At 44.0% G+C, this 41410-nt stretch carries 33 protein-coding genes; 13 read left to right on the top strand and 20 right to left on the bottom strand.

The window, feature by feature from the left end; all coding sequences use genetic code 11:
* Window positions 1-284 precede the first annotated feature (284 nt).
* The 5 genes from pdxA (at window position 285) to M0Q51_12520 (ending at window position 8475) form a co-directional block, all read left to right on the top strand.
* A complete protein-coding gene (gene pdxA, locus M0Q51_12540; GenBank protein MCK9400806.1) occupies window positions 285-1445 on the top strand; it encodes a 4-hydroxythreonine-4-phosphate dehydrogenase PdxA in 1161 nt (386 codons plus the stop codon).
* Between the two features lie 26 nt (window positions 1446-1471).
* Window positions 1472-3958, top strand: a complete 2487-nt coding sequence (locus M0Q51_12535; GenBank protein MCK9400805.1) for a bifunctional UDP-N-acetylmuramoyl-tripeptide:D-alanyl-D-alanine ligase/alanine racemase — start codon at window positions 1472-1474, stop codon at window positions 3956-3958.
* Window positions 3951-5774 carry a DUF2029 domain-containing protein gene (locus tag M0Q51_12530; protein MCK9400804.1) on the top strand — a complete coding sequence of 608 codons (1824 nt, stop codon included), beginning with the start codon at window positions 3951-3953 and terminating at the stop codon, window positions 5772-5774. The genes M0Q51_12535 and M0Q51_12530 overlap by 8 nt, the downstream gene beginning before the upstream one ends.
* Before the next feature lie 110 nt (window positions 5775-5884).
* Entirely contained in the window at window positions 5885-7720 is a 1836-nt protein-coding gene (locus M0Q51_12525; GenBank protein MCK9400803.1) for a hypothetical protein, read from the top strand.
* 20 nt (window positions 7721-7740) lie between these two features.
* Window positions 7741-8475, top strand: a complete 735-nt coding sequence (locus tag M0Q51_12520) for a glycosyltransferase family 2 protein (GenBank protein MCK9400802.1) — start codon at window positions 7741-7743, stop codon at window positions 8473-8475.
* Window positions 8476-8484: 9 nt separating this feature from the next.
* Here M0Q51_12520 and M0Q51_12515 read toward each other — a convergent pair whose 3' ends face one another.
* The 14 genes from M0Q51_12515 to M0Q51_12450 all read right to left on the bottom strand — a co-directional run bounded on the left by M0Q51_12515 (window position 8485) and on the right by M0Q51_12450 (window position 24952).
* Window positions 8485-9465: an NAD-dependent epimerase/dehydratase family protein gene (locus M0Q51_12515; protein ID MCK9400801.1), complete on the bottom strand. Its 981-nt coding sequence runs from the start codon at window positions 9463-9465 to the stop codon at window positions 8485-8487.
* Window positions 9466-9489: 24 nt separating this feature from the next.
* Complete coding sequence (locus tag M0Q51_12510) at window positions 9490-10134, bottom strand: hypothetical protein (GenBank protein ID MCK9400800.1); 645 nt, start codon at window positions 10132-10134, stop codon at window positions 9490-9492.
* A gap of 870 nt (window positions 10135-11004) precedes the next feature.
* Complete coding sequence (locus M0Q51_12505; GenBank protein ID MCK9400799.1) at window positions 11005-11943, bottom strand: flippase-like domain-containing protein; 939 nt, start codon at window positions 11941-11943, stop codon at window positions 11005-11007.
* Window positions 11940-13262: a Coenzyme F420 hydrogenase/dehydrogenase, beta subunit C-terminal domain gene (locus M0Q51_12500; protein ID MCK9400798.1), complete on the bottom strand. Its 1323-nt coding sequence runs from the start codon at window positions 13260-13262 to the stop codon at window positions 11940-11942. The genes M0Q51_12505 and M0Q51_12500 overlap by 4 nt, the downstream gene beginning before the upstream one ends.
* Window positions 13249-13965 carry a methyltransferase domain-containing protein gene (locus M0Q51_12495; GenBank protein MCK9400797.1) on the bottom strand — a complete coding sequence of 239 codons (717 nt, stop codon included), beginning with the start codon at window positions 13963-13965 and terminating at the stop codon, window positions 13249-13251. Before M0Q51_12495 ends, M0Q51_12500 begins: the two co-directional genes overlap by 14 nt.
* On the bottom strand, window positions 13965-14828 hold the full coding sequence (locus M0Q51_12490) for a glycosyltransferase family 2 protein (GenBank protein ID MCK9400796.1): 864 nt from the start codon (window positions 14826-14828) through the stop codon (window positions 13965-13967). Before M0Q51_12490 ends, M0Q51_12495 begins: the two co-directional genes overlap by 1 nt.
* 31 nt (window positions 14829-14859) lie before the next feature.
* Window positions 14860-16239: a hypothetical protein gene (locus tag M0Q51_12485; GenBank protein ID MCK9400795.1), complete on the bottom strand. Its 1380-nt coding sequence runs from the start codon at window positions 16237-16239 to the stop codon at window positions 14860-14862.
* A 9-nt stretch (window positions 16240-16248) separates the two neighbouring features.
* Window positions 16249-18519 (bottom strand): transglycosylase domain-containing protein, encoded by a 2271-nt coding sequence (locus tag M0Q51_12480; GenBank protein MCK9400794.1) that lies wholly within the window; start codon window positions 18517-18519, stop codon window positions 16249-16251.
* 17 nt (window positions 18520-18536) lie between these two features.
* Window positions 18537-19049 (bottom strand): gliding motility lipoprotein GldH, encoded by a 513-nt coding sequence (locus tag M0Q51_12475; GenBank protein MCK9400793.1) that lies wholly within the window; start codon window positions 19047-19049, stop codon window positions 18537-18539.
* A 2-nt stretch (window positions 19050-19051) separates the two neighbouring features.
* Window positions 19052-20167, bottom strand: coding sequence for a hypothetical protein (locus M0Q51_12470; GenBank protein MCK9400792.1), 1116 nt, complete (start codon window positions 20165-20167; stop codon window positions 19052-19054).
* A gap of 38 nt (window positions 20168-20205) precedes the next feature.
* The gene (locus tag M0Q51_12465; GenBank protein ID MCK9400791.1) at window positions 20206-21381 is read right to left on the bottom strand and encodes a DNA polymerase III subunit delta; all 1176 of its coding nucleotides are present in this window, start codon (window positions 21379-21381) and stop codon (window positions 20206-20208) included.
* An 88-nt stretch (window positions 21382-21469) separates the two neighbouring features.
* Window positions 21470-22246, bottom strand: coding sequence for a succinate dehydrogenase/fumarate reductase iron-sulfur subunit (locus M0Q51_12460; GenBank protein MCK9400790.1), 777 nt, complete (start codon window positions 22244-22246; stop codon window positions 21470-21472).
* Between the two features lie 52 nt (window positions 22247-22298).
* The gene (locus M0Q51_12455) at window positions 22299-24239 is read right to left on the bottom strand and encodes a fumarate reductase/succinate dehydrogenase flavoprotein subunit (GenBank protein ID MCK9400789.1); all 1941 of its coding nucleotides are present in this window, start codon (window positions 24237-24239) and stop codon (window positions 22299-22301) included.
* Window positions 24240-24271: 32 nt separating this feature from the next.
* The gene (locus tag M0Q51_12450; protein ID MCK9400788.1) at window positions 24272-24952 is read right to left on the bottom strand and encodes a succinate dehydrogenase cytochrome b subunit; all 681 of its coding nucleotides are present in this window, start codon (window positions 24950-24952) and stop codon (window positions 24272-24274) included.
* Window positions 24953-25112: 160 nt separating this feature from the next.
* Between M0Q51_12450 and M0Q51_12445 the strand changes: the two genes are divergently transcribed.
* On the top strand, window positions 25113-26417 hold the full coding sequence (locus M0Q51_12445) for an aminopeptidase P family protein (protein ID MCK9400787.1): 1305 nt from the start codon (window positions 25113-25115) through the stop codon (window positions 26415-26417).
* Between the two features lie 96 nt (window positions 26418-26513).
* On the opposite strand, the gene M0Q51_12440 is transcribed toward M0Q51_12445, so the two are convergent.
* A complete protein-coding gene (locus M0Q51_12440) occupies window positions 26514-26888 on the bottom strand; it encodes a four helix bundle protein (GenBank protein MCK9400786.1) in 375 nt (124 codons plus the stop codon).
* Between the two features lie 196 nt (window positions 26889-27084).
* On the opposite strand from M0Q51_12440, the gene M0Q51_12435 reads away from it, so the two are divergent.
* From M0Q51_12435 to M0Q51_12420, 4 genes are all read left to right on the top strand, one after another.
* Window positions 27085-28470 carry an aminopeptidase P family protein gene (locus M0Q51_12435; protein MCK9400785.1) on the top strand — a complete coding sequence of 462 codons (1386 nt, stop codon included), beginning with the start codon at window positions 27085-27087 and terminating at the stop codon, window positions 28468-28470.
* A 74-nt stretch (window positions 28471-28544) separates the two neighbouring features.
* Window positions 28545-28826, top strand: a complete 282-nt coding sequence (locus tag M0Q51_12430; protein ID MCK9400784.1) for a hypothetical protein — start codon at window positions 28545-28547, stop codon at window positions 28824-28826.
* A 185-nt stretch (window positions 28827-29011) separates the two neighbouring features.
* A complete protein-coding gene (locus M0Q51_12425; protein ID MCK9400783.1) occupies window positions 29012-31012 on the top strand; it encodes a tetratricopeptide repeat protein in 2001 nt (666 codons plus the stop codon).
* Entirely contained in the window at window positions 31009-32493 is a 1485-nt protein-coding gene (locus M0Q51_12420) for a hypothetical protein (GenBank protein MCK9400782.1), read from the top strand. Before M0Q51_12425 ends, M0Q51_12420 begins: the two co-directional genes overlap by 4 nt.
* Window positions 32494-32526: 33 nt before the next feature.
* Here M0Q51_12420 and rffA read toward each other — a convergent pair whose 3' ends face one another.
* Window positions 32527-33705, bottom strand: coding sequence for a dTDP-4-amino-4,6-dideoxygalactose transaminase (rffA, locus tag M0Q51_12415; protein ID MCK9400781.1), 1179 nt, complete (start codon window positions 33703-33705; stop codon window positions 32527-32529).
* 11 nt (window positions 33706-33716) lie between these two features.
* On the opposite strand from rffA, the gene M0Q51_12410 reads away from it, so the two are divergent.
* Window positions 33717-34805: a sulfotransferase gene (locus M0Q51_12410; protein ID MCK9400780.1), complete on the top strand. Its 1089-nt coding sequence runs from the start codon at window positions 33717-33719 to the stop codon at window positions 34803-34805.
* Here the strand turns inward: M0Q51_12410 and M0Q51_12405 are convergent.
* Window positions 34785-35756 (bottom strand): DUF1574 domain-containing protein, encoded by a 972-nt coding sequence (locus tag M0Q51_12405; GenBank protein ID MCK9400779.1) that lies wholly within the window; start codon window positions 35754-35756, stop codon window positions 34785-34787. The two genes, M0Q51_12410 and M0Q51_12405, sit on opposite strands and share 21 nt — an antisense overlap.
* 9 nt (window positions 35757-35765) lie before the next feature.
* Window positions 35766-37217: an MBOAT family protein gene (locus tag M0Q51_12400; GenBank protein MCK9400778.1), complete on the bottom strand. Its 1452-nt coding sequence runs from the start codon at window positions 37215-37217 to the stop codon at window positions 35766-35768.
* 93 nt (window positions 37218-37310) lie between these two features.
* Between M0Q51_12400 and M0Q51_12395 the strand changes: the two genes are divergently transcribed.
* Window positions 37311-38609 carry a flippase gene (locus tag M0Q51_12395; protein MCK9400777.1) on the top strand — a complete coding sequence of 433 codons (1299 nt, stop codon included), beginning with the start codon at window positions 37311-37313 and terminating at the stop codon, window positions 38607-38609.
* Window positions 38594-39667 carry a sulfotransferase gene (locus M0Q51_12390; GenBank protein ID MCK9400776.1) on the top strand — a complete coding sequence of 358 codons (1074 nt, stop codon included), beginning with the start codon at window positions 38594-38596 and terminating at the stop codon, window positions 39665-39667. The genes M0Q51_12395 and M0Q51_12390 overlap by 16 nt, the downstream gene beginning before the upstream one ends.
* Here the strand turns inward: M0Q51_12390 and M0Q51_12385 are convergent.
* Both M0Q51_12385 and M0Q51_12380 read right to left on the bottom strand, forming a co-directional pair.
* Window positions 39654-40343 (bottom strand): GNAT family N-acetyltransferase, encoded by a 690-nt coding sequence (locus M0Q51_12385; GenBank protein MCK9400775.1) that lies wholly within the window; start codon window positions 40341-40343, stop codon window positions 39654-39656. The genes M0Q51_12390 and M0Q51_12385 overlap by 14 nt on opposite strands.
* Window positions 40344-40540: 197 nt before the next feature.
* Window positions 40541-41275 carry an SDR family oxidoreductase gene (locus tag M0Q51_12380; protein ID MCK9400774.1) on the bottom strand — a complete coding sequence of 245 codons (735 nt, stop codon included), beginning with the start codon at window positions 41273-41275 and terminating at the stop codon, window positions 40541-40543.
* Window positions 41276-41410: the final 135 nt, after the last annotated feature.

Below are 41410 nucleotides of genomic sequence, written 5' to 3'. Positions count from 1 at the left end.
AAAAAGAAAAATCATACAAACTAAATTAAGTTATTGACAATCAATTGTTTATAACTATTAAAGACAAACATGTTTAAAATATTGTAAATTCGTCTCCCCGACTTTTCGGAGGGGACTCAAAGTTCAAAGTTCAAAGTTCAAAGTGAAAAGTTTAAGTTAATAAGATAAATAATTAAGGCTTGGGGGCATGGAGGCATGGGAGCTTGGAGGATTGTAGTAATAAAATCCCTTAATGAGAAACAGTATGTTAAAATCAATTTATCTTTGTCACAAAGCAGATCATAATGGAACAGTTTGAAGAAAAACAACGGACAGATGCCGAACGCGTGAAAGTGGGGATCACACATGGTGACCTGAACGGGATCGGCTATGAGATCATCATGAAAACTTTCCAGGATTTGAGAATCCTCGAGTCAATCACTCCGGTAGTATATGGGTCTTCAAAAGTCGCTTCCTACCATAGAAAATCCTTAAATATCAGCGAAATCAATTTCAACCTGGTCAAAAATGCAGACTCTGCTATTTCCAAAAGGGTGAACATCGTTAATGTAACGCATGATGAGGTGAAAATTGACCTGGGTAAATCGACCGAAATAGCCGGCCAGCTTGCTTTCATGGCACTCGAAGCTGCAACCCAGGATTTATTGAAGCATCATATCGATGTACTGGTAACTGCCCCGATCAATAAAAAAAATATGCAGACGGCGAACTTCAGGTTCCCCGGGCACAGCGAATACTTAGCTGACAAAGCCGGCAGCAAGGACCATCTGATGCTGATGGTTTGCGACAAGCTCCGGGTTGGGGTGATCACCGGCCATATCCCGCTGAAAGATGTCCCGGGCACTATCACTACCGAGCTGTTGCTCAAGAAGATAGAGCTCATGAACCGCAGCCTGACCTGTGATTTTGGTATCAGGAAGCCGAAAATAGCCCTGCTTGGCCTCAACCCCCATGCAGGCGACCTCGGTGTCATCGGCCTTGAAGAGGAGCAGGTGATCACCCCGGCAGTCGAGCAGGCCTGGAATCGCAACTGGATCGTTTACGGGCCCTATTCCGCTGATGGATTTTTCGGTTCCGACAATTATCTGAAATTCGACGGAATCCTTGCCATGTACCATGACCAGGGCATGATCCCGTTTAAAACCTTGTCATTCGACAGAGGCATTAACTTCACTGCCGGTCTTCCCTTTGTCAGGACTTCCCCTGCCCATGGAACGGCTTATGATATTACCGGGAAAAATGAAGCTTCGCCGAACTCATTCCGCGAAGCTGTCTTACTGGCTGTCGACATTTTCAATAAACGGAAAGATTTTGATGAACTTAACCGCCATCCACTGCAAAACTACCTTAAGGATATAGAATACAGCACCGATGCTGTTATTGAAAAGGAAATACCCCATGCCACAGAGGATGAGAATCCCGGAGCCCTGATCGCTGGTCAGTAATCCGGCATTTATAATCCTTACCCATTATGGAATATCCTGTTTCTGAAATTATCACCATTGTTAACGGCAAACCGGCCAGTGAACCTTATTTTAAAAGAGTCATCCGGGACATCCTTATCGACAGCCGTAAATTGATTTCCCCGGATAATTGCCTCTTTTTTGCATTATCAAGCAAGCGAAACGACGGGCATAAATACATACCTGAACTTTACAGCAGGGGTTTAAGAGATTTTGTCGTCACAAAGGTCCCTTCAGACATTGAATCATATCCTGAAGCTAATTTCATCCTTGTAAAAAGTACTCTTCAAGCTTTACAGGCCCTGGCCCGCGTGCACAGGGAAAAATTCAATATCCCGGTAATCGGGATAACCGGCAGTAATGGAAAAACTGTTATTAAGGAATGGCTTTATCAACTTCTGAGCAAGGATAAAAAAACGATTCGCAGCCCAAAGAGTTACAATTCACAGATTGGAGTGCCCCTCTCGGTCTGGCAGATAGATAACCCTTATGAAATAGCCATTTTTGAAGCCGGTATTTCAGAGCCGGATGAGATGGACAAACTGGAGACAATCATCAGGCCCACCATAGGCATATTCACAAATATCGGTGAAGCGCATGGCGAGAATTTCATGAGCCTGCAGCAGAAAGTCGGTGAAAAACTAAATCTTTTCACTCACGTTGAAACCCTGGTGTATTGTATGGATCACCCTGAAGTCAGGGAAGTAATTATCCGCTCCGGGATTTTAAAGAATATCAAATCTTTTACCTGGAGTTTCAAGCAAGAAGCTGATCTTTATATCCGGAATGTCAAAAAAGATGATTCCCAGAATACTTTCATCAAAGGTGTTTATAAAGGGAAAGAGTTGACGATCCGGATTCCCTTTGCCGATGATGCTTCCATAGAAAATGCGATTCATTGCTGGGCCGTCATGTTGCTTCTTGGATATGATCCGGAGCGGCTTGCACAGCGGTTTGAGAACCTGCAGCCGATCGCAATGCGGCTGGAACTTAAAGATGGGATCAATCACTGCACTATCATCAACGACAGTTACAATTCCGATATTAATTCACTCAGCATTGCCATTGATTTTCTGCGTCAGCAAGCCGATCACATGAAGAAAACCATTATCATCTCTGATATCCTTCAAAGCGGCAAGGATGAGGATGAGCTTTACGGCGGGATCGCTGCGATCATTAAGAGTAAAAAGATCGACCGGCTGATCGGGATTGGCCCGGCCATAACAAGGCAAGCCGATAAATTCAACATGGATAAGGATTTTTACCTGACCACGGAAGAATTTCTTCAGCGTTTTTCCTTCGCCGCTTTCAGCAATGAAGTCATCCTGCTTAAAGGGGCCCGTATATTCGAATTTGAACAGATAAGCCAGGCGCTCCAGCAGAAAACCCACGAAACGGTACTGGAGATCAACCTGAATGCCCTTGAACATAACCTGAACTATTACCGCTCTTTGCTGAAACCTGAAACGAAGATCATGGCGATGGTCAAGGCTTTTTCCTACGGGATCGGAAGTTTTGAGGTGGCCAATGCATTGCAGTTCCACCGTATTGATTACCTTGCTGTAGCTTATACCGATGAAGGGGTCGAATTGAGGAAAGCCGGGATAACTGTACCAATTATGGTAATGAACCCGGATGAGGAAAGTTTTGATTCGATCATCCAGCACAACCTTGAGCCTGAAATTTACAGTCACCGCATCCTGGAAAAGCTCGAAAAGGCAATAAAAAAGAATATCCTGCCAAAGGACAAGCCGGTAAAGATCCATATAAAGCTTGATTCCGGCATGCACCGGCTGGGTTTTATGGAAGATGAAATATCGGGCCTGATAGAGAAACTCCAGGCAAACCGGATGATCTATTTGCAATCGGTGTTCTCGCATCTTGCTGCCAGCGAAGACCCGGCAGAGGAAAGATTCACCCGACTTCAGATAGAGGTTTTCGAGAAAATGGGCCGCAGGATCATTTCACAAACCGGCCACCCGGTGATGATGCATATCCTGAATTCTGCAGGCATCACACGTTACCCGGAAGCACAGTACAATATGGTCCGGCTGGGGATCAGTCTCTATGGAATTGCCAGCCTTGATGAAGAGCAGCCCAGGCTTGAGTCGGTGGCGCGGTTGAAATCTACCATCTCCCAGATAAAAAATATCAATGCAGGGGAAACCATCGGGTACAACCGGGCTTTTAGTTCGGAACAGGAACTCAGGCTGGCTATCGTTCCCATTGGTTATGCCGATGGGCTCAGCCGAAGGCTGAGTAACGGGAAAGGCCACCTGCTGGTCGGAGGCAGGCTGGTACCACTGGTAGGAAATGTCTGTATGGATATATGCATGCTTGATATCACGGGAATTGACGCGGCGGAAGGTGACGAAGTCATTATTTTCGGCCCGGAAAGGCCTTTGCAGGATCTTGCCAATGAAATGGAAACCATACCCTATGAGGTGCTGGCCGGATTATCGCGAAGGGTAAAACGGGTTTATTATCATGAATAAACTTTATAGAAAATACAGCCAGGAACAATGGGCTATTATACTGCTCTTTCTTTCCGGTCTTTATTTAATGATCCTTTTTTTACTATCTGACGGACTTTTCGGAGAAACCGATTCTGTCAACCATTACCTGATCGCCAGGTATTCATTTCAGCATCCATGTCTTTTACTTGACCACTGGGGGAAACCCCTCTTTACGATCTTATGCTCACCATTTGCCCAGTTTGGGTTGGGGGGAGCTGTTTTTTTCAATATCCTGTGCGCCCTTACTACCGCCTGGCTGATCTTTCGCATGGGACGTTTTCTTAAATACCGTTTTGCACTGGCGGCTATTCCTTTTGCCCTTTTTGCACCGGTATATATGGTCAACATCCTTACCAGCCTTACTGAAATTCTCTTTGCCCTGGTTCTGGTGGCAGGGATTTATTTCTTCCTGAAGGGAAAAATGATCCTTTCATCCGTCATCATTTCATTCCTCCCGTTTGCAAGGATGGAAGGCGTTATGTTCCTGGTGATTTTCCTGGCGGCATTTCTACTGGTCAAGAAATACAGGGCCATTCCTTTTCTGTTCGCAGGATTTGTCATTTTCAGCCTGGCTGGTACTTTTCGCTATCATGACCTGCTATGGTTTTTCAATGCAATGCCATACAGCGAAAAGGGATCTGCATTATATGGCAGCGGCAGTTTCTGGTACTACCTGGAAAGATTTCATCAACTTCTGGGATTTCCCCTGACAATCCTGGCAGTCATCGGCATAATCCAACTCGTCATATCGTTATTCCGGGAGAAGAAACCCGCTCTTACCACAACCCGGCTTACGGAATATTATCTTATTCCGGCATCCTTGTTCGGATTCATACTGGCCCACAGTTTTCTCTGGTGGCAGGGCATGATGGGCGTTTTAGCCACATCAAGATTCATGGCGTGTGTGCTTCCCCTGTGTGGATTCCTGGCCCTGGTCGGCCTGAACAGGATAAATTCCTTTTTTGATCGCCGGAAATATTTCAGTTCAATTTTCACACCCATTATTATTTTAATAACGATTTGGGTGCCTTATACCCTGCATAAAATCCCCGCCAGGCCTTCCTGGTCAGACCAGGTGATGAAAGAAACTGCAGATGATATCAGGACGGAAGGCCTTGACCGGTATCCGCTCTATTATTTTGATCCAAAACTGGCCTATTACCTCGAAATAGATCCATATGATTCACGCGGACTGCAAAAGAATTTTCCGGATCCGGATCAGCCGGACTTTTCATTGCGTGATAGCTCCATCGTGGTTTGGGATACCCATTTTGGCGAATTCGAGCATAGGATTCCTCTGGAAAAGCTTCTTAATAATCCCTGCTTCAGGTTGCTTGATGTTAATTCTCCCGCAATTGACAAGAAATTTCATACGGGCCAGCAATACATGTCAGCAGTTTTCAGGAAGGTTCCGCCGCAAAATCCTGAGGATCAATGGGTCACTATTAAATCAGACAATATGAAACTGGCCTCATTAAATAGGGAAAGTAAAGCGATCGTCCGGGCAAGGGCCAAGGTGCTATATGAAAAGGATCAGGATCCGGATAAAATAACCCTGATCATGTCAGTTCTTGATAATCAGAATGAAGTGAAAAGATGTTTAACCATCAATGGTTCATATTTTAAGAGCCCCCCGGGGCAATGGTTTGAAATGTGCCTGCTTACCCAGGTAAGCACACTAATTCCGGAGAGCGGGCGCATTAAACTTAATGTCTCATATCAGGGAGATCATCAGATCCTGGTTGATGGTCTGTGCCTGGATCTGTTATCAACAGGCAAGAAACAGGTAGATTGAAACATTCAAGGTTGAAAAGATGCACATCAGCTGATCAACTTAACATGGATTTGTTTTTCAGGCGGTTTTTTTTGGCAAATTTGTAAGGAAAATGCTAATTCATAGAAAGTATGAAGATTAAAAATAAGATGTCCTTTGGGGCGCTGATATTCATCATTATTGTTTTCAGCACCTTAAGACTTACTTATCATCCAACCAGGATTCTTTCTTACGATGTTTTCGGCTATTATTTATACCTTCCAAGCCTGGTGATCCATCACGATCCCGGTCTGCATGACATCAGCTGGGTCAATCAGGTTAATGAGCAATACAAGGCATCAGGCACACTTTACCAGATTTCGAAAACTTCCGCAGGAAATTGGGTGATCAGGTTTTATTCGGGAATTGCCATCCTTTATGCACCGTTTTTCCTTATTGGACATCTATACGCCCTTTCTTCCTCGTACCCGGCAGATGGCTTTTCCCTGCCATATCAATGGGCAATTATTATAAGCGGTATCTTCTATACACTGCTGGGAGTCTGGTTTATGAGGAAGGTGCTGCTTGAATTTTTCAGTGATAAAATTGTTGCCATTACAATGATCTTGCTTTTCATTGGCAGTAACCTGTTCTTCTTTATAACCATTGGTAATGATGCGCCGCATGTCTATATTTTTACCCTGGTAACGGCATTGTTATATTTTACCATTCGCTGGCACACCTCTCCACGGCTGATAACCGCAGCCTGCATAGGATTTATCACTGGACTGACAGCTATTAGCAGGGCTTCCGGCCTGCTGGCTATCCTTATTCCGTTATTATGGGGAATTGATAATCTTTCTGCTGTAAAGGAAAAAATAAATCTGCTGAAAAGACATCATCGTGATGTCCTGGTGCTTATCATTGCGGCTGCATTGTCTGTTCTTCCTCAAATTCTTTACTGGAAAGTTAATGCGGGGGAATTCATATACAATGCTTATGACGATGCACAATCCGGACTGGATATTTTCAATCCCAGGTTTATTTATGTACTGTTTGGCTTCAGAAAAGGATTTTACCTGTACAGCACGATGATGATCTTTGCTACGATAGGCTTTATCCAGCTTTTCAGATCCAATCGTAAAATCTTCCTGGCTATTTTGGTATTTTTCCTTGCCAATTTATACCTCATTGCATCCTACTCTTCACTGATAAGCTTTGGATGGAGGGCATTCATCGAATTACATGCCGTTCTGGCCATTCCATTAGGCTACTTTGTCAGTTCCGTATTTCAATATAAAAAAATGCAGAAATACGCTATTTTGTTCCTGTTATTTCTTGTACTCGTTCTCAACCTTTTTAAAACCTATCAGACTTTCAAAGGGGTTATTGACGGGTCGCGGATGACCAGGGAGTATTATCTGAACACTTTCTTTAAATTAAGGGTAACAGATGCTGACCGGGAACTTCTGCTGGTCAGCAGGGGTGATGTCAGTAAAGAATCATTCACTGTGGAGGAAAAATATCAAAAGAAGAATTTATCGGTTATGGGTTATGAAGATTTGGAAAGCAAGTATCAGAAAAACCTTGAAGACAGTATAGTTTACAGGGGGAAATTTGCTTTTAAACTGGACAGTGCGAATATCTGGTCGCCTGTATTTAGAATGCCTTACAAGGATATAACTTCTAAGGATCATGCCTGGATCAGGGCCGGGATTTATATTTATCCGACAGATATCAATGATCTGAATCAAGCGCTCCTGGTGATGGATTTTAAACATAAAGGTAAGATATACAAATACCGGGCTTTTAGATTTCAGGATTTCAACATCGACGCAAAACCAGGCCAGTGGAACCGGCTTTCTTTTGATTATCTCACACCTGAAGTACGCTCTACTCGTGATATGCTTGAAGTTTATATCTGGTACCGGGGAAAATCGCCCTGTTATATAGATGAATTAACAGTTGATGCCTTTGAGAAAAGATGAATGTAATCAGCAAAAAACCTATGAAAGTCCAAAAATTGTCGATAATCATTCCTGCTTACAATGAAGCTTGTACTATCCATGAGATCCTGGATAAAGTGCTTGCTGTGAAGCTTATCGGCCAGACAGAAAAGGAAATCATTATTGTAAATGATCACTCAAAGGATAATACTGAAGAAGTAATCAGGAAATATATAACGGATCATCCTGACCATGAGATTGTTCTATATAATCAGCCCAGGAATATGGGAAAAGGCGCCGCCCTTCACCGTAGCATCCGGGAGGCAAAAGGTGATATCATTATTATCCAGGACGCCGACCTGGAATATGATCCTGAGGAATACAATGACCTGCTGAAGCCCCTGTTAAATGGATTTGCGGATGTGGTTTACGGCTCCCGCTTCATGGGCAGCAAACCTCACCGTATTCTCTTTTTCTGGCATACTATCGGAAACAGGTTGCTTACATTTCTTTCAAATATGTTTACCAATCTGAACCTTTCCGATATGGAAACCTGTTATAAAATGTTCAGATCGGAAATAATCAAGAAAATAGCCTTCAAGGAGAACAGGTTTGGCTTTGAACCCGAAGTAACAGCTAAAATCAGGCGTTTTCCGGGTATCAGGATTTATGAAGTTGGCATATCTTATTATGGGAGAACCTATTCAGAAGGCAAAAAGATTGGCGCAAAAGACGGCTTCAGGGCGATCTGGTGCATAATCAAATATAATATTTTTGACAGAAAATACAAGAGATAATTCCAAATTTCAAATTTCAAGTTTAACTGTCTTTTCTTCGCGGGCATTCAGGTAAAAATCCCAATTATCCCCAATCCGGGTGAGACAATATTCCATTGAAGATTCCAGTGGCATCGGCTTAAAATCCATGTCGGAGATAATCAGGGCGGTATCAAGGTTGGAATCCTGCATAACGCCCTTGACATGCTCTGCCGTAAACAACGGGACTTTCTGGGTTTTTTGAAAGAACCTGCCCATTATTCTGGCAAAAGAAGGTGGGACACTGACGAAGATCCTTTTTTCACCTTTTATTTTCAGGATCAGCCTGATCAGGTCGCCGAAGGAGATTACCTGGTCACCGGCGATCTGGTATACCATGCCAAAGGCTTTTTTTTCAGGGATAGATTTGACAATGTAATGGGCAAAGTCCTTTACGAAAATAGGATGCTGTGTCTGGGAGCCCTGGCCTATCAAAGGAACGAAAAAGGGGAAACGAAATACATTTTTAAGGATCCGGTTGATGCCCAGGCCTTCCGGTCCCAGGATCATTGCGGGGATAAAGACCGTGAAATCCAATCCGGATTTTTCCACCAATTGCTGGCCGATAAGTTTAGTTTCTCCGTATGGCCCTTTGAAAGTCTTGAGGACAACCACACTGCTGATCTGGATAAACCGGCTGATGCCTGATTTACGGGCAAAATCAATCATGTTTTCAACCCCTTTTGCATTGACCGTGAAGTTTCTTTCATAGTCTGAACTCCCTAGCAGAGCTGCAGTATTGATAATTGCACCGATCTCTTTTCCTGTAATGATATCTTCAACCTGAGGAAGAATTTTTTCTCTGATGTCGCAACGGATATATTCAATATCCGGGTAGTCAATGATAACAGAAGCATAATGGTCCCACTTGAACCCTATGACCTTATATCCTTGACGGATCAGTTCACGGCAGACGTAACTTCCAAGGTAACCGTTAGCACCTGTAACGAGAATATATTCAGTACTGTTCATAAGATTATTGTCATTAATAATCAATTACTCGGATTTAGGATCATATATGCAGACACGAGTGGTCTGCGGGAAAAAAGCGCTATCTCGTTTGACATAAGCTGAATCAAGAAATTTGAAAATGTTGCTCTTTGGATCTAACATTTGGCCATCCTGAACATAAATGACTCTTTTTTTTGAATTAGCTTTAATGGCTTGTTTAGTTTCCGTAATGTTCCATACATTATAGATTCCATTTTTTTTCATCAGTTCTTTAAAGTTCTGATGATCAGTGAAGATTTCCCGGTTATAATAATAAGTAAACTGGAGATCAGACCAAAAAGGGTATAATATTATTATACTATTTTCATTTTCAGCATTTTTCACAAAATTGACCGACTTGCTCACCTCACGGTACGCAAAATTATTTGGTAAAATTCTCATGTAAACACACATAAATATCAATATTACCAATCCGCTTGCAGGCTCAAAGTACTTATTTTTCTGATAGAGAAAATTGATCATAGCGCTAATAAATAAATAGAGCCCGATGGAATTGAAAAGATTATAGCTATTGTTGAACATCGGCACTTTTAAAGATACGAGAAACATGATGCTATAAGGCATAATCCACCAAAGCAACAACGCCAGTACATTGATATTAAATCCTTTCCATCGTTTTTGGAAGGCCATGATTAAAGTGAAAATTATTCCAACGCCAATCACAATGGCAATCATCCAAAATACCTTTCCTGAATTTAAGAAGCGATGTAATTGATTAAGATACTCTGAAGGATTCGGAGGTTTTAACCAAGTGCCATGATCCGTTTTTATTATAAATTGTTTAATCACGGTTGGGATCATTGGTATAAATCCAATAATAGTGATAAAAGGAGGGATCATAAATCTGAAAAACATCTTCAGGTTTCTGGTATATATAAAGCTTGAAATAACTTGCGATAAAATGACAAACCATCCGAAATAATGTGAATAAACCAATAAGAGGTTTGAAATAATTAATCCGGCAAATGCTTTCCGGTCTTTTAAATTATCAGCGTAACACAAAAAAAAGTATAATGAAGCCGCCGTTTCTAATGATACTAAGGAATATGTCCGGGTGTTTAGTCCATATAAAAAATGAAGGGAGGAAAATATAAATAATCCGGAAGCAACTAAACCTGTCCAAAAACTAAAGAAACGTTTTCCGGTAAAATAAATAAACAGTACGGTAAATGCATTAAATACAAGCGGTAAGAATCTTACAGAAAATGAACCTACACCAAATAGTTTAATCCAATAATGTATAAGAAGCATGAAAAGCGGTGGATTGGGCTCATATGAAGTTGATATTTTTAGAATTTCCCCGATGCTCTTTTGTGCATTGAAAATCATAAAGGGTTCATCAAGACAAATATCCCTATAGCCAATATAAAAGATTTTCCAGAAAAATCCTGCTAAAAGAAGGAAAAGTGGAATGTAAAAATTAAGCAGTTTGCTGTTTTTGTCAATTCTCATAAAACAGTACCCGATCAAGCAGGCATAAATATACTATTATTTTCAAACTTAGGACTTCTTTGCTGATTTAGACTTCCATAAAAGTATCTGTCCAAGTAATAAAGAGAAGATACCGCCGCCGATCTGTGCGATGAGGAAAACAAGCCCTGAAAATGCCATGACCTGTGCCAGCGGAAAATCCTGGAAGATGTAAATAAGAGTAACTTCCCTGGTGCCCAGTCCCATCACAGTAATGGGTATGGTGTTCATGACACCCGCAGTAGCTACGCCCCCGGAAACGGAGATCACAGGAAGATCCATTCCAACACCGGTTGCCAGGAAATAACAGCAGACAAAATAGCTAAGGTTGCTAAAAAGCGACAAGAAAAAGAAGCCCAGGGAATTCATCAAGCCACGGTGGTAGAATTCCATTGATTTAGACTTTCCAAGAACCCTGAACAGTTTCAATATCTTCTCAGTCATTCTCACGAGTGCAGGAGACATCAGGATCAGAATCGACAGGAACATGCCGGCAGTGCCTGTAAACAGGATCAGCCAGCCCCAGAAAGACAGAACCCCGGGGAGAACTGAATGTGAAATGGCTATCCCGGCTATTACGAAATAAATGCTGAGGTCCATCCCTCTTTCTGCAATGACAAGTAATCCGGCGCCGAGTATCCCGGAGCGGGAACCGCCATGCCCGGCCTTCATAAGTTCGCCCACCCGTCCCGGAGTGATTACACCCATGGCATATCCCTCAAAAAACTCGCCTGACCGCTGTTTCAGTTTTTTCAGATCAAAACCCGTCTCATTCAGGTTATACCAGCGCAAAGCTTTGACCATAAGCAGTAAAAACTGGAAAAAAATTGCGAGTAAAAGGTGATTCCGTTCGACCTGCTTCATCCAGCCCCATAATTCTCTCAGGTCGGTGCGGGATAGAACCACGATGAACAGGACTATCCCGGCCAGGCGAATGATGAGGAACCAGTTGAAGCGGCGATTGGTCATTGGTCTTCTAACTTCTCTCTTTTTATCTTATACGTCGATTTCTTCCAGAATTTCCTTGCTTTTTCAAATATGCTGCCGATGGTTTGCGGCGGGATTTTTTCTGCGACCCAGCGCGAAAACCCGGTACCTAAAATTAAGAAAAGTGCATCAATGACGAGCTCCATCATGTAACGGCTTATTGGGAATCCTTTAAGCCGGTAACCATAATCAGGATTAGGCTTGCCCAGCAAACTACGGTACTGCATCCTTATAAAAGTGCCTCTTTTCTTGAGGTCATAGCCGTGGGAGTGCATTTCGACAGCTTCCTGCTCACCCAAAGGACTCAGTTCCAGACGGCCTTCAAGGATCATTTGCCGAAGGATCTCTTCTCCAGCTTCAGACCTGCTGATGACCATCGAAAATCCTTTCCCTCTATCTTCATAAACCGGGGCCCATGCATCACCTCCGGATATATCCGTATATTCATTAGTTAGATCTGTGCACAAGAGGCTGTTTTTCAGGATATGAAAAGGAATTAGATAGTTTGCATGGAATTTTGGCAATTCAAAAACCCGTCCGTCTTTCAGTTCCACCCGCATTTTTCCAGGCCATTCGCCATAACGGAAGTAAAGTTTCCTGATTTGTGTATGATCCTTGATTCCGAAAGAATGAAGAAAGCTTATAACCGAAGAAAAATGGAGGGTATTTCCATAAAAAGGACCGAAAATATAACGGATATTTCTGACGGATGGGTGACCTGCCTGCAGCAGCAGCCGAACCGACTGAACCTGCCCGGGTAGGCCGACATAGGCGAGGGTTCCATCAAATTGCCCGATTTCGGGGAGGATTTCATTGACCGGGCTGATAATATACTTGCTCTGCGCTGCTTTGAGGATTTCTTCTTTAGTGGTGGCGATGAATGGCTGTGCCAGCCAGGGCTCGTTTTCCGACATACCCAATACCACTGCCCCATTGATCATTTTCTTCCCCAGCAACCAGATCAGCACAGCCGAAATGATACCTCCACTGGCCGCATTGAGGCGGATTTCAGGATCTGTCGAATTGCCAATATAAATTTTCTTATAATGGCCGATGAAAGGGTGACCTTCAGGGTCTCCGAAAACTGACTGTCGTTGCTTCGGGAAATCAAATCCTTTTCCGCTGCATGCTTCCCACACTAAACGAGAAGTCGTTTCATCGAGCGGTTCCCTGATTAAGGGAAGATATTTCCCTGTACGGTCGCTGAAAACGATCTTGCCTCCGGAAAGGCCAGCACAACTTCCACATCGGTTGCATAAGCCATACCGGATGACATCCTTGATATTTTCAGGCTTTCTCACAAACGTAAAATTGTCTTATCCCCAACTCGGCTATAAAGGTTCCCTGCATCCGGTCGATAATTTTTTCGCCCAGTTTTTGCAGCCAGCCCGGACCAACCGGGATCAGAATCGTGCCTTTATGAGCCAGTAAATTCCACTTTGTTTCTTTAAGCATCTTTTTAACTTCTTTAGATGACAGAAACCTGTGAGGTCCTTCCCCATGGCCGCCAAAAAATGCCGTATAAACCCTGTAAGGCAATTCGCTGGTAGCAGGAGGACAACTTAAAACTAACCGCGCATCATCTGTCGAAACCCGGTGCAACTCCTGAAGGAACCTCAGAGGTTCTGATACATGTTCCAGCGTTTCCAGGCTAAGGACCCCGTCAAATTCCCCATCATTAAACGGCAGGGAAGAGTAGGTCTCCAGTTTCACCTGCGTTACGGAAGGCCTTAGTTTTTCCGCAACCCCCATGAGCCCGAAAGAGATTTCAGCATTAATTACCTTTACTTCTGGCATGGCACGGTTGATATAGTCGGTGGCTTCCGCATCACGGCTGGTAATATTGAGAATTTTCATACCGGACCTAAGCTCCAAATGCGTAATGCTTTCCCGGAAACGCTGGTCGTGTGTTTCTTTTACTTTCTCGTTTTCCGTAACGTAAATTTCCGAAACACTATCCCAGTGTGCTTCCACCTCCTGATCGGTCCAGGGATTCATCATCATTATCTTCTGTTCATAATAGAGATCTGGTCGGCTACGAGGCCGATGAAAAACAGAAACATCCCCAAAATAGTGAGGACGATAGCTCCGTTAGAAAATCTTTCGGCTATCAGGTAGCCGTATATACCATAAATTATCCCCGCTGAAGTAATGATGAAACTGGCAGGAAAAAAGATCTTAAGGGGATTAAAGAGCATAATGATGCGCAGGATCAGCATGATGGTCTTCGCACCATCTTTAAAAAATTTGACATTACTCGACCGGCCGACCCTTTCTTCGACTTTAATGGGAATGGTACCTATGGAATAACCCTCTTTAAGGAAAGCAAGCGTAGATGTAGTCGAGAAAGAAAAGCCATTGGGCATGATATGGAGCATGCCTTTGATCAGCTCTTTATTGAATCCGCGGTAACCGGAATTATAGTCCGGAAGCTTTTGTTCCACGAGGTATTCACCAATCCATCTTATCGCTCTTTTGCCAACCTGGCGGGTACGCACCTGGAAGGATTCTTTATCCCTTGTCCCGATAACCATTTCATTATCGTCAAGCATTTTGATAATTTGTGGGATATAGGCGGGATCGTGCTGGCCATCGCTGTCGAGGATCACGACCTTCTCCCCGTTGGCCTTGCGAATGCCGGTTTTTAACGCAGCGCCGTATCCTTTATTGACACTGTGCGAAAAAACCTTGACCGGGTATTTTTTCACCACTTCAAGCGAATGATCGGAAGAACCGTCATTGATGACCATGACTTCATACAATTCGTGAAATTTCAACGCTATTATCTTTTCAAGCAGTGCTTCTATCCCGGCTTCTTCATTATAAAGCGGAATAATAACAGTCACTTCGGGATTTATTTGTGTCATCAGAAATTTAATTTGCTTTAATTATCATATTTTACCTGTCGCCTTTTAAAGCGGCTTCATAATCGGGTTTATCAAGCATACCATCAAATCCCGGCCTGAAATTTCGCCGAATATAAGAATCCCAGTAAGTTTTTTTATTCATGGCATCCCAGTGAATAATCCCTTTACGATACTGCCCTGTCTGAAAGATATTCAGGCTAATCAAGCACGCTATGATGAAAAAGAAGAAAAACCGGAATATCATTTTTTTTTCAAAAATATATTTCGTGAATGCTGTAAGCGGGATAGATAGCACAGCATAGGATTCTATCAGGGCTCGTTGTCCGAAACTGCCACCGTACCACCAGCACCACCATGACCATACAATATAAAGATTCAGCACGGTAAAAACCGCAACCGGCCAGAAAAATTTCCGGTTACGGAAGAACAGGACAATAATGCCTATCAGAGCAAAAGCCATAACAGGTGTGTAAACCAGCCACCCCTTTCGGTAAGAGAACAGGCCCTTCAGAAAGACCGGGTCATTGAAGAAAAACCGCTCACCCCCATAACTGTAATAAAAATATTCACCTGTAACATATTTCCAGTAGATTATCTGCGGAGTAAAAACCAGGCACGCAAAAAATAAAATCAAAATAAAATTCAGCGGCTTATAGAATAGGAGTTTAAGGCGGCTCTTAAAAGCGTGAACCGAATCAACGTGCCATAAAGGAAGAAGAATAAATATTATCCCGTTGGAAATTCTTACAAGGATGATGAGGCCTCCAATTAAACCTATTAAGAGGGAATTTCCCCAGGATGGTTTTGCTATCCAGGAATCCAAAACGTATATAAAGGCTGCAAACAGGAAAAAGCTGTAAGCATGCGACATTGATGCTGAAATCGTGGTATAGCAATAAAGATTTGTCCCTAAGCCGATTGCCAGCAGGCTGATGGCAATTACATTCCGGGCAAAATATTTCCTCAGAAGTTTTAAAAGAAGAAATAAGCCCAACATGGCATATATCACACTTGAAAAAATCAGGGCAATCAGGTAAGGTTCAGAAAAACCATCTGGCGGGTACCCCAAAGGTCCTGCTAATCCATGGGCTATCAAAAAAAATGGTGAATACAATACTGCCAGGCCCATCGTCATTCTACCGACTGACCTGCCTGTCTGCATTTTTTGGGCCCAGATTTTATCTTTAAAAAATTCCTGGTTTTTCTCGGCAAACGACATGCTGATATCTTTGTAGATGATTGTTGCTGGCAGGTATTGATAATAAAGAATCACATCATGAACGATAATACGCCTTGGATTTGTCCAGAATTTATAATATAGGTTTGTCCAGATCATTCCGGTCAGGATGATTAGAAGAGCAATCTTATCCCATCCCATGTAAGAGAAGGATTTTTTTAGCATCTCTTTCATGAAGATGGCCTAAAATTCCATTATTTCGAGTTCTTCATCCAGGTATTCCTGGTCTTTCTCAAATTTATCACAGTCAAGCTGCACTGAAAGGGGTTGGACGGGCCTTTCAAAATCCCCTTTACTGATTTGCAAGGTTTTGTCGGCTAATACTTTCTGCATATAAAGGGCCCAGATTGGCAGGGCCATATTGGCTCCCTGCCCCAGGCTGATAGTCCTGAAGTGGACGCTCCGGTCTTCAGCGCCCACCCATACGCCCGTGGCAAGGTCGGGGGTGATGCCAATAAACCAGCCATCAGACTGATTCTGAGTTGTCCCTGTTTTCCCGGCTATTGGATTATTAAGGCTATATTTTAACCTTAAGCGGATACCAGTTCCGGACTGCACAACGCCTTTCATCAGGTCCAGCATCAGGTAAGCCGTCTCTTCACTCATGGCCTCCTGCTTTTCGGGAACGAATGATTCAATGACGTTGCCATATTTATCTTCAATACGCGTGACCATCATAGGTTTGATATAAACGCCCTTATTGGGAAAAGTACTGAATGCACCGACCATTTCGTAGAGTGAGATATCGGAAGAGCCAAGGGCAAGGGAAGGCACGGGATCAAGATCTGAAGTCACGCCCATTTTGCGGGCCATTTTAATCACCGACTGGGGAGAATATCTTTTTATCAGAAAGGCCGAAATCCAGTTGTTGGAATTGGCTAATGCCCATTTCAGAGTAACTTCCTCACCGATCCTTTTTTTAGAAGTATTTTGAGGCGCCCATATTGTCCCGTCAGGAAGTTCTACGGAATATTGCACGTTAGCGACCTTTGAGCAGGGAGTGAACTCGCCTTCCTGCATGGCCAGGGAATAGAGGAATGGTTTAAAGGTCGATCCCACCTGCCTTTTGCTGAGCTTAACATGATCGTACTGAAAAAACCGGTAATCAATCCCGCCGACATAGGCAAGGATATAACCGGTATGTGGATCCATCGACATCAGGCCTGCCTGGAGGAAAAACTTACTATACCGGATCGAATCCATCGGTGTCATGATCGTATCAACAGGCCCTTTCCATGAGAAAACCCTCATTTTTACCCGGGTATTAAAGATCAACCTGATGGAATCGGCCGGAACACCTTCATCCTTAAGCTGCATATACCTGCCGGATCGCCGCATGGCCTGATCTAACAGGCTCCTGGTCTCAGCAGTGGCCACTTCCGGGTCAAAAACGAAGGGAGCATTGGGATATCCCCTCCAATGTTTGAAAAAAGCCGGCTGAAGTTCGTTCCTGAGGTGCTGAATCAATGCTTCTTCTGCATATTTCTGCAGTCGTGAATCGATCGTGGTGTAGATCTTTATTCCGTCTTTATATAAATCATAGGAAGTCCCGTCTGATTTAAAATGAGTGTTGCACCAATCTTTCATTTCCATCCGGAGGATTTCCCTGAAATAAGTCGCCAGGCCCGTTGAATGACCGCGCAAACCAAATTCGTTCATGTTGAGAGGGATTTGGGTCACTGAATCAAAAACCGCTTCAGTAATAAAATCATACCGTTCCATTTGCTTCAGGACACGGTTTCTCCTTTCGAATGATCTTTCCGGGTTACGCACCGGGCTATACCAGGTCGGGGCATTGATAACGCCCACCAGGAGAGCGGATTCTTCAACCTTTAGCGAATCAACCGGTTTATTAAAAAATGTTTTTGCCGCAATTTTGATACCCCACGACTGGCTCCCGAAATCAACCGTATTCAGGTACATTGCCAGTATCTCCTGTTTGGAATAGTTTCTTTCGAGTCTTATCGATGTAATCCATTCCTTGAATTTACGCATGATCAGTTGGGGCTTGGAAAGGTTTCTTTCACGGGGAAACAGGTTTTTTGCAAGCTGCTGCGTTAATGTACTGCCGCCTCCCTTGCTATTCCCCGTAACCAAGCCGAAAGCCACCCGGAACAAGGCTTTGAGGTCGATCCCGGAATGCTTCTCAAAACGGATATCTTCAGTGGCAAGCAATGCCTGGACTAAATGGGGCGGAAGTTCGCTGTATTCAACATTGGAGCGGTTTTCGACGTAATAGGTGCCGATCAGCTTATTATCGGAAGAATAGATCTCCGTTGCCAGGTTGGTCTTTGGGTTTTCCAGTTCCTCGAATGAAGGCATCGGACCGAACAAGTTGTTGGCGATGCCGATAAAAAAAATAAAAACGAATATTAAAAATAGCCCGTAAAGCATCCAGAACCTGGCCAGGTAATGCTGATGCCATTTTGTATGTCCGTTTTTTTTGCCCCGCATTTTTGATCTGGTTGATTTTATTCCCTGGCAATGCGCAGACCGATATCCATGACCCCTTCCAGGTCAGGTTCGCGCATAGCCTGTTCAAATTCAAAAATATATTTTCCCTTCTGTGGAAACCTTAATCCTCTTCTCAGTAACATCTGGTTATCCCGGACATTGCTGATACCTTTTCCCACCCATTTACCTGAAGGGTCGGCCAGGATGCATTCCACGGTATCCCGGGCTGCAGTACCATCAGGAAAGGTAGTGCTGATGAACAGGAATATATTGGCATACCGGTAATTTGTCGTATGCCGCAGGTTAAGATAAAACTTGTAAATGTTCACCGTATCCTCCAGTGGCACATCAAACCTGATGATCTGATCCGATTTCCAAACGTCATCCCGGATCCTTTTAGTATTATCATAAATGGTCCTGGAATCACAACCCGCCAGACAAAGCAATATAAAAGGCAATAACAGGCCCATCAGCTTGCCTGATGTCAGGGTGAGAAGATTATCGATCGCACTGATCCGACTATTGCTCATGATCATTTTTTCCCGTCAAAGCGGTTAAGTTCGAACTGGTCTGCTGCATTTTCAAAATCCGACTTGGAATCTTTTTTCTGGACAAAGTCTTCGAGTTTTTCAGGCGATTTTCCGTTGGCATTCAAGATCATGATTTCTTTGACCTGGTCCAAAGGTAATGGTATCATATTTAACTCATCTCCTTCGTAAGCGTACCACATTACCCTTTTAAAGACCTCGGTTTTTTGGTGGAGACCCAGGCCTTTTTTAGTTTTCAGGACCACCCTGATATCAGGAAATTCTTTCAGTGCATCCACATAAACATCATATTCATAGTTAAGGCAACACTTGAGTTTACTGCATTGTCCGGCCAGTTTCTGCGGGTTCAGTGCAAGCTGCTGAACGCGGGCGGCCTGAGTTGTGACCGACTGGAACTTGGAGAGCCAGGTAGAACAGCACAATTCGCGGCCACAAGAGCCGATCCCACCGAGCCGGCTTGCTTCCTGGCGCACGCCAATCTGCCTCATCTCAATCCTGACCCGGAATAATTCAGCTAATATTTTGATCAAATGCCGAAAATCAATCCGTTCGTCAGCAGTATAATAAAAGATCGCTTTCGTACCATCGCCCTGGTATTCCACATCACTTATCTTCATATCCAGTTCCAGTTCATCAGCAGTCTGGCGTGATCTGAACATCGTAGTGTCTTCTGATTCCACTGAAGTGATCCATTTCTCAATATCAGTCGCCCTTGCCTTACGGTAAACTTTTTTGATATTTTCTGAAGCCGGGTCAATACCCTTTTTCTTCATCTGGATCCGGCATGCTTCGCCTCCAAGGGTGACTATCCCGATATCATGCCCGGGAGAAGCTTCTACTGCGACTATATCCCTTTCATTAATGTCGTATTCCGTATTGATCCTGTAGAATTCTTTCCTGCTGTTTTTGAACCTGATCTCGACACAACCAAACTGCTTTTGTCCCGGAGGTAAATCAATATCTTTCAGCCAGTCAGTGCTGTCCAGCTTGGCACAACCAGGCCTGTAGGTGTGCTGGTTGCTGTCGTACATTTTGGGATTGAAAGGGCATCCGCGTGATAAAAAAGCGTTATTGCATATATGTTTTTTTTCTTCTTCCATTAAATGCAAATTTCGACAAAGTTAACAAATAATGATGATCAACTTTTTGTCTCGGTTTTCCCGCCAGTCATCAGCAAAATCGTAATGGTCATGGTAAGATCCATAAATAAAATGTTGGGGTTGGCGTTGCGCTCAATATGATATTGGGCCTTTTCCAATTCTTCTGCAAAGCTCAGGATATTCGTGTGATCGATGAATTTACCGAATTTAACCAGGAAATCTTTTTCTTCCTGGTTAAGGCTGGCCAGGTGGGGATTTTTATAGTTGATCAGTAAAGCATTGCGAATGATCCGTTCAGCATAGGCAAGGAAGTTTTTTTGTTTCTCCCTGCCAAGCTTTCCGATCTCTCCGGCAAATTCCATAGTTTTAGCTAAATCGTTATTATAGCAAAGCCGCATCCAGGCCACGAATTTTTCAAGATAGAAAAGCTCATCCTCGTCATTCTTAAAGATTTTGACTGCCCTGGTAAGGTTTCCATCGGTCAGGGGGACTATCCGCCGTGCATCTTCCGGCGGGCAGCCAAGCTTACCGGTAAGTTCCTGCATGATGTCTTCATCCTGGAGCCTGGTGATTTTAATGGTTTGGGTTCGGGATAGAATAGTGCTGATTATCTTTTCAGGATTTTCAGTGATCAGGATGAAAAGTGATTTATCAGGCGGCTCTTCGAGTATTTTAAGGATTTTCGGCGCTGCTGCATGAAAGAGCCGGTCAGCCATCCAGATGATCATCACCTTAAATTCCGATTCATAGCTTTTGTAGCTGAGTGTCCTTAGAATTTCACTGCAGTCTTCAGCATTGATGATGCCCTGTTTTTTTTCGAACCCGGCAGCTTTGTACCAGTCGTTCAGGTTCAGCCGGAAGTCGTTTTCCAGAACTACTTCGCGCCAGGTTTTAATAAAATCTTTGCTGACCGGGTTACGTTCCACTTCTTTCGTAGTTGCCACCGGAAAGATAAAGTGGAGATCCGGATGGATCAGCTTGGCAAATTTAATGCACGATGGACAAACACCGCATGCATCGCCGCCTCCCGGGCTTTCAGGATCGAATGTGCGGTTGCGGCAATTGATGAACTGGGCATAGGCAATAGCCAGGGCCAGTTTACGGGAGCCTTCAGGGCCAAAAAATAATTGGGCGTGACTCACCCGGTTTTCATGGACCGTTTGGATAAGCCTCCGCTTTATTTCATTTTGGCCGGTGATGTTCTTGAAAAGCAATGTTTTAAAAAAAATTATAGTACGACATTTGCCGTACTACAAGTTTAATGAAATAAAATTTCACAGCAAGACTTCTTTCTCAATCTTTTTAACCAGCTCCGCCGGAACGCACAACCTCTTTCTCCCCGCAAACCTTGGCAGAGAAAAATTCCCGGTTCATGCGTGCAATGTTGGTTACTTTAATCTCCTTTGGGCATTCTGCTTCACAGGCATAGGTATTGGTACAGTTGCCGAAGCCGAGTTTATCCATTTTCGCCACCATCGCCTGGGCCCGTTTGTTGGCTTCAACCTTACCCTGCGGCAGTAATGCCAGCTGGGATATTTTGGCCGAAACAAACAGCATGGCCGAAGCGTTTTTACAGGCTGCCACACAGGCGCCGCATCCGATACAGGAAGCGGCATCCATGGCCAGATCTGATTTATACTTTTCGACTGGCATAGCGTGTGCATCAGGAGCGTTGCCGGTAGCTATTGACACATATCCCCCGGCCTGTATAATTGCATCGAAAGCCGAACGGTCGATCATCAGGTCACGCAGCACCGGGAAAGCTCTGGCACGAAATGGTTCGATAACAATTGTCGATCTGTCTTTAAACCGCCGCATGTGCATCTGGCAAACCGTGATACCCTTGTCAGGGCCATGAGGCCGGCCATTGATGTAAAGACTGCATGTCCCGCAGATACCCTCCCGGCAATCATGCTCAAACCCGATTGGCATCTCGAATTTATCCACAAGGCTTTCGTTCAGGATGTCGAGCATTTCAAGGAAAGAGCAATCAGGAGAGATATCAGAAACCTGGTAAGTTACAAAACGGCCTTTCGCTTTCGCGTTTTCCTGCCGCCATATTTTTAATGTCAAATCCATACTAATTTTAGTTTTAAGGGTTAAGTTTTAAGGTTTAAGTGATGGATTTTGTTTATTTATAGTTTCGTTGTTTTACTTCTATATATTCAAAATTGAGTTTTTCCTTATGAAGTTCAGGTGCTTTGTCGGGTCCTTTGTATTCCCAGGCAGCCACATAGGTAAAATCTTTATCATTTCTCAATGCTTCGCCCTCCGGTGTCTGGTATTCTTCCCGGAAGTGCCCGCCGCAGCTTTCCTCACGTTTCAATGCATCCAGGGCCATCAGCTCTCCCAGTTCAAGGAAGTCGGCCAGGCGGGTTGCTTTCTGAAGCTCGGGGTTTAATTCGTCGGCTGTTCCTGGGATACGGACATCTTTCCAGAATTCTGCACGTAACTCGGGTATTAGCTTGATAGCTTTTTCCAGCCCTTCTTTATTGCGGGCCATGCCGACATTTTCCCACATGATCTTACCCAATTCGCGGTGGAAAGTGTCGACCGATTTACTGCCTTTTATACTCATCAGGCGGTTAATCTGGTCACGAACATCCTTTTCCGCTGCAACAAATTCCGGCAGGTCGGTTGAGAAGCGCGAAACCTTGAACTGGTCAGCCAGGTAATTCTGGATGGTGTAAGGCAGGACGAAATAGCCATCACTTAACCCCTGCATCAGTGCTGAAGCCCCGAGACGGTTGGCGCCATGATCGGAGAAATTGGCTTCGCCGCCGATGAACAGGCCGGGGATCGTGCTTTGCAACTCATAGTCCACCCATGTGCCGCCCATCGTATAATGGACTGCCGGGTAAATCATCATAGGGGTTTCATAAGGATTCTGATCCACGATTTTCTCATAGATCTGGAAAAGGTTGCCATACCGCGCCTCTATCACTCCCTTTCCAAGCCGTTTAATTGCATCGGCAAAGTCGAGGTAAACTGCGAGGCCGGTTGAGCCAACTCCGAAGCCTGCATCGCACCGTTCTTTGGCAGCACGGGATGAAATATCCCTGGGACTGAGGTTGCCGTATGCCGGGTATCTTCTTTCCAGATAATAATCACGGTCTTCTTCAGGTATATCTTTTGGTTTGATTTCTCCTTTTCGGATCTTTTCGGCATCTTCCTTTTTTGCGGGGACCCAGATACGGCCGTCATTTCGGAGGCTTTCACTCATCAGGGTGAGTTTCGACTGGTATTCACCGTGAACCGGGATACAGGTCGGGTGAATCTGCGTAAAGCATGGATTTCCGAAGAAAGCGCCCTTCTTATAAACCTGCCAGATAGCACTAGCGTTACAATGCATGGCGTTCGTAGACAGAAAGAACACGTTACCATAACCGCCGGTAGCAAGAATGACTGTATGCGCCGAATGACGTTCTATTTCGCCGGTCACGTTGTTCCGGACGATGATGCCGCGGGCCCTGCCATCGACAATGACCAGGTCCATCATATCGCGGCGGGTGTGCATGGTCACCGAACCCTTGTGGATCTCTTTGCTCAAGGCGCCGTATGCCCCGAGGAGCAATTGCTGTCCGGTTTGCCCGCGCGCATAGAATGTACGTGACACTAAAGCTCCTCCAAAGGAACGGTTGTCCAGCAAACCGCCATATTCACGGGCAAATGGAACGCCCTGGGCCACACATTGGTCGATAATTGCATTGCTGACCTCTGCTAAACGGTAAACATTTGCTTCCCTCGAGCGGTAATCGCCCCCTTTGATCGTATCATAAAACAACCTGTAGACACTGTCGCCATCATTAGGGTAGTTCTTGGCAGCATTGATCCCTCCCTGGGCAGAGATGCTGTGCGCCCGGCGGGGACTGTCGTGATAAGTGAAACACTTCACTATAAAACCCAGTTCCCCTAGACTGGCTGCGGCGGCGGCCCCAGCCAGTCCGCTTCCAACCACGATGATGTCAAGCTTGCGCTTATTGGCAGGGTTAACCAGGTTTTGAGAAGCTTTATAAGATGTCCACTTTTCAGCAAGAGGGCCGGACGGTATCTTTGAATTCAATTGGGTCATAATTCCGGAAAATTAATTTGTCAGACTTGTAATTAATAATAAATAAGGAAATACAGCGGGATCAGGCAGAAGCCTAATGGAATCACGATGGAATAAAAGTCACCCACAGCTTTGATAAACGGGGTGTATTTCGGATGATCCAGCCCGAGTGACTGGAATGCGGATTGCAAAGCGTGGTTGAGATGAAATCCCAGCAGGACGATCAATACGATGTAAATGATGGAATAGGTCTTATTGGTAAAAAGGTTGAATGCCATGCTGTAAAAATCATGGTCATCCGTGACCCTTGCCGTTCCCTCGGGAGCGCTGGTTATTCCAGCCTTGACCAGGTAAAAGTTCATGAGGTGAATGGTTAGAAAAACGCCGATCACAACGCCAGTGTGGATCATGAACTTGGAGAAGAAAGACGTATGCGACCATCCTTCTTTCTTATACCTTACCGGCCTGGCCATCCAGTTCTGGATCTGCAGGATTATCCCAAATATAATATGGATGATAAATCCTCCAAAGAGGAAGATCTCTATAACTTTTATCAGCGGGTTGGTAGTCATAAAATAAACCGCTTCCCGGAAAATTTCCTTGTGATTAGCAGTGATAGGGATGATGAAAAGATTGATGCCCAGGTGCACGACGAGGAAAACCATCAGGAAAGCCCCCGCGAAAGCCATTATGAATTTTTTGGTTAGCGAGGAGAATCTAAGAAACTTACTCATAATCGAAAAATTTTTTGAATAACTGACCAGTTATTGTTTATCAGGTGCTAAAAAATTATTGTGAATTGATTAACAAATTTAATTAAAATACGAAATTACCTATTTTTGAAAAATCAAATCTTAAAATTTTTAATCAGTATAAATAATATTTTCCCTGATAATGAAGAAGATAAAGATAAATGCTGATTTTGTTGTTAATAACAGGAAGAATTTCGTTGAAAAAATGGATCTGGTCAGCCTGGCTATTTTTCATTCCAATGATGTTTTTCCGAGAAATGGAGACCAGACATTCCGGTTCCGTCAGCAATCCGATCTTTTCTACCTGACCGGCATCGACCAGGAAAGGACCATTCTGATGCTTTTTCCTGATTGCCCGAATCCCGAATTGCGTGAAGTGCTGTTCCTGATCGAGCCCAATGAGTCGTTGCAGACGTGGGAAGGGCACAAGTATTCAGGGAAAGAAGCTGTGGAAATCTCAGGAGTGGCTAAAGTGAAATGGCTGGACCAGTTCGATGTCGTCCTTACCGAAGCGATGTCATTTGCGGAAAAAGTTTACCTGAATTCAATAGAATACCCGAAGTTTTCCACTGATGTTCCTTACCGTGACCTGCGTTTTGCCAGGGAGATCAGGGAGAAATTTCCTAATCATGAATACCGCAGGGCTGCCCCGTTAATATACCCCTTACGGACGATCAAGACTGATGAAGAGATTGGGTTGATCAGCAAAGCTATTGATCTTACCGGTAAAGCTTTTCAGAGGATACTGAAATTTGTAAAACCAGGGGTCAAAGAATATGAAGTTGAAGCTGAACTCACACACGAGTTCCTGTTCCGGGGTGCTGTGGGATCGGCTTACCATCCCATCATTGCAACAGGTGAGAATGCCTGCACGCTGCATTACATCGAGAATAGCTGTGAATGTAAGGATGGCGAGCTGCTGCTGATGGATTTCGGCGCTGAATATGGTCATTATGCTGCCGACATGACCCGGACCATTCCCGTAAATGGCCGTTTCACCAATCGGCAGCGGGCCTGTTATAATGCCGTACTGCGCATATTGCGCCAGTCCGGCTGCTTGCTGGTCCCGGGAAATACCATCGACCAGGTTAATAAAGAAGTCAACAAACTGATGGAAGAAGAAATGATCGGGCTGGGCCTGTTTAGCAGGGAAGATGTCCAAAAGCAGGATCCTGACAAGCCGTTGTTCACAAAGTATTTCATGCACGGTGTTTCACATTTCCTGGGGCTTGACGTGCACGACGTCGGATCGAAGTTCGAGCCTTTCCGCCCCGGCATGGTTTTCACCTTCGAGCCAGGCCTTTATATCCGGGAGGAAAAGATAGGGATAAGGCTTGAGAACAATTATCTGATCACGGAAAAAGAGCCTGTTGATCTTACGGCAGGGATTCCAGTTGAAGCGGAGGAGGTCGAATTGATTATGAAAGAGCAAAAGAAAGATATTTGATATTAGATATTCGAAATGAGGCACAAAAAATCTCGCATATCGAATATCAAATATCGCTCTTTCACTCTCTCTTTAGTTTTCTCTTTCATTGTTTCTTCACCGTCCTTTAGTGACTTCAGTGGCATTCTTTTTTGCCGTTTCAATCGATCTGTAAAAAATTGAAACAAGTTCTTCGCTTTCCCGGATGGCATTATCTATTCTAATTTCATCCTTACAGATTTTCATCCTTGAGATAATTCGAAGATTGACATTGGACTCCCTGAGTTCTTTCAGGACAATGCTGGTTTTATGAATAAAATCCTTCCTGGATTCTGCTGAAAGAGCTTCAGCAAAATTCAGTGCCGCGCCAGTTGAGGACCTTAGTATTTGATTAGCAAGATGTGTCGCGACAAAGCTATTGCTAAGATCCTTCGACATTTCAAAAAGATCAACGGCAAAGTTGATTAACCGGTTTTCCATTTCCTTTCTCATAGCGTTTTATTTGTTTATCGGATAAAATGAAAAATATACCCGGCCCGGGAAGAAAAAAAGAACGAAAGAATGAAAGAACGATATTAGATATTCGAAATAAGGTCTAAAAATCTCGCATATCGAATATCTGATCTCTCTCTTTCGTTCTTTCAGGAAAGTTCTCTATTTTTACAATCTTAACTTAATTCACTCAAACATGTTCGAATCAAAAGTCTATTCCTCCCGCCGTAATAAGCTCCGCTCGCTCGTTTCTTCCGGCATCGTTCTTTTGCCCGGCAACCCCGAAGCAGCCATGAATTATGCCGCCAACACCTACCATTACCGGCAGGACAGCAATTTCCTCTATTATTTCGGCCTTGACCATCCCGATTTTGCCGGGATTATCGATGTGGATAACAACCGGGATTATATCTTCGGAAATGATGTGGAGATGGACGATATCATATGGATGGGTTTCCAACCCTCGGTGAAGGAACAATCTGCCAAGGCCGGAATTGAACATACTGATCCGCTTTCAAAACTGGAGGCATTCGTGAAAGACGCCCTGGCGAAAGGCAGAAAAGTGCATATTGTTAAGCCATATCGCGGCGAAGTGCTTGTCTGGCTTGAAAGCCTGCTGAGGGTGCATCATTCGCACGTGAAGAATTTTATTTCCGAAGAACTGATACGTGGTATAGTGAGCATGCGCTCTATTAAGGAAGATGTGGAGATCAGGGAGATTGAACGTGCAGTGGATGTGGCTTATATCATGCACACCACAGGAATGAAGATGGCTAAGCAGGGAGTTATCGAACAAGAGATCGCAGGAGCTATTGAAGGCATTGCAATTTCACATGGTGGCCCGGTATCGTTCCCTGTTATTTTAAGCGTCGACGGCCAGACATTGCATAACCATTACCATGGCAATATCCTGAAAGAAGGCCGGATGATGGTTATCGATGCAGGTTGTGAATCGGCATTGCATTATGCCAGCGATATTACCCGTACAGTCCCGGTCGGTGGTAAATTTAACCAGCGGCAGAAAGAGATCTATGAAGTCGTCCTGAAAGCCAATATGGAGGCTATTAAAGCGATAAAGCCAGGTGTTTACTACAAGGAAATCCACCTGCTGGCGGCAAAAACTATTGCCTCCGGCCTTAAAGACCTGGGGCTGATGAAAGGCGATGTGAACGAGGCAGTAGCCAAAGGTGCCCACTCCCTCTTCTTCCCGCACGGACTGGGACATATGCTCGGCCTGGATGTCCATGACATGGAAGGGCTTGGTGAAAATTTCATAGGCTATGACAAAACAGTCAGCCGCAGCGACCAATTCGGCCTGGCTTTCCTCCGTCTTGCCAGAAAGCTTGAACCAGGCTTCGTCCTGACAGATGAGCCGGGCTGCTACTTTATCCCCGCCCTCATCGACCAATGGCGGAAAGAAGGGAAACACACAGAATATATCAATTACGACAAGGTCGAAACTTATAAAGATTTTGGCGGAATACGGATCGAAGATGATATCCTGGTCACCGCCGATGGCCATCGCGTTCTGGGAAAACCCATACCAAAGACGGTTGATGAGGTAGAGAAACTTATGGGATGATGATTGTCACTTTGAAAAAAAGTTGTACTTTTGCAGCCTTTTTAGAATAATATAAACCATTAATCCTTATAGATATGGCTAATGAAATTAATGACAGGCTGAGAAACGAGTGCCAGAATGCCCTCGAAACCCTTGAAAAACTGAATCTTCCCGAAACAGCTGAGTTGCAGGCAAAAATGGCCTGGTGTATCGGCAGCTTTGATTACGACAAGAATCCTTCCGGTCTAACCGAATTTGGCGGAATGGCGCTGAAAGCCCTTAACAAGATCAAAGAAAAGAACCCGAGAAAAGTTTCCAAAAAGTTGATCGACGGCCTGGAGGCAGCAATCAGTAATTACGAAGCAGCCCAATACTAGTTCAGGCTTCCCTTTTATTTTTATTGGATTTTCCGGTACTGGAAGCTGTTTAAAAAGTCCTCTTTGTGAACCAACCTAATGAAAAACCGTCCCGACCGGCGGCATGTGCTGGCACAGGCCAAAGTGCCGGTGCTATTCTCTTAACTTTAAATTGCTTTACTTTGCACTCTTAAAAATTTCCAAAGATGGGGAGCAAAAAACAAAAGCCACAGGTTCAAAAGACACTAAAACCGGGCATTTCCGACAAAACCCTCTACCTGATCTTAATCTTCATCCTTGCCACTGTGACTATTGGCCTTAATATCAATACCGTTAGAAATTACTATAACCTGGATGATTATAACATTGCCAAGAACAATCCTGATTTCGAACAGGGGATAAAAGCCATTCCCAGGATTTTTACGACACTTTATTCTTCGGAAGATAATAAAAGCTTTGGTTACCGGCCTTTAATCCGGTCATCCTTTGCCATCGAATACCAGTTCTTCGGGAAAAACCCTTATATCAGCCATTTGTTCAATGTAATGTTCTACCTGATCATTGTTCTCTTGTTATTTAAAATACTCAGGCGACTGCTCCGGGATTATCATTATCTTTTTCCATTCATCATAACCCTTTTATTCGCAGCCCATCCGATCCATACTGAAGTTGTCGCCAGCCTGAAAAACAGGGATGAACTTTTCATGCTGCTCTTTGGTTTGCTGGCATTGGACCAATCCATCCGTTATGCCGATACGGGGAAGAACAAACATATCTATTGGGCAATGGGGATGTTTTTTCTTTCAGCTTTGGCAAAACCCACGGCAGCAGCATTTTTCTTCATCATCCCGCTATCGCTCTACTTTTTCACTGATCTGGAGGTCAGAACGGTCATCAGGATCTCATTGCTGATCACGCTGATCTCATTGTTGGCGGTTTTCGGACCATTCCTTTACCTGCCTCCGCATGACAGGACCCTGGCGATGCTGGAGAACCCGCTTTCAGTTGAAGGAGGTTTCCTGAACCATATTGCTTACGCCGGTTTCACCCTGTACTATTCCCTGCGCCTGCTGATTTTGCCACATCCACTTCGGTACTATTATGGGTATAACCTGTTCCCGGATATTAATTTTTCCAACATCTGGGTCATCCTTGCTATTCTTTTCCACCTGGGACTCCTCATTTATGCCATCCTCAAACTCCGGCAAAAGCATATCCTCTCTTTTGCAATCCTGGTTTACCTAACTTCTATCTTCTTGTTCTCCAACCTGGTGAAACCGGTGCCAGGCATCATCGCTGAAAGGTTCCTTCTCGTCCCTTCTTTTGCCTTTAGTCTTATACTCGCGTATTTTATTTTCAGGTTATTTTTCCACAACCCTGCAATAAAAAGGCTCCCGGGAATTAAAACAATAGCCATTCTGGGTGTGACGACATTGATCCTCATCCCATACTCCGCAAAGACCTTTATCAGGAACCAGCAATGGCGGACCGAGTATTCCCTTTATAAGGCTGACATGCCCTACCTCTATGATTCCTTTAAAGGTAACGACCTCTACGCTAATGAGATCATGAAAAATGTAAACCGTGAACTCGCCAAACCTGTGAATGTTTTGAAATTTGTCGATCCATTGGTGAAAGAAGCCATCGGCCATTGGGAAAGGGCAATAGAGATCCTGCCTGAAGCCAGTTCACCATACCGTAATCTGGGGATTATCTATTCCCGGGTCTACAAAAATTATGACACGGCAATTTATTATTTTAACAAGACGCTCAGAATTGAACCGGATGATCCGATGACCTATTTTAATCTCGGACTAACCTATGAAGGAAAGAAGGACTATACCCGTGCTATCGATTTCCTGCAGAAAAGCCTTGTCCTTGATTCAGGTTCTGTCAATACCCGTTCGCGCCTGGCTAATATTTATTACGGGCTTGGCGAATTCAAGGAAGCCGTTAAGATGAACCAGGAAATCATGCGGATTGCCCCCAAAGAGTCTCTGCCTTATGTTAATATCGGTAATTACTTTATTTTCCAAAAGGATACCCTGAGCGGGATCAGGTATTATGAGAAGGCTGTCGAGCTGGGCGCACCGCCGGATGCTTCCATCTTCCTAAGTAAATATTACCAGATGAAAGGAGATTTGGCGAAATCCAACTATTACCGGAAGCTTGCAGAAGATCTGCAGAAGAAAAAACCAGTGCCATGAGATCCCGCTTCTGTCTTCTGTCTTCTGTCTTCTGTCTTCTCACTTTCCGCTGCCTTCCGAATTTCGATTACAACACCAACTGCCAGCATGCGATGCAGGCGATCCTCGACCTGCAGACCAATACCGCCAGGGAAATCCTGCAGAGGGAAAAAGCAGCGAACTCACAAAATGGTTATTTAATATACCTGGAACATTATTGCGAATCCATCGAGCTGATTGTCACCGAAGATGAAAAGATCTATGAAAAGCTGATCAACAGCTATGAGGCGCGGATGAAACAAATGGACCTGATGGACGACGGCTCCCCTCAAAACGCATGGCTGCAGGCCGAAATGCTGTTTCAAACCGGCCTTGCGCAGATAAAGTTCGGGACGCGGATCAGCGGGGTTTCCAAGATGCTGAGTTCGTATAGACGTATTAAAGAAAACCGTCAAAAGTATCCTCAATTCTGGCAAAACCAGAAGCTCACCGGAGTCTTTAACATCATCCTTGATTTTATTCCTCACTTTTTGCGTTGGGCAACAGATTTATTTGGGTTCAACGGAGATTCCGTATTAGGCATCTATCAATTAAAGGAATATGGAAACAAAGCCAAAGATGTTCCAGGCCTTGCCGAAGAAAGTGTGATTTTGACCAACCTCGGTTATATGCTTACCCATCAGGAGGAAAAGGGATTTCAGTTTATGGCCTCTCAGGATAAAAAAATGTTGGATGTAACCCTGGTGAAATACCTGTACGCCAATTCTGCCTTGTTTGCTTACCGAAATGACCTGGCACTGAAATTATTGGCAGAAATCCACCAGGATGAACTCCAGGTCAATTTTTATGCTCTTTCTTACAACACGGGCCGTTCCAAACTGGACCACCTGGAAAAAGATGCCCGGGTTTACCTCGAAGCTTTTCTGAACGACTACACCGTTCCCGATTACAAAAAAGATGCCTGTAACCGCCTTTCATACTATTACCTTATTGAGGGAAACTTGCAGAAATATGAGGAGTACAAGGCAAAAGTCGCGACAGTAGGACAAGATATTCGTGTCCGTGACCGTGAAGCCATCCTTGAAAGTAGTTCAACACTGATTCCGCATACCGACCTGCTCAAGGCACGACTGCTTTGCGATGGTGGATACTTCCCTCAGGCTGATTCCATCTTAATATCGATCAACCCGGATTTACTTAGCCATTCTGCCTATCAACTGGAGTACCATTACCGAAAAGGGAGGATTCTTCAGTTGACCGGCAAGCCCGGTCTTGCCATTGATGAATATAATAAAGTCTTTTACCAGGGTAAAAGTCAGCCTTATACTTATGCTACCCGGTCAGCATTGCAGCTTGGGAAAATTTATGAGGAGATGAAGAATTATCCTTTAGCCCTGCAATGGTATGATCATTGCCTTGAAACCTATAATGCTGGTCATACGGTCGATGGGGTGGAACAGATGGCGGAGAAAGGCAGAAAGCGGGTGAAAGAAAAGTTTTGAGGTTTAAGGTCTAACTGTTGTGTAGAGACGTCTTTACAACTGCTTAAGATAAAACTTTTTTATTGAATCAACTACATGGTTCATTTCAGTTTCCTTCATCTCATTATAGAACGGTAGCCGTATGATGCAATCTGAAAAATGGTCGGTATAAGTAAGTATTCTGCCATCATGTTTTGGGTAGAAGAAATCACTTGAATGAAGAGGCAGGTAATGGAAAACAGCATTGATCCCCTTTTTTTTCAGAAAAGAAAGCAAAGCAGTGCGTTCTTTGGTGTCTTTTGTGATCATAAAGAACATATTCCCGTTCACCGTGGCCCAGTCAGGGAGAGAAGGCAACCTGATTAACCTCATTTCTTCCAGAGGTTTGAGTTTGGTAAAATAATGATGCCAGACATTCTTCCTTTTTGTTTGAATCTCATCGAACTGTTCAAGCTGTGCATAAAGCATCGCAGCCGTGATCTCTGAAGGGAGGAAAGAGGAGCCAATGTCTTTCCATCCATACTTATTTACTTCACCCCTGGAAAAAGCAGCACGGTCAGTACCTTTTTCCCAGATGATTTCTGCCCTGTGGGTAAATTTTTTGTCATTGACAACCAGCATCCCACCCTCGCCACTGATGATATTCTTGGTTTCATGGAATGAAAATGCACCGAAATGCCCTATGCTTCCTAATGGTTTACCCAGATGGAAACTATCAATGGCATGGGCGGCATCCTCAACGACAAACAGGTTATGCTGCCTTGCAAGATGCATGATTGCATCCATATCGCACGCTATGCCGGCATAATGAACCGCAAGGATTACCCTGGTTTTTGGCGTGATCAGTCCCCTGATGGAGTCAGGATTAATATTCGGGTAATGTTCACAGGTGTCGGCAAACCGGATCTTTGCGCCTCTGAGCATGAAGGCATTGGCTGTGGATACGAAAGTATATGAGGGCACGATGACCTCATCACCGGGCTGTATGTTGCAGAGTATCGCAGCCATCTCCAATGCGTCGGTGCAGGAAGTGGTCAGAAATACCTTATTGAATCCAAACCGTTGCTCAAAGAAATCATGGCATAACCGGGTATAGGGCCCATTTCCGGATAATTTTCCTGACAGGGCTACCTGGGCAAGGTGATGCACCTCGCGGCCGGTAATATAAGGTTTGTTGAACAAGACTTCCATGGATGGCCCATTATAGCATGAAGGCGGTGCGAAAATAATCATAAAAGTTTAACATGCATTCAAAAGGGTTATATTTGCCTGTCTTTCCTTTTTCGATGGAGAATATAGCACGCATCCCGTTTTTCTTTATTATTGGCAGGCCCCGCACCGGCACCACATTGCTCAGGTCTTTATTTGATGCTCATCCCAATGTCCAGATACCATGGGAATGCCAGTTCATATTGAACCTTTATCCCCGGTATGGAAAGATTACTTTCTGGACAAAAGAAATTCTCGGGCGGTTTTATCCGGATCTTTTAAAACAATGGCAGTTCAGTGCCTGGAATATCGACCACGTTAAATTGCAGTCGGATCTGCAGGCATGTGAAGGAAAGACATCATATGCCATGGTTTGCCAGGTCGTTTACCTGAACCATATTTCCTTTTATCCTAAAGAAACGATCCGGCTCATTGGTGATAAAAATCATGGATATACCATTTATACACACCGTCTTAAAAAGCTTTTCCCCGATGCAAAATTTGTATATATCCTCCGTGACTACCGGGATAATTACCAATCAGTCAAAAATGTGGATTTTGAGTTGCCGGTTGTTTCACTGGTCGTGTTTAAATGGAAGTATTTTTATAAAAAAGCCTTGCAGGCCAGTAAAAGATATCCCGAATCATTTTATTTCATCCGGTACGAAGACCTGGTGACTGATCCCGGATTTCATCTACAGAAGATTTGTGAGTTCCTGGACATCCCTTTTGTCCCTGAAGTTTTTGATTTTTATAAAATGAAAGAAAAAGCCGAGGAAAAGTACCCGGCCGAAATTCTCCGGAAACATCATAAAAGCTTGTTTAACCCTGTAAATACCAGCAGGATAGGCCTTTGGGAAAAGTTCATGACCGAACGGCAAATCCGAATTGCTGATCATGTGGCCGGAGTATTTGCGGATCAGGCAGGTTATCAAAGGAAGTACCAGGGTTTTAATTTATGGATTGCTGTTCTTTCTTTGCCCGGAATTTACTATGCCCGGTTTATTTACCTGATGACACGGATCATTGACAGGTTACCTTATCGTTTGCGTGAGAAACTCCTCAGCAAAGGGCCGCTGTGGATAGCTAAAACATTCTCGGTTTTATTCCGGAAATCCTCTTGATTCCAGCTCTTTCAGGTCTTTGGCCAATTGAGTTGTAAAAAGGTCTGATCCTTTTATGTTCAAATGATCAGGATCGAAAAAGTAGTCCGGATGATCAACAAACATAAGGTGGTAATCAAAAATTCCTTCAAAATCAGGATACCTGGAAGCAATGGTTTCCACTTCAGTGTACAACTTATCAGCAGGAACCAGCTTTGCTTCTTCTTCATTGAATTCCTTTGACATCGGCATTCGGACCATAATTACACGAACACCATGTGATTGGCAAAGTTGCAGGATCTTTTCAAAATATACCTTTATGGCGGGATCTAGATAAGATTCCTTTGACAGGATCAGGTTAGCCTTGTCCCGCGCCAGCTTTTGCTTATCGGTCTCTTCGGCAAAATTCCGGTAATCCCTGTGCGGTCGGTACCCGTGATACATTTCCAGCGTCCTGATCTTGATCCTGTATAGAATGGAAAGCTGGATATCTTTATAGTTTCCGACATAGGAAAAAAACCTGCCTTCCATCCATTTGGTAAGAATATCCCTGCTGTCTTTGATCCTTGCAAGTTCCAGGTAATCAATATAGCTGATCCAGTAAGAATTGTATTCGTAACGGTTTGATATCTTCGGGCCAAATGAGGAAATATCCGCCTGGAGAATTACACATCCTGGTTTTTTCCCTGACTTTTCAAGAATGTGCTTTAATTTGTAATAGGACTGTATGAAGTTTTCACTGGGTGAGCCGTAGTTGAAACTTTTCTCAAGAATATGAGTGTTGATGCAGTTATGCGAATTCCCTAAAGCAAGATATTTCAGTGTGTCGTCGTATTCAGCGAATTGCCCATCCATCATATTATTTAAGGTATTATGTACCGAAAAAGCCTTAAAAGACCTGTCCAATGCATAATTAACCACCAGCAGTAGTGCTAAGAATAAGATGAGTCGTATAGCAAACTTACGTGACATTATTTTAAATCAAAACTGAAAATAAATAAATTTCTGCTTTTGCAGGACACCAAAAACCAGGACAAAAAATATGAAACCAATATAAACGGACCAGCGTATGATCAATGGCCTGGAAGAAACATACCTGATCAGGTCATACCTCTCATGCAAGTATTCGGCAACCAGCAAACATACTACCATCAACATACCGAAAAGCACTTCATTATCCTTTAGAATGTATCCTATGGTTTCCCTGAAATTACTGAAGTCAACCGCGTTCGATAATAATAATAGACTATCGCTTAGGCTGTTAGCCCTAAAAAAGAAAAGCGAAAATACCAGTATGGAGAAAGTGGTCAGCATTCCCAGGGTATTTTTTAAAACCGGAAGGTCATTGATCCGGGTAAGTTCATAAAACCTGTTTCGTTGATTTTCGGTAATGGTTTCCAAAACAAGCAGCACACCATGAAAAAGACCGAAAATCACAAATGTCCAGGCCGCGCCATGCCATAAACCCATCAGCAGAAAGGTGATGATAAGATTACGGTATATCTTTCCGAACACTATCTTTTTCTCTTTAATGTAGGGTAATGAATAAAGGACATAATCACGGAACCAGGTGGTGAGCGACATATGCCACCGGTTCCAGAAATCCCTCAGCGATTTGGCAATCAGGGGACGGTTGAAATTGATCATCAGGTCATATCCGAGTATCCGTGCCGAGCCCCTGGCAATATCTGTATATCCCGAGAAGTCACAGTAAAGCTGGAAAGCAAAAAGGACAGTGGCCAGGATGACCGGTAATCCTTTGTTTTCAGCCGGATTTTCGTACACGTAACTTACAAACATTCCCAGGCGGTCGGCAATGACCAGTTTTTTAAAAAACCCCCATAACATCAGTTTTAATCCGCTCACCAGGCACTGCTGGTCAAAGGAGCGGGGCTGATGGATCTGAGGCAGAAGGTGGTTCGGCCTCTCAATGGGTCCGGAGACCAGCTGTGGGAAAAAGCAAACATAAAGTGCAAATTTGCCGGCATGCTTTTCGGGCTGTTTAATACCGCGATATACATCGATCGTATAACTGAGTGATTGGAAAATATAGAAAGAGATCCCTACGGGAAGGATGATATGAAACAGGGGTAACGGGTGAAGAATGTTTATTTCCCGGAACAGCAGGTTAATACTCTCGGTAAAGAAGTTGAAGTACTTGAATCCTGCCAGCATGCCCAGGTTGACCAGGATACTGAGTACCAGCCATGGTTTCTTTTTCTTCCTGGAGGTTGCCTGTCCCATTTTCAGTGCAGCAAAGTAGTCCACCAGTGTGGTGAACAGGATCAGGATCACATACTCGGCCTTCCAGCACATATAAAAGTAATAGCTGGCAATGAGCAGGAATGCCCATCTCCATTTGGAAGGAATGGCAAAGTAAAGGGCTACGACAACTGGAAAGAAAATCAGGTAATCTACCGAATTGAACAACATGGGCAAACTGATTTCATGGTTGCAAAATAAAGCATTTTCAGTGAGCTAACCCATTTCCAGGCAAACCTGTGCCAAAATATTTAATTTTGCGCCATGATCCGGAGAAGCTTCCTGAAAGATGTAACGGGCGTATTTTCAAGTAATGTATTCCTGATATTGGCGGGATTACTGGTAAGTGTTATCCTGTCGCGAAAACTGGGTCCTGATGGATTTGGAGTTTATTCAGCCATCCTGGTGCTGCCCCTGATCGTAGTCAGCTTTGCCCAGCTTGGGATCCGGGGCTCCTCTATTTATTACATCGGCCGGAAGCAATTTGAGCATGCTGATATTGTTTCTGGTATCCTGCTTATTCTGGCTATGACATCTGTTTTAGGGATATTGGTCACAGGTATCGGTTTCCTGCTCCTCAACGATGAATCATTTACAAATTTGTATATTTTCCTGGTTTTGATGATGATACCATTTCGGCTGGCAATGGCTTATTTTGGAGGGATATTCATCGGGAAGGAGCAAATCGGCCGGTCGAATTTTATCAACTGGTTCTCAGAATTCATTCACTTAATTGCCGTGGTGGTGTTTGTATGGCTGATGGGTTGGCAGATGGCCGGAGCGCTGTCGGCTCTGCTCGTAGCACATGTTTTTATTACCATTTGGGCATTATACTTTCTGCATAAAGAATTTGGACTTCGCCTGCATTTCAGGAAAGAGATCATCCGGAGTTTATTGTCTATGGGTTTTTTGTTTGCGCTTTCTTTTGTGATCATACAACTGAATTACCGGATCGATATCCTGTTGCTCCAGAAATTTTCAACCATCGAGGAGGTAGGCTATTATTCATTGGGGGTATCGATAGCGGAAAAACTCTGGCAACTCCCTCTGGCGATCGGGGTTGTACTAATGAGCCGTACGGTTAATACGGCTGACCAGGATGCAATAAATAAGACGACCGCCCGGTTGGTGAGGGTCTCATTCATTGCCGGATTGATAGCCTCTGTTGCGCTTTACCTGCTGTCCCCATGGCTGCTGCCGGCGATCTGGGGAGATAAATTTCAACCCAGCGTCGTGATCATTCAATATATTCTGCCCGGCATCCTGTTTATCAGCATTTACCGAGTTCTGAGCAGCCGGTTGGCGGGTATTGGCAAACCCCAGGTGTCCATCTATGTTTTTTTACCGGCCCTTGTCATAAATATATTGCTGAACCTCTGGTGGATTCCCCGTTACGGTGCTTTTGGGGCAGTGCTGGCCACCAATGTTAGCTACACCCTGGGTACCCTTGCCTATATTTTCGTATATTCGAAGATTGTTCACATGCCCGTTCTCAGGATTTTTGAATTTCAGAAAAGTGATTTTACATTTTTGAAAGAATTGAGGAAATGGATAAGCCGGTAGGAAGTCAATACATATCATCGATCCCCCTTTTCTTTATCATTGGTCGGCCGCGGTCAGGCACCACCCTGCTACGGATTCTTTTTGAGGCACATCCCCATGTGCTTATCCCGCCTGAAAGCCCTTTTATCATAAGTCTTTACAAGTGTTACGGAAAGGTGACCTTTTGGGACGAGCTAACCATTAAAGAATTTTGTGATGATCTGTTTAAACAACGGTATTTTGATAAATGGCTGATTGAAAAAGACCGGCTGTACCAGAGCCTGCTGGAAGCAAAAGGCGAGAACACTTTTCAGAATATGGTCAGGAAGGTTTGTTTAACCTATCAATCTGTTTTTGATAAAAAAGAAATCTTTTTAATCGGGGATAAAAACCCGGCATATTCGCTTTTTATTCACCGGATACATAAACTTTTTCCTGAAGCAAAGATCATCCATATTACCCGGGATTACCGCGATAATTACCTTTCTCTGATAAAAGTCAACTTTGAGGTTCCCATCGTTCCACTGGTTATTTACAGGTGGAAATTTGCCCTGTATCGTATGTGGAAACTGAAGAAGCGGAATCCGGAATTGATATATTCGATTAAATATGAGGATTTAGCCGCAGAACCCGAACGCCGGTTCCATGATCTTTGTCATTTTCTCGGCATCGATTATGATCCATCCGTCATGTCCTTTTACCAGAAGAAATCTGAAGTTGAAAAAGTGTATGCAGGTTCAGAAGAGATACGCCAGGTGCATCAGAGCCTGTTCAATCCCATCACGACCGGGCGGATGAACCTGTGGCAAACGGAGATGAGCCCGCGGGATATCCGCATAGCCGACCTGGTTGCGGGGAAATCGGCTGAGAAGGCGGGTTACAAAAGAAAATACCCTTCCTTTCACCTTGGATTATATCTTTGGATCCTCCCGACGCTGATCTATGCATTCGTGATGTACCGTCTTATCCTTATGGGTGATTATCTGCCTTACCGGATGCGGAACAATTTAAACCAGACACTGGGCATATTTTTAAAAGTGTACTGGAAATTCAACAAACGGAAGGTCAAACCGTTATAGATTTAAAAATATAATGCCGGCCCTCTTTTGTTTCATTATATTCAAGGATCATTTCCTGCTTAATCTTTCCATAAATAAAATCTGCCAGTCCTGATCTTATATCTTCCCGGTCAAAGAAAAGAGAATGTCCGGCAGTACCCTGTCCTGCCAGGAGTGATGCTGCTTTGATAAGTTTGTGCGCGTGCCGTTTAAAACTTTCTGCCGTAAGAAGATAGCTCTGGTTATAAACCTCTTCCTGCCCTTCCATCAGTTCATAACCCAGGTGTGTATTCAGTTTTTTTGCCCGCTCATTGTCCCGGAGTGTTTTGATAACAGATCTGCCTGCACCCAGGACAAAATAGGTTGTTTCCAGCAAACACAGGGAAGCCCAGACCGGAACAAACGTTTCGTAATACTGTTCATCCCAAAGGAAAATACCTCCTTCAGAGCTTACCGTGTCCCATTCTACATGGCTCGAATTGATCAGCCCGATCTTTTTGCCCTGGTATTCAATGATAAAATAGAAATTGTCCAAATTATCTACCGACCTGAACCAATCCCGCTGCATTTCCGGGGTGATATTTCCCCGGTATTCCATGAACTGGTTTATCTGAGGGGAATTGCGCCATTGGCGGACAAGTTCAATGTCCTCTTCCCTAAGCCTGTTAAGGATAATTCCGTATTTGATTAATTTCATATCTGGACTTTTTTTCGCCACCAAAACACCAACACACAAAATTTCACTAAAGTCTTAAATTAATTCACCTTTTTGTGGTATTTGGTGTTTTTGTGTTTTTGTGGCTATTTTAAGTTTTTGAATTTAAATCTTTTCAGAGAAAACTCATTCAACTGATTTCTGACTTATGTCTTCTGACTTCTGACTTCTGTCTTCTTTTAACCGCCTCCCACAATCAGATTCGAGGCAGTGATCCATCGTGATGCATCCGACAAAAAGAACACAACCACATTAGCTACGTCTTCCGGTTCTCCAAGGCCCAGCAATTGCTGCTCCTCGATTTTTCTGACCGCTTCGTTGGAATATTTTTCGGCGGTATCATCCAGCATCGGTGTCCTGACGAAAGCAGGGGAGATGCTGTTTGAGCGAATGCCTTTTGGTGCTAATTCCAGTGCCAGGACACGTGCATAGGATTCCAGCGCAGCTTTGGCGCTGATATACATCGCACCGCCGACAAAAGGATAGCGTGTAGAGATAGTTGAAATAAATACGAGGGAGCACGCATTTTTCTCCAGTTTTTTCTTTGCCAGCAATTGACTGGTAAGCAGGACAGAAGCATTGAAACTGATATCGAAAGTCTTCGAAATATCCTCCGGTTTAATAAACCTTGCAGGAGAAAGATCAGATATGCCGGTACTGAAAACAACCCCGTTCAGTAGAGGAAGTCGTTCGACAAGACTGGCGATGTCCTTTTCTACTGTGAGATCTGCCGGCAGCCATTGATGTCCTGTACCTGCTAACTGATTGTAGGTTTCAAGCAATCTTTCCTTGTTGCGACCAGTGATAAAAACAGTGGCCCCGGACTGGCTGGCAGTGATGGCACACTGTCTTCCCAGTCCTGATGATGCCCCGGTTATGAGGATGTTTTTCCCGGTGAGATCGAAGGCGGTCATTGATGGTTATTAGTCATTAGTCCCTAAATATAGAACAATATAGTCCGTACAAAGAATAACTTACTAAATTTAAGCGTTGCCCCGTGCAGTGTAGACCGTTCAACTTATGATACTTTGATATCAATCATTAGTCTG

The sequence above is a fragment of the Bacteroidales bacterium genome, assembly GCA_023229505.1.
In the GTDB taxonomy this organism is placed as follows: Bacteria; Bacteroidota; Bacteroidia; order Bacteroidales; family JAGOPY01; genus JAGOPY01.
This window is presented reverse-complemented; position numbering and strand designations above follow the sequence as displayed.

Coding starts and splice junctions, on each gene's coding strand:
- pdxA (MCK9400806.1), top strand. CDS start 285: ATGGAACAGTTTGAAGAAAAACAACGGACAGATGCCGAACGCGTGAAA.
- M0Q51_12535 (MCK9400805.1), top strand. CDS start 1,472: ATGGAATATCCTGTTTCTGAAATTATCACCATTGTTAACGGCAAACCG.
- M0Q51_12530 (MCK9400804.1), top strand. CDS start 3,951: ATGAATAAACTTTATAGAAAATACAGCCAGGAACAATGGGCTATTATA.
- M0Q51_12525 (MCK9400803.1), top strand. CDS start 5,885: ATGAAGATTAAAAATAAGATGTCCTTTGGGGCGCTGATATTCATCATT.
- M0Q51_12520 (MCK9400802.1), top strand. CDS start 7,741: ATGAAAGTCCAAAAATTGTCGATAATCATTCCTGCTTACAATGAAGCT.
- M0Q51_12515 (MCK9400801.1), bottom strand. CDS start 9,465: ATGAACAGTACTGAATATATTCTCGTTACAGGTGCTAACGGTTACCTT.
- M0Q51_12510 (MCK9400800.1), bottom strand. CDS start 10,134: ATGGCCTTCCAAAAACGATGGAAAGGATTTAATATCAATGTACTGGCG.
- M0Q51_12505 (MCK9400799.1), bottom strand. CDS start 11,943: ATGACCAATCGCCGCTTCAACTGGTTCCTCATCATTCGCCTGGCCGGG.
- M0Q51_12495 (MCK9400797.1), bottom strand. CDS start 13,965: ATGATGATGAATCCCTGGACCGATCAGGAGGTGGAAGCACACTGGGAT.
- M0Q51_12490 (MCK9400796.1), bottom strand. CDS start 14,828: ATGACACAAATAAATCCCGAAGTGACTGTTATTATTCCGCTTTATAAT.
- M0Q51_12485 (MCK9400795.1), bottom strand. CDS start 16,239: ATGAAAGAGATGCTAAAAAAATCCTTCTCTTACATGGGATGGGATAAG.
- M0Q51_12480 (MCK9400794.1), bottom strand. CDS start 18,519: ATGCGGGGCAAAAAAAACGGACATACAAAATGGCATCAGCATTACCTG.
- M0Q51_12475 (MCK9400793.1), bottom strand. CDS start 19,049: ATGAGCAATAGTCGGATCAGTGCGATCGATAATCTTCTCACCCTGACA.
- M0Q51_12470 (MCK9400792.1), bottom strand. CDS start 20,167: ATGGAAGAAGAAAAAAAACATATATGCAATAACGCTTTTTTATCACGC.
- M0Q51_12460 (MCK9400790.1), bottom strand. CDS start 22,246: ATGGATTTGACATTAAAAATATGGCGGCAGGAAAACGCGAAAGCGAAA.
- M0Q51_12455 (MCK9400789.1), bottom strand. CDS start 24,239: ATGACCCAATTGAATTCAAAGATACCGTCCGGCCCTCTTGCTGAAAAG.
- M0Q51_12450 (MCK9400788.1), bottom strand. CDS start 24,952: ATGAGTAAGTTTCTTAGATTCTCCTCGCTAACCAAAAAATTCATAATG.
- M0Q51_12445 (MCK9400787.1), top strand. CDS start 25,113: ATGAAGAAGATAAAGATAAATGCTGATTTTGTTGTTAATAACAGGAAG.
- M0Q51_12440 (MCK9400786.1), bottom strand. CDS start 26,888: ATGAGAAAGGAAATGGAAAACCGGTTAATCAACTTTGCCGTTGATCTT.
- M0Q51_12435 (MCK9400785.1), top strand. CDS start 27,085: ATGTTCGAATCAAAAGTCTATTCCTCCCGCCGTAATAAGCTCCGCTCG.
- M0Q51_12430 (MCK9400784.1), top strand. CDS start 28,545: ATGGCTAATGAAATTAATGACAGGCTGAGAAACGAGTGCCAGAATGCC.
- M0Q51_12425 (MCK9400783.1), top strand. CDS start 29,012: ATGGGGAGCAAAAAACAAAAGCCACAGGTTCAAAAGACACTAAAACCG.
- M0Q51_12420 (MCK9400782.1), top strand. CDS start 31,009: ATGAGATCCCGCTTCTGTCTTCTGTCTTCTGTCTTCTGTCTTCTCACT.
- rffA (MCK9400781.1), bottom strand. CDS start 33,705: ATGATTATTTTCGCACCGCCTTCATGCTATAATGGGCCATCCATGGAA.
- M0Q51_12410 (MCK9400780.1), top strand. CDS start 33,717: ATGCATTCAAAAGGGTTATATTTGCCTGTCTTTCCTTTTTCGATGGAG.
- M0Q51_12405 (MCK9400779.1), bottom strand. CDS start 35,756: ATGTCACGTAAGTTTGCTATACGACTCATCTTATTCTTAGCACTACTG.
- M0Q51_12400 (MCK9400778.1), bottom strand. CDS start 37,217: ATGTTGTTCAATTCGGTAGATTACCTGATTTTCTTTCCAGTTGTCGTA.
- M0Q51_12395 (MCK9400777.1), top strand. CDS start 37,311: ATGATCCGGAGAAGCTTCCTGAAAGATGTAACGGGCGTATTTTCAAGT.
- M0Q51_12390 (MCK9400776.1), top strand. CDS start 38,594: ATGGATAAGCCGGTAGGAAGTCAATACATATCATCGATCCCCCTTTTC.
- M0Q51_12385 (MCK9400775.1), bottom strand. CDS start 40,343: ATGAAATTAATCAAATACGGAATTATCCTTAACAGGCTTAGGGAAGAG.
- M0Q51_12380 (MCK9400774.1), bottom strand. CDS start 41,275: ATGACCGCCTTCGATCTCACCGGGAAAAACATCCTCATAACCGGGGCA.